Annotated in this window: 41 protein-coding genes, 1 tRNA gene and 1 pseudogene (1 of these 43 cut by a window edge); 9 read left to right on the top strand and 34 right to left on the bottom strand. The window is 74.3% G+C overall.

From position 1 onward, the window contains the following. A partial coding sequence (locus tag MNZ27_RS05780; protein ID WP_242393088.1) for an HNH endonuclease occupies nucleotides 1-1,028 on the top strand: 1,028 nt, incomplete at its 5' end. Nucleotides 1,029-1,292: 264 nt separating this feature from the next. Here MNZ27_RS05780 and MNZ27_RS05775 read toward each other — a convergent pair. The 13 genes from MNZ27_RS05775 to tilS all read right to left on the bottom strand — a co-directional run bounded on the left by MNZ27_RS05775 (nucleotide 1,293) and on the right by tilS (nucleotide 16,916). Continuing rightward, the gene (locus tag MNZ27_RS05775) at nucleotides 1,293-2,951 is read right to left on the bottom strand and encodes a mucoidy inhibitor MuiA family protein (protein WP_242393087.1); all 1,659 of its coding nucleotides are present in this window, start codon (nucleotides 2,949-2,951) and stop codon (nucleotides 1,293-1,295) included. 161 nt (nucleotides 2,952-3,112) lie between these two features. Next, nucleotides 3,113-3,646, bottom strand: a complete 534-nt coding sequence (locus MNZ27_RS05770) for a hypothetical protein (RefSeq protein WP_242393086.1) — start codon at nucleotides 3,644-3,646, stop codon at nucleotides 3,113-3,115. Nucleotides 3,647-4,242: 596 nt separating this feature from the next. Then, on the bottom strand, nucleotides 4,243-5,829 hold the full coding sequence (locus MNZ27_RS05765) for a WD40/YVTN/BNR-like repeat-containing protein (protein WP_242393085.1): 1,587 nt from the start codon (nucleotides 5,827-5,829) through the stop codon (nucleotides 4,243-4,245). 718 nt (nucleotides 5,830-6,547) lie between these two features. Next, nucleotides 6,548-7,036, bottom strand: coding sequence for a tRNA (adenosine(37)-N6)-threonylcarbamoyltransferase complex ATPase subunit type 1 TsaE (gene tsaE, locus MNZ27_RS05760; RefSeq protein ID WP_242393084.1), 489 nt, complete (start codon nucleotides 7,034-7,036; stop codon nucleotides 6,548-6,550). Next, entirely contained in the window at nucleotides 7,033-8,562 is a 1,530-nt protein-coding gene (locus tag MNZ27_RS05755) for an NAD(P)H-hydrate dehydratase (RefSeq protein ID WP_242393083.1), read from the bottom strand. The genes tsaE and MNZ27_RS05755 overlap by 4 nt, the downstream gene beginning before the upstream one ends. Next, nucleotides 8,559-8,945 (bottom strand): holo-ACP synthase, encoded by a 387-nt coding sequence (locus tag MNZ27_RS05750; protein WP_242393082.1) that lies wholly within the window; start codon nucleotides 8,943-8,945, stop codon nucleotides 8,559-8,561. The genes MNZ27_RS05755 and MNZ27_RS05750 overlap by 4 nt, the downstream gene beginning before the upstream one ends. 35 nt (nucleotides 8,946-8,980) lie before the next feature. After that, complete coding sequence (locus MNZ27_RS05745) at nucleotides 8,981-9,709, bottom strand: pyridoxine 5'-phosphate synthase (RefSeq protein WP_242393081.1); 729 nt, start codon at nucleotides 9,707-9,709, stop codon at nucleotides 8,981-8,983. A 73-nt stretch (nucleotides 9,710-9,782) separates the two neighbouring features. Then, nucleotides 9,783-11,288 (bottom strand): phosphoglucosamine mutase, encoded by a 1,506-nt coding sequence (gene glmM, locus MNZ27_RS05740; protein ID WP_277957621.1) that lies wholly within the window; start codon nucleotides 11,286-11,288, stop codon nucleotides 9,783-9,785. A 42-nt stretch (nucleotides 11,289-11,330) separates the two neighbouring features. Further along, a complete protein-coding gene (locus MNZ27_RS05735) occupies nucleotides 11,331-11,726 on the bottom strand; it encodes a YbbR-like domain-containing protein (protein WP_242393080.1) in 396 nt (131 codons plus the stop codon). Next, the gene (gene cdaA / locus MNZ27_RS05730) at nucleotides 11,713-12,597 is read right to left on the bottom strand and encodes a diadenylate cyclase CdaA (protein WP_242393079.1); all 885 of its coding nucleotides are present in this window, start codon (nucleotides 12,595-12,597) and stop codon (nucleotides 11,713-11,715) included. The genes MNZ27_RS05735 and cdaA overlap by 14 nt, the downstream gene beginning before the upstream one ends. Before the next feature lie 22 nt (nucleotides 12,598-12,619). Further along, on the bottom strand, nucleotides 12,620-13,459 hold the full coding sequence (gene folP / locus MNZ27_RS05725; RefSeq protein WP_242393078.1) for a dihydropteroate synthase: 840 nt from the start codon (nucleotides 13,457-13,459) through the stop codon (nucleotides 12,620-12,622). Between the two features lie 69 nt (nucleotides 13,460-13,528). After that, entirely contained in the window at nucleotides 13,529-15,433 is a 1,905-nt protein-coding gene (gene ftsH, locus MNZ27_RS05720; RefSeq protein WP_242393077.1) for an ATP-dependent zinc metalloprotease FtsH, read from the bottom strand. Nucleotides 15,434-15,611: 178 nt separating this feature from the next. Further along, nucleotides 15,612-16,916, bottom strand: coding sequence for a tRNA lysidine(34) synthetase TilS (tilS, locus tag MNZ27_RS05715; RefSeq protein WP_242393076.1), 1,305 nt, complete (start codon nucleotides 16,914-16,916; stop codon nucleotides 15,612-15,614). A 491-nt stretch (nucleotides 16,917-17,407) separates the two neighbouring features. Here tilS and MNZ27_RS05710 point away from each other — a divergent pair, with 491 nt between their 5' ends. The 4 genes from MNZ27_RS05710 to MNZ27_RS05695 all read left to right on the top strand — a co-directional run bounded on the left by MNZ27_RS05710 (nucleotide 17,408) and on the right by MNZ27_RS05695 (nucleotide 22,037). Then, nucleotides 17,408-17,623: a TIGR04563 family protein gene (locus MNZ27_RS05710; protein WP_242393075.1), complete on the top strand. Its 216-nt coding sequence runs from the start codon at nucleotides 17,408-17,410 to the stop codon at nucleotides 17,621-17,623. Nucleotides 17,624-17,768: 145 nt separating this feature from the next. Next, the gene (locus MNZ27_RS05705) at nucleotides 17,769-19,196 is read left to right on the top strand and encodes a hypothetical protein (protein ID WP_242393074.1); all 1,428 of its coding nucleotides are present in this window, start codon (nucleotides 17,769-17,771) and stop codon (nucleotides 19,194-19,196) included. Between the two features lie 371 nt (nucleotides 19,197-19,567). Continuing rightward, nucleotides 19,568-20,929 (top strand): ammonium transporter, encoded by a 1,362-nt coding sequence (locus tag MNZ27_RS05700; RefSeq protein WP_242393073.1) that lies wholly within the window; start codon nucleotides 19,568-19,570, stop codon nucleotides 20,927-20,929. A 313-nt stretch (nucleotides 20,930-21,242) separates the two neighbouring features. Continuing rightward, nucleotides 21,243-22,037 carry a hypothetical protein gene (locus MNZ27_RS05695; protein WP_242393072.1) on the top strand — a complete coding sequence of 265 codons (795 nt, stop codon included), beginning with the start codon at nucleotides 21,243-21,245 and terminating at the stop codon, nucleotides 22,035-22,037. 467 nt (nucleotides 22,038-22,504) lie between these two features. Here the strand turns inward: MNZ27_RS05695 and MNZ27_RS05690 are convergent, their stop codons facing one another. From MNZ27_RS05690 to MNZ27_RS05625, 14 genes and pseudogenes are all read right to left on the bottom strand, one after another. Beyond that, on the bottom strand, nucleotides 22,505-22,990 hold the full coding sequence (locus MNZ27_RS05690; protein ID WP_242393071.1) for a PilZ domain-containing protein: 486 nt from the start codon (nucleotides 22,988-22,990) through the stop codon (nucleotides 22,505-22,507). Nucleotides 22,991-22,997: 7 nt separating this feature from the next. Beyond that, nucleotides 22,998-23,270: an HU family DNA-binding protein gene (locus tag MNZ27_RS05685; protein WP_242393070.1), complete on the bottom strand. Its 273-nt coding sequence runs from the start codon at nucleotides 23,268-23,270 to the stop codon at nucleotides 22,998-23,000. Nucleotides 23,271-23,367: 97 nt separating this feature from the next. Next, a complete protein-coding gene (locus MNZ27_RS05680) occupies nucleotides 23,368-24,186 on the bottom strand; it encodes a BKACE family enzyme (protein ID WP_242393069.1) in 819 nt (272 codons plus the stop codon). Between the two features lie 80 nt (nucleotides 24,187-24,266). Continuing rightward, nucleotides 24,267-24,656: pseudogene (gene kal / locus MNZ27_RS05675) on the bottom strand (3-aminobutyryl-CoA ammonia lyase); the annotation flags it as partial. Next, nucleotides 24,656-25,420 carry a lysine 5,6-aminomutase subunit beta gene (gene kamE / locus MNZ27_RS05670; protein WP_242393068.1) on the bottom strand — a complete coding sequence of 255 codons (765 nt, stop codon included), beginning with the start codon at nucleotides 25,418-25,420 and terminating at the stop codon, nucleotides 24,656-24,658. The gene kamE and the pseudogene kal, both read right to left, overlap by 1 nt. 2 nt (nucleotides 25,421-25,422) lie before the next feature. After that, a complete protein-coding gene (locus tag MNZ27_RS05665; RefSeq protein ID WP_242393067.1) occupies nucleotides 25,423-25,953 on the bottom strand; it encodes a hypothetical protein in 531 nt (176 codons plus the stop codon). Continuing rightward, the gene (kamD, locus tag MNZ27_RS05660; RefSeq protein ID WP_242393066.1) at nucleotides 25,950-27,521 is read right to left on the bottom strand and encodes a lysine 5,6-aminomutase subunit alpha; all 1,572 of its coding nucleotides are present in this window, start codon (nucleotides 27,519-27,521) and stop codon (nucleotides 25,950-25,952) included. The genes MNZ27_RS05665 and kamD overlap by 4 nt, the downstream gene beginning before the upstream one ends. 54 nt (nucleotides 27,522-27,575) lie before the next feature. Then, nucleotides 27,576-28,934: a MiaB/RimO family radical SAM methylthiotransferase gene (locus MNZ27_RS05655; protein WP_242393065.1), complete on the bottom strand. Its 1,359-nt coding sequence runs from the start codon at nucleotides 28,932-28,934 to the stop codon at nucleotides 27,576-27,578. Then, a complete protein-coding gene (gene mnmA / locus MNZ27_RS05650) occupies nucleotides 28,915-29,967 on the bottom strand; it encodes a tRNA 2-thiouridine(34) synthase MnmA (protein WP_242393064.1) in 1,053 nt (350 codons plus the stop codon). Before mnmA ends, MNZ27_RS05655 begins: the two co-directional genes overlap by 20 nt. Nucleotides 29,968-30,005: 38 nt before the next feature. Next, a complete protein-coding gene (locus tag MNZ27_RS05645) occupies nucleotides 30,006-31,262 on the bottom strand; it encodes an ATP-binding response regulator (RefSeq protein WP_242393063.1) in 1,257 nt (418 codons plus the stop codon). Between the two features lie 20 nt (nucleotides 31,263-31,282). Beyond that, on the bottom strand, nucleotides 31,283-32,593 hold the full coding sequence (locus MNZ27_RS05640; RefSeq protein ID WP_242393062.1) for a CCA tRNA nucleotidyltransferase: 1,311 nt from the start codon (nucleotides 32,591-32,593) through the stop codon (nucleotides 31,283-31,285). A gap of 212 nt (nucleotides 32,594-32,805) precedes the next feature. Next, the gene (locus MNZ27_RS05635; protein ID WP_242393061.1) at nucleotides 32,806-33,108 is read right to left on the bottom strand and encodes a hypothetical protein; all 303 of its coding nucleotides are present in this window, start codon (nucleotides 33,106-33,108) and stop codon (nucleotides 32,806-32,808) included. 34 nt (nucleotides 33,109-33,142) lie between these two features. Further along, a tRNA-Arg gene (locus MNZ27_RS05630) sits at nucleotides 33,143-33,216 on the bottom strand. A gap of 348 nt (nucleotides 33,217-33,564) precedes the next feature. Next, nucleotides 33,565-34,464: a transposase gene (locus MNZ27_RS05625; RefSeq protein ID WP_242393060.1), complete on the bottom strand. Its 900-nt coding sequence runs from the start codon at nucleotides 34,462-34,464 to the stop codon at nucleotides 33,565-33,567. Here MNZ27_RS05625 and MNZ27_RS05620 point away from each other — a divergent pair. Then, nucleotides 34,463-34,933 carry a hypothetical protein gene (locus MNZ27_RS05620; protein WP_242393059.1) on the top strand — a complete coding sequence of 157 codons (471 nt, stop codon included), beginning with the start codon at nucleotides 34,463-34,465 and terminating at the stop codon, nucleotides 34,931-34,933. The genes MNZ27_RS05625 and MNZ27_RS05620 overlap by 2 nt on opposite strands. 87 nt (nucleotides 34,934-35,020) lie before the next feature. Here MNZ27_RS05620 and MNZ27_RS05615 read toward each other — a convergent pair whose 3' ends face one another. Next, nucleotides 35,021-35,380 (bottom strand): VOC family protein, encoded by a 360-nt coding sequence (locus MNZ27_RS05615; RefSeq protein WP_242393058.1) that lies wholly within the window; start codon nucleotides 35,378-35,380, stop codon nucleotides 35,021-35,023. A gap of 258 nt (nucleotides 35,381-35,638) precedes the next feature. Here MNZ27_RS05615 and MNZ27_RS05610 point away from each other — a divergent pair, with 258 nt between their 5' ends. Together MNZ27_RS05610 and MNZ27_RS05605 are read left to right on the top strand one after the other, a co-directional pair. Then, nucleotides 35,639-37,435 (top strand): tannase/feruloyl esterase family alpha/beta hydrolase, encoded by a 1,797-nt coding sequence (locus MNZ27_RS05610; protein WP_242393057.1) that lies wholly within the window; start codon nucleotides 35,639-35,641, stop codon nucleotides 37,433-37,435. Nucleotides 37,436-37,787: 352 nt separating this feature from the next. Further along, entirely contained in the window at nucleotides 37,788-38,504 is a 717-nt protein-coding gene (locus tag MNZ27_RS05605) for an alanyl-tRNA editing protein (protein ID WP_242393056.1), read from the top strand. Between the two features lie 90 nt (nucleotides 38,505-38,594). Here MNZ27_RS05605 and MNZ27_RS05600 read toward each other — a convergent pair whose 3' ends face one another. Further along, entirely contained in the window at nucleotides 38,595-41,327 is a 2,733-nt protein-coding gene (locus MNZ27_RS05600) for an ATP-binding protein (RefSeq protein WP_242393055.1), read from the bottom strand. A gap of 163 nt (nucleotides 41,328-41,490) precedes the next feature. Continuing rightward, nucleotides 41,491-42,828, bottom strand: a complete 1,338-nt coding sequence (locus MNZ27_RS05595; RefSeq protein WP_242393054.1) for a sensor histidine kinase — start codon at nucleotides 42,826-42,828, stop codon at nucleotides 41,491-41,493. A gap of 192 nt (nucleotides 42,829-43,020) precedes the next feature. Here MNZ27_RS05595 and MNZ27_RS05590 point away from each other — a divergent pair, with 192 nt between their 5' ends. Further along, a complete protein-coding gene (locus MNZ27_RS05590) occupies nucleotides 43,021-44,907 on the top strand; it encodes a chloride channel protein (protein ID WP_242393053.1) in 1,887 nt (628 codons plus the stop codon). 12 nt (nucleotides 44,908-44,919) lie between these two features. Here MNZ27_RS05590 and MNZ27_RS05585 read toward each other — a convergent pair whose 3' ends face one another. From MNZ27_RS05585 to pgl, 4 genes are all read right to left on the bottom strand, one after another. Next, nucleotides 44,920-46,710 (bottom strand): glycoside hydrolase family 15 protein, encoded by a 1,791-nt coding sequence (locus MNZ27_RS05585; RefSeq protein ID WP_242393052.1) that lies wholly within the window; start codon nucleotides 46,708-46,710, stop codon nucleotides 44,920-44,922. 233 nt (nucleotides 46,711-46,943) lie between these two features. After that, nucleotides 46,944-47,288, bottom strand: coding sequence for a helix-turn-helix transcriptional regulator (locus MNZ27_RS05580; RefSeq protein ID WP_242393051.1), 345 nt, complete (start codon nucleotides 47,286-47,288; stop codon nucleotides 46,944-46,946). 248 nt (nucleotides 47,289-47,536) lie between these two features. Beyond that, nucleotides 47,537-48,835, bottom strand: coding sequence for a cation:proton antiporter (locus tag MNZ27_RS05575; protein WP_242393050.1), 1,299 nt, complete (start codon nucleotides 48,833-48,835; stop codon nucleotides 47,537-47,539). Nucleotides 48,836-48,916: 81 nt separating this feature from the next. Further along, nucleotides 48,917-49,335: the 3' portion of a 6-phosphogluconolactonase gene (gene pgl, locus MNZ27_RS05570; protein WP_242393049.1), read on the bottom strand. The gene runs 310 nt beyond the window's last position; 419 of the gene's 729 nt are visible here — the last part of the coding sequence; the start codon falls outside the window, past its right edge; it ends in the stop codon at nucleotides 48,917-48,919.

Below are 49,335 nucleotides of genomic sequence, written 5' to 3'. Positions count from 1 at the left end.
ACGCGAACCTCTTCTCCTTCCTCCACCGGGACCTCGGCCTCTCGAAGGGCGCCGCGTTCTACCGGAAGACCGCCGCCGAGCTCGTGCAGCGCTGCCCGGAGGTGATCGAGCCGCTCAGGGACGGCCGGCTCTGCTTCACCAGCGTGGTCGAGCTCGCGAAGGTGCTCACCCCGGAGAACCGCGACGAGGTGCTCCCCCGGTTCTTCCACCGCTCAAAGCGCGAGGCGCGGGAGGTCGTGGCGGAGCTCAAGCCGGTCGAGGCACCGCCGCGCCGCGAGGTCGTCACGGCGGTGCGCAGCCCGGCTTCTTCCGCAGCGGCGGCCGTGATGGAGCTTCCGGTCGCGGCGACCGACGCGACCGTGCCGGCGCAGCCACCTGAATCCGCCGCGCCATGCGGTTGGCCAGCAGAACACCTCGATGCCAACTCTCCGCGCCCTGCGGCGCACGCCCCATCTTCCCGCGAGGCCCGTGGCGAATCGGTCGAGCCGCTCAGCGCCGACCTCCGGCGGCTTCACTTCAACGTCTCGCGCCGATTCCTCGAGAAACTCGAGGCGGCGCGGGATGCGCTCTCGCATTCGCATCCCGGCGCCGGCAGCGAGGAGATCCTGGAGGCCGGTCTCGATCTCCTTCTCGCCCGGCACGCGAAGCGGAAGGGGCTCGTGCAGAAGCCGCTCGCGGAGCGCCGACCCGCGAAGCCGGATCGCATACCTGCCGAGGTGAAGCGCGCCGTCTGGATCCGCGACGGCGGCCGCTGCCAATACCCCCTCGAGTCCGGCGGCATCTGCGGCTCGACCTACCAGCTCGAGTTCGATCACCGCAAGGCCAAGGCCCGCGGCGGCCGGCCGACGAAGAAGAACATTCGCCTCCTCTGCCGGGCTCACAACCAGCGCGCCGCTCGGGAGGTCTTCGGGAACGCCTTGATGGACCGCTATACGCGCCGGTCGAACCGCGAGCTCTTCGACTCCGCACCTGTTGCGCGAACGGGAACGCAGCCGCCGTGCGCAGCGAAGAAGAAGCGCTCGGGGTGAGCGGATGGCCCGGCTCTCGGGCGACGGTGATGGGGAACGACGCGCGACTGTCATAGCCGCTCCACTTTGCGGCATCCCGCGACGACCGCTCGACCGGTGCCGTGGCGAGCGCCTCATCATGCCGTTGCAGCACGGGCTTCTTCGGGGCCGATCTCGTCACTCCGGTTCCCGTCTGCGGACGGCGCCCCGGCCTCCACCTCCTTCCGGAGCCAGCCCACGCTTGCCGTGCAGGCGCGCTCGCTTCCGCGGCCTCCCAGCCCGGAGTCACTCGAGCCCGCTCACCGGGTACCCGCGCGGCGTCCTCACCTCGTAGCGCAGCTCGATCGCGCGCTCCTCGCGCGGCGCGAGGGTGAGCTCGTGGATCCGCACGCCGGGCCGGTCCGGGTCCTCGCGCGTCGGGGCGGTGGTGCCGTCCAGGACGTTCACCTGGATCTTCTCCTCGCGGCTCACCGGCACGAGGTCGAGCAGCTTCACGGCGACCGGCGCCGCGTACCGGCTCCGGAGCTTCACGCGCACGCGGTACCGGATCACGTCGTCCTTCGTGAGGAGCCCGGCGGTCTCGTGCTTGCGCTCGAGGACCCGGCGCTCGACCTCGACCCGCGGGTCCTGGCCGAACGCGAGCTCGAGCTCGCCGCCCGGCGGCGTGGCCGGCAGCGCGGCGCGGCCGACGAAGTCGTCGCCGACGTACACGCCCACCTCGCCCGGCAGGAGCGGGAACCCCGTCTCGTTCACCGCCTTCGCGGTGAGGAACGCGGCCGCCTCCATGCGCGGCGCCGCCGTCCGCACCAGGGTCGCCTGGAGCGGGAAGCGGGCCAGCGACACCTTCCGCGCCTGGCCGGCCCCGTCCACCGTCTCGCGGCGCGGCGCGGTGAAGGTCGCGGCGAGCAGCCCCTCCTGCACCTCGGCCTCGGGCTCCTCGAGCGGCTGCGCCGCGGGAGCGGGGGCCTCCTCGAGCGCGGCCGGCGCCTCCGCCTTCGCCCGCGCCGGCGCCCCCGCCGCGCGCCGCGACATCATCGGGGCCGCGCTCGCCGGCGGCCGCGGCTCGAGGCGCGTCAGGTAGACCGGCTCGAGCCGCGGGACGTACAGCCCGCCCGCGGGCCGGGCCGTGGACACCGCGAGGCGCACGTCGCTCCACTCCTCGCCGGACGCCTGCCACACCGCGCCGAGCAGGGAGAGCGCAACCGTGGAGGACTCCGGGGTGAGGCGCGCGTCCCAGACCGGCCGCCACCCCGCCGACGAGACGGCGTACGACACGACCAGCTCGACCGCGCCGGCCCGCTCCGCCTCCACCTCGACCGTGACCGCCTTCGTGGTGACGGCGCGCTTCGCCTGCACCTTGTCCAGCCCCGCCCGGGCCTGCGTCACCTTCCGGGCGAGCTCGCGCCGCCCGCGCTCGGCCGCGCGCTGCTCCCCGGCGGCGCGGGTCAGCTCAGCGTCCACGAACGACACGAGGTCCGCCCACTCCTTCGTCGAGACGCCGCGGACCGCCAGGTTCTTGGCGCGCTCCTCGGAGTAGCTCGACCGGAGCGACTCCACGAACCGGGCGCGCGCCTTCGCGGCCGCGATCCGGTCCTCGAGGGCCCGGTCCTCGTCGGCGAGCCGCTCGAGCTGCTCCTCGGCGGCCCGCGCGTCCGCCGCGACGGCGCCCTCCCCCGTGACGCGCTCGACCGTCACCCCGAAGAGCCGGGCCCGCGCGGTGCCCTCCCCGCGGACCCGGATCGAGTCGTCCTCGAGCCCATCCGGCAGCCCCTGCAGCACCACGCGCGCCGGCCCCGCCGGCAGCTCCACGCGGGCGATCCGCTCCACGCGCGCGCCCGAGCGGTAGACGGTCACCGCGTCCACGCGGGACGGCGGCTTCACGACGGCAGGTGACGCGACGGCGAGGACGGGGACGAGCGCGGCGAGCGCGATGAGGTGGCGCATTCGGGAGATCTCCTTGCGGGAGGAGAACGCCCGACCGGCGGAAAGGATCTACCGCACCACCGTAGCGCCCGACTCCTCTTCCCCCGGAGCTGGCTCGTCGTCGCCGTGTCGCGCTTCCGGCTCAGGTCTGGCCGGGCGCCGCGAGGGTTCGAGGCCTATCCTCACGGCACGCACTGTCCGTCGCGGCAGACTCGCCCGGGAGCACAGTAGGCGCCGTTGGGAAAGAAGTCTCCGACCACGCAGATCGCGCCGGTCGAGCAGGACATACGGCTCTGGTACTGGCAGGGCGCGCCGGTCATGCAGATCTCGCCCTCGACGCACCGGACGCAGATGCCCGCCGTGCACACCTGGTCCGTCCCGCACACGACGCCATCGGGTTGGTTCGTCCCGCTGTCCACGCACGTGATGCCATCGTCCGCGAGCGTGCCCTGATGGCACGAGCTCGCCGGCGTGCAGGGCGATCCCGGAAGGGCGATCGCGCACGCGCCCGAGACACAGACGCGGCCCGTCTCGCACGCGGTCCCGTCGGCGACGGGAGCGTCGGCCGTGCCGCACGGACCGGATGGAGCGGCCGGAGCAACCGGATCGGCCCCGCCCGAGCAGCCCGCCAGCAGCGCGGCGCAGGCCCACGCCGCCGCCAGTGTCTTCGCGGCCGTCCGCTCGCCGCCGTTCACCAACTCCACCACGCGCGCCATGTCGCCTCCTCGAAGCCGCCCCTGCGGCATCGTACCGGCGGGCGAACCTGTCGGGGACGCGACGCATTGACGCGCCGGAGGTGGTGGGCGGCGGTGAGCGCGTGACCAATGGTACGGGCCATCACGGGCAGGCTTTGCGCCCGCGCACCTACCGCGACCGCGTTCGACGAGTAAGAGCTATTCGCGAGAACATCCAGTTCGAGGAGATCGTCCGAGCGCTCGGGCTGACGAAGGGGCGCATCTCGCAGTTCCACAAGCAGCCGGTGATGCGCCTGCGCGACCTCGGTGGGCACACCGAGCGAGCAGCGCAGGCGTTTCGAAGCTCCGTTCGCCCTGAGCGTAGGCGCGCGTTGCGCGCCGGAGTCGAAGGGCGAGCAGCGCAGGGAGGAGTCTGCCCCGCGCAGGCAGGCAGCGTGCGCCGCAGCAGTTCGAGGCGAGTGGGTGTCGCCATGAGACGGCACCGGGACGACGGGGGCGGGCCCGTCGCCCCGGGCGCGAGCGCTACCGCGCCACACCGAGGATGGTGCCGCCCTTCCCCACCGCGACGACGTGACGCGCCGCCGTTCCGGTGCAGCACGGCCCGACCGTAGACTGGCCTACTGCCACCGCAGGATCGTGCCTCCCGCGCCCAGCGCCCGCACGTCGCTCGGCCCGCTCCCCCAAACGGCGAAGAGATCATGCGACGTGCCGCTCGCCGTCAGCGACCAGAGCGTGCCATTCCAGTGCAGGATCGTGCCGGACTGTCCCACGACCCAGACGTCGCTGGGCCCGCTCCCCCACACGCCTCGCAGCATGAACGTCGTCGTGTTGCTGGACACGCTCGACCAGGCGCTGCCGTTCCAGTGCCGCACGATGCTCCCGTCGCCCACCGCCCAGACGTCGCTCGGCCCGGTCCCCCACACGCCGTAGAACGTGTTCGAGTAGGTGCTCGAGGTGGAGGTGGACCACGCCTTCCCGTCCCAATGCAGGATCGTGAGGAGGTCACCCGCCGCCCAGACGTCGCTCGGGCCGCTGCCCCACACCGCGCGGAGCGTGGTCGAGACGCCGCTCGTCACGAGCGTCCAGCCGCTGCCGTCCCAGTGCAGGATTCTCCCGCCTTCGCCCACGGCCCAGATGTCGTTCGTGCCGCTCCCCCAGACCGCCAGCAGGTTCGTCGAGATGCCGCTCGTAGACGGCGACCAGGTCGTTCCATCCCAGTGCACGATGGTCCCCATCGTACCGACGGCCCATGCGTCGCTCGGCCCGGCGCACCAGACACCGCTGAGCCCGTTGGTCACGCTGCTCGATCGCGCGGACCAGGCGCTCCCGTTCCAGTGCATGAACGTGCCGCTCTCGCCGACCGCCCAGACGTCGCTGGAAGACGTGCCCCAGGCGCTCGCGAGCGCATGCGTCGTGCCCCTCGAGGCGCGGGTCCAGGAGGTGCCATCCCAGCGGACGATGGTGCCGTCGGCGCCCACTGCCCAGACGTCGTTCACGGCGGTGCCGAACACGGCGGAGAGGTCGCTCGCCGTGCCGCTCGCCACCGACGTCCACGCCGTGCCGTCCCAGTGTTCGATGCGGCCGCCATCTCCGACCGCCCACACGTCATCCGGTCCGCTTCCCCAGACGCCGTTCAGCGAGACGTTCGAGGTCGCGACGAGGCTCCACGACGTCCCGTCGTAGCGCACGATGTCGCTCCCCACCGCCCAGACGTCGTTCGCGCTGCGGCCCCAGAGACCGTAGAGATAGTTCGGCGTGCCGCTGCTCACGGAGACGAGGGTTCCACCGCTGAGGTGCAACAGCCCGCCGCCCGACCCGAGGAACCAGGCGTCTCCGGACCCGCTCGTCCAAACCCCGATGAACATCGTCGAGGACGCGGCCGTGATGGCCGTGGACCAGGCGGTCCCGTTCCAGTGGAGGACCTTGTTCGCCCCGACCGCCCACACGTCGGCCGGGCCGCTGCCTGCCACGTGGGTGAAGTCGTACGTCGCCCCCGTGGACGAGGCCGACCACGCGCTCCCGTTCCAGTGAAGCAGGGTTCCCCCGCTCCCGACGGCCCAGACATCGCTCGCCCCGCTGCCCCAGACGCCCTTCAGATCGCGCGTCGTGCCGCTCGGGACGAGCGACCAGGCCGTGCCGTTCCAGTGCACGATCGCGCCGTGATCGCCGACGGCCCACAGATCGCTCGCGCTGCTCCCCCACACGTCCGCGAGCGCGTTCCCCTGGGGCTGCGGGCTCTCCCAACGCCAGCCCCCCGTGCCGCTGCCGCCTCCTCCGCCGTCCGTCGAGCCACCACCTCCGCCCGCGCAGGCTGAGAGAGCCAGCAAACCGATCCAAGCCGCGAGCACGATGCGCGTAGGGAGTGCGTGCACGAAGATCACCTCAGGTGGCGCCGGAAGGACGACGGAGCATGGAGCATTTCTCAATCCGTCAAACAGGAGACCATACACCAGCGTAGTTACGGTCGGTGTATTTTCCTCATGGTCACCGCTGCGCCGGAGTGAGCCCTCTGGACGCGCTAAGCTGAATGCGTGCTGCGCGCGATCGTGACGAGTTCATTCGCTCTGACCGGCCGTGGCACGGCTCTCACCCTCGAGATCCTGAAAGGATCCGTGAGGACCGGAGAAGCCGTGCGTCTTGCGATGGGGGATCGGTCCGTTGAAGTGACGGTCCGTTCCGTCGAGCTCATCGACCATGACGTCGGCCGGCCCCGATACCGTTCCGAGACAGCGATCGTAATCGAGGGACTGGCGCCGTCCGAGGTACCACCCGGCACACCGGTCTCCTCCTGGCCGACATGATCCCTGGCTGTTCGTGTTCGCCGCCGACCTGCTCAGGCTGACGGCTCGGGTCTCGGCGAGCGCGGTAGATCCGATCCGGGATCAGGTCACGGCCATGATCCGGCGGTCCGATCGGGCGTCGTCACCGGATTCCAGAGAGCGCCCGCGCCAGCGCGGCGTGCCGGTCGCCGACGCCCTCGATCTCGACGCGACGGACCGACGGCCGCTCGGGATCGTGCGCGAGCCGGATGGTGAGCCGCTCCGCGGGGAGCGCTCCGGGGATCCGGTCCGCCCACTCGACGAGGAGCGCGCCCTCGCCGCCGACGAGGTCGCCGAAGCCGGTGCCGTACAGCTCGTCCTCGTCGGCGATCCGGTAGAGGTCTGCGTGGTGCACCGGGATCCGGCCGCGGTAGGTCGCGACGATCGCGAAGGACGGGCTGGAGACCTCGGAGGGCGGGACCTCCGCCCCGTCGCACGTGCCGCGCACGAGCTGGGTCTTGCCCGCGCCGAGGTCTCCCTCGAGCGCGACGACGTCGCCGGGCTGGAGCAGCCGGCCGAGGCGCGCGCCGAGCGCGCGGGTCGCGGACGCGGACCGCGTGGTCCGCTGGGCCACGAACCGGACCGGGGTCATCGGCCCCACTCCGCCCAGACCGCGCCGATCGCCTCGCCGAGGTCGCCGGCGACGAGCCCGCGCTGCCCGAGCCGCGTCGCGACGAGATCGCCGGCCCGGCCGTGCACCCACGCGCCGACGCGCCCGGCGGCCGGGGGCGGGAGCCCGCCGGCGAGGAGGGCCCCGACGAGCCCGGCGAGCACGTCGCCGGTGCCCCCGGTCGCGAGGCCGGCGTTGCCGGTCGGGATGATCGCCGGCGGCCCCTCCGGGTCCGCGACCACGGTCCGCGCGCCCTTCAGCACCACCGTGACGTTCCACTCCCGCGCCTTCGCCTGGGCGATCCCGAGGCGATCCGCCTGGACCGCGCCGATCGACGTGCCGCAGAGGCGCGCCATCTCCCCGGGGTGCGGCGTCACCACCACCGGCGCGCCCGGCTCGCCGGGCGACCGGCCCGCCTCCGCGAGCGCGTTCAGCGCGTCGGCGTCGAGCACCGCCGGGACCCGGGTCTGCCGGAGCAGCGCCACGAGCAGCTCGGCGGTCTCGGGGCCGCGCGGGATCCCGGGGCCGGCGACGAGGGCATCCGCCCCCTTCGCGGCGGCGAGGAGCGGGTCGAGGTCGGCCGCCGCGAGCGGCCCCGGACCGGCGAGGGCGAGGCTCATCGCCTCCGGCCGCCCCGCCAGCGCGAAGGGGAGCACCTCGCCGCGGGCGGCGAGCGTGACGAGGCCGGCGCCGCCGCGGAGCGCGCCGGTGAGCGCGAGGTGCGCCGCCCCGGTCTTGCCGGGCGAGCCGGCGAGGACGAGGACACGGCCGGCGTCGCCCTTGTGCGCGTCGGCGGCGCGCGGCGGCACGAGCAGCCGGGCCTCGGCCTCGGTGAGCACCTCGGCGCCGATCGGGACGCGCCGCGCGGCCTCGGCCGGGATGCCGATGTCCGCCACGGTGACGTCGCCCGCGAGCGAGGCCCCCGGCTCGAGCACCAGCCCGCGCTTCTGGAACGCGAAGGTGACGGTCCGGTCGGCCCGCACGCACGGCCCGAGCGGCCGGCCATTGTCGGCCGAGAGGCCGGAGGGGACGTCCACCGCCACGACGCGGGCGCCGGCCACCCGCGCGTCCTCGATGAGGGCGATCGCCTCGGCGAAGGCGCCCTCGGGCGCCCGGGAGAGGCCGGTGCCGAAGATCGCGTCCACCACCACGTCGCCCTCGCCGGCGTCGAGGGGCCCGGGACCGCCCTCGGCGACGGGCACCCCGGCGCGCTCCGCCTGCTCGCGCACGGCGCGCGCGTCCGGGGAGAGCCGGGCGGCGGGCGCGAGGGCGATCACGCGGACGTCGCGCCGCGCGGCGCGGAGCAGGCGGGCGGCCACGTAGCCGTCCCCGCCGTTGTTGCCGCCGCCCGCGACCACGACGACGCGCCCCCGCGGCCCGGCGAGGGCGGCGGCGGCCTCGGCCACGGCGCCGCCGGCCCGCTCCATGAGCACGAGCGACGGGATCCCGAGATCCGCGATCGCCGTTCGGTCGATCTCCCGCATCTCGGCGGAGCCCACCAGCCTCATGAAGTCCCCCCCTCCAGGATGACCGCGGCGACCGCGACGCCGGCGTCGTGCGTGATCGTGAGGTGCACCCGGGCCACGCCGCGCCGGGCGGCGACGGCGGCGGCCACGCCGGACAGATCGAGCCGCGGCGCGCCCTCCGCCCGGACGACCTCGAGGTCGGTCCAGCGGGTCCCCTCGGGCGCCCCGAGGGCCTTCACCGCGGCCTCCTTGGCGGCGAAGCGCGCCGCGTACCGCGCGGCGCGATCGTGGTGCGCGTCGCAGTACGCGCGCTCGGCGGGGGTGAACACGCGCGCGAGGAGGCGCTCCGCGCGCTCGGCGGGGCCGGCCAGGATCCGCGCGAACCGCGCGATCTCCGCCACGTCGAGGCCGAAGCCGAGGATCACCCGCCCTCCCCTCTCGCGCGCCGCCGCCGCGGCGCCTACGGCCGCGCCTCCCGGAGCAGCTCCCGCATCTCCCGGACCGCGCGCTCGAACCCGACCATCACCGCCCGGGCGACGATCGCGTGCCCGATGTTCAGCTCCTCGATCTCCGGGATCGCCGCGACCGGGACCACGTTCGCGTAGCTCAGGCCGTGGCCCGCGGCCACGGTCAGCCCGAGCTTCGCCGCCGCCTTGCAGGCGTCGATGAGCCGCGACAGCTCCTTGCGCCGGTCGCTCGCGAGCCGCGCGTCGCAGTACCGGCCGGTGTGCAGCTCCACCGTCTGCGCCTCGGCGCGGTGGGCCGCCTTCACCTGGTCGAGGTCGGGATCGATGAAGAGCGACACCTCGATGTCGGCGTCGCGGAGCGTCTTCACGACCTTGCGGACGTTCTCGCGCCCGCCGACCACGTCGAGCCCGCCCTCCGTCGTCAGCTCCTCGCGCCGCTCGGGCACGAGCGTGGCGACGTCCGGCTTCACCTCGTACGCGATCTTCACCATCTCCTGGGTGGCGGCCATCTCGAGGTTGAGCCGGGTCGCGACCGTCTTGCGCAGGACCTGGAGGTCCCGGTCCTGGATGTGACGGCGGTCCTCGCGGAGGTGGATCGTGATCTGGTCGGCGCCGCCCATCTCGGCGAGCACCGCGGCCGCGACGGGATCGGGGTACTGCGTGCGGCGGGACTGCCGGAGGGTGGCGACGTGATCGACGTTGACGCCGAGGCGTGCAGGCATGGCGCGAATGTAACCCGAAATGGCCGGGGGCGCGCGGCGGCGCGCGGACGAGCCGGGCGCCGCCGGGCGGCGGCTACCCGATCGCGCGCTTCAGCTCCTCGGCGATGCCGTCGGCGAGGGCGCGGCTGCGCTTCGCGTCGGGCCCCTCGACGAGGACGCGGACCTTGTTCTCGGTGCCGGAGAAGCGCACGAGGACGCGCCCCTCCGGGCCGAGCGCCCGCTCCGCGTCGGCGATCGCGCTCTCGACGGCGGGGAGCTCCGCGAGCGGCCGCTTCTCCCGGACCTCGACGTTCACCAGCGTCTGCGGGACCGGGACGAAGCAGCGGGCGAGCGCCGAGAGCGGCTGGCCCTCGCGCTGCATCACCGCGAGCACCTTGAGCGCCGCCGCCACGCCGTCGCCGGTGGTCACGTGGTCGAGGAAGATCAGGTGGCCGGACTGCTCGCCGCCGAAGTTGTAGCCGCTCCGGCGCATCTCCTCGACGACGTACCGGTCGCCGACCGCGGTCCGGACCACCTTCCCGCCCACCTCGGCGAGCGACCGCTCGAGGCCGAGGTTGGACATGACGGTCGCGACCACGGTCCGCTTCGCGAGGGCCCGCTGGCGGATGAGGTCGCGCCCGACGAGCGCCATGATCGCGTCGCCGTCCACGATCCGGCCGGTCTCGTCGGCGAGGATCACCCGGTCGGCGTCGCCGTCGAGGGCGAGCCCGAGGTTCGCGCCGTGGCGCTGGATCGCCTTCGCCATCGCCTCGGGGTGGACCGCGCCGCACCGGTCGTTGATGTTCGTCCCGTCCGGCTTGACGTTCAGCGCGATGACCTTCGCGCCGAGCTCCTCGAGGACGGCGGGCGCGGTGTGGTACGCCGCGCCGTGGGCGCAGTCCACCACCACCGTGAGCCCGTCGAGGGTGAGGTCCTTCGGGAAGATGGACTTGAGGAACTGCGCGTACCGCCCGATGGCGTCGTCGATCCGCTTCGCCTTCCCGATGCGGGTGGCGGTGGGCCGGAGGGCGCGGAAGTCCTCGTCGCCGCCGTCGTCCTCCGGCCCGTCGAGGAGGAGCCGCTCGATCCGGAGCTCCATCTCGTCGGGCAGCTTGAACCCGTCGCGCGAGAAGAACTTGATGCCGTTGTCCTGGTACGGGTTGTGGCTCGCGCTGATCACCACGCCCGCGTCGGCGCGCATGGATTGGGTGATGAAGGCGATGCCCGGCGTGGGGAGCGGCCCGCACAGCATCACGTCCACGCCCATCGAGCAGATCCCGGAGGCGATCGCCTGCTCGAGCATGTAGCCGGAGAGCCGGGTGTCCTTCCCGATGACGATCCGGTGGCGGTGCGAGCCGCTCCGCACGAGGTACGCGAGCGCCCGGCCGAGCTGGAGGGCCATCTCGGCGGTCATCGGGTGGACGTTCGCGACGCCGCGCACGCCGTCGGTGCCGAACAGGCGCCGGACCGCGGGGACGGCGGGTCCGACGGGCGGCCGGGCGGGCGCCGCCTTCACGCCGTTGCGCGCGCCGTTCGCCCGGGCGCGGGAGATGCCGTTGGTCTGCGTCCTCGCTCTGCCGTTCGTGTCACGCGTCGTCATCGTCCGACCTATCGTCCAAGCCCAGGGTGTGCGGGAAGCGGTTCAACGAAGCTCGCCCCGTCCGAGCTCGCCCTGCGCGGGGTGGAGGTCCTCGAGGCGGATGTCCTCGAGGCGAACGCCCCGCGGGAGCCGCCGCTCCAGCGTCTCCTCGGAGCGTACGTACCACGTGCGCAGCCCGGATGCCTCGCGCGTCAGGTCGAGACGGATGGGGCCGAGCGTCTCGGCGCTCACCCCGCGGAGCCGCGCCCACGGGCCGGAGAGGACCACCGTGACCGCCGCGGGGGGTGGCGTCGTGACGCCGCGCGCGCCGGCGGGCTGCGCCGCGACGACGGGGACGGTGTAGCTGGCCGTGACCCGTCGATCCCCGGAGACGATCAGGAACAGGCTCACCGCGATCACCCCGGCGAGGAGCCGGAGCGCGAGGTCAGTGCGCTGCACGTTGCTCCTCCCGCCCGGCGCCGGGCTTCACCGCCGGCCGGACGACGCCGACGCCGCTCGTGCCGCGCCCCGGCGGCACGAACAGCGCGTGCAGCAGCGTCCGGAGCGCCTGCTCGTCGAGCCCGCGGTGGAGCACGCCGTCGAGCGCGACGGAGATCTCGCCGCGCTCCTCCGAGACGACCACGACCGCGGCGTCCAGCTCCTCGGCGAGCCCGAGCGCCGCGCGGTGGCGCGTCCCGAGCTCCTGCGGGGCCGCGGCGACGGAGAGCGGCAGCAGGCACCCGGCGGCCGCGAGCCGCGCCTTCTGCACGACCGCCGCGCCGTCGTGGAGCGGGCTCGCGGGCTGGAAGATCGACACGAGCAGCTCGGGCGAGACCGCGGCGTCGAGCCGGAGCCCGGTGTCCACGACGTCCGACAGGTCGGCCGTGCGCTCCAGGACGACGAGCGCGCCGACGCGGTGCCGGGCGAGCCGGACGGCCGCCTTCACCACCGCGTCCACCGTCCCGCGCTGCGCCGCGCGCTCGTCCTGCTCGTCCCGCGCGAAGGCCGCGAGCAGGCGGGAGCCGCGCCCCAGCTCGGCGAGCGCGCGCCGGATGTCCGACTGGAAGAGGACGATCACGCCGAAGATGAACGAGTAGTTGAGGAAGTGCCCGAGCAGCCAGGAGAGCGTCTCGAGGTTGGCGGAGCGCGCGCCGACGTAGACGAGCCCCATGAGGGAGAGCCCGTACAGGATGGGCACCGCCCGCGTCCCGCGGATGAGCCGGAGGAAGCGGTACACGAGGAAGGCGACGACCCCCACGTCCAACAGGGCGAGCGCCGCGTCCGCCGCGGTGGCGTCGGGTCCGAGCAGGTAGACGAGGGCGCGGTGCAACGTGAGCTCTCCGGGGGCCAGTCTAGCGCGCCCGGCGTGCGGCCGCGTCCCTGATCGCCGCCGCGACGAGGGCGGCCTGACGGGCGGGGGCGACGTCGTGCACACGCACCCACTCCACCCCCGCGAGTACGCACGCCGTCACCGCCGCGAGGGTGCCCGGCACGCGGTCGTCCACCGACGCGCCGGTGAGCGCGCCGATGAACTTCTTCCGCGACGGCCCGACCAGCAGCGGGCGCCCCAGCGCGCGGAGCGCCGGGAGGCCGGCGAGGAGCGCGACGTCGTCCTCCGGCTGCTTGGCGAAGCCGATCCCGGGATCGAGGATCACGCGGTCCGGCGGGATCCCGGCGGCCTCCGCCCGCGCGAGGGCGTCCCGGAGCTCGCGGGCGACCTCCGCCACCACGTCGCCGTAGGCGGCCGGCGCCCCGGCCGCGCCCCGGGCGTGCTGCAGCACCAGGGGGACGCCCGCGCGCGCGATCACGCGCGCGAGCTCGGGATCGGCGAGGCACGAGACGTCGTTCACGACGTCGGCGCCCGCCTCGAGGGCGGCGCGGGCCACCTCGGGCTTGGTGGTGTCGATGGAGATGGGGACGCGGCAGCCGCGCGCGCGGACGCCGGCGATCACCGGGACCACCCGGGCGATCTCCTCCTCCGCCGTGACCGCCGCCGAGCCGGGCCGGGTGGACTCGCCGCCCACGTCCACGAGGTCGGCGCCCTCGTCCACCAGCCGGAGCGCGTGGGCGATCGCCGCCGCGGGCTCGAGGTAGCGGCCGCCGTCCGAGAAGGAGTCGGGGGTCGCGTTCACGATCCCCATGATGAACGGGCCAGGCCCGTCGAAGAGCCTGGCCCCGAGCTGCATGCGCATCGTCGTCGTCACCTCGAGGCGATCCCGGCGCCCGGAGCCCGGGCGCCGAGCGCCGCCCGTTCCGGGCCGCTACGCCTTGCCCGCGGCGGGGACACCCCCGACCGCGTCGAGGAGCCCGCCGCGCTTGCCCTTGTCGGCCGCAGCCGCCGCGATCGGCTTCGGGGGAGGCGGCCGGCTGATGGTGCCGCCGCTCATGAGGACGTCGATGTCCGCGGCGTCCAGCGTCTCGTACTCGATGAGCGCGTCGGCGACCCGGTCGAGGAGCTCGCGGTTCTCGAGGAGGACCTTCCTGGCCCGCTCGTACTGCTCGGTCACGATCCGCCGGACCTCCGCGTCGATGTCGCGCGCCGTCTGCTCGGAGTAGGTCTGCACCGACCCCATCTCCCGCCCGAGGAAGACCTCGCCCTCCTTCTTGCCGAACGCGAGGGGCCCCAGCTTATCGCTCATCCCCCACTCGCACACCATGCGGCGCGCGAGCTCGGTGGCGCGCTCGATGTCGTTCCCCGCGCCGGTGGTCTTCGAGCCGAAGACGATCTCCTCGGCGATGCGCCCGCCCATGAGGATCGCGACCTGGTTGAGGGCGAACTCCTGGTTGATGCTGAGGCGGTCCTCCTCCGGGAGCTGCTGGGTGAGGCCGAGCGCCCGGCCCCGCGGGATGATGGTCACCTTGTGGACGGGGTCCGTGCCCGGGAGGACCTTCGCGACGAGCGCGTGGCCGCCCTCGTGGACGGCGGTGTTCCGCTTCTCGCGCTCGGAGATGATCATCGAGCGCCGCTCGGTGCCCATGATCACCTTGTCCTTCGCGAACTCGAAGTCGTCGGTCGCAACCTTCTCCTGGTTGCGCCGGGCCGCGTAGAGGGCGGCCTCGTTCACGAGGTTCTCGAGGTCGGCGCCGGAGAAGCCCGGCGTGCCGCGGGCGATCTGCGTGAGATCGACCTGCGGATCGAGCGGCGTCTTCTTGGTGTGCACCTTGAGGATGCCGAGGCGGCCGTTCAGGTCGGGGCGCGGCACCACGATGCGCCGGTCGAAGCGGCCGGGGCGCAGCAGCGCCGGGTCGAGGACGTCGGGCCGGTTCGTGGCCGCGATGAGGATGACGCCCTCGTTCGACTCGAAGCCGTCCATCTCGACGAGGAGCTGGTTCAGCGTCTGCTCGCGCTCGTCGTGGCCGCCGCCGAGCCCCGCGCCGCGGTGGCGGCCCACCGCGTCGATCTCGTCGATGAAGATGATGCACGGGGCGTTCTTCTTGCCCTGCTCGAAGAGGTCGCGGACGCGGGACGCGCCGACGCCGACGAACATCTCCACGAAGTCGGAGCCCGAGATCGAGAAGAACGGCACGCCGGCCTCGCCGGCGACCGCGCGGGCGAGGAGCGTCTTGCCGGTGCCCGGGGGGCCCATGAGCAGCACGCCCTTGGGGATCCGGCCGCCGAGCCGGGTGAACTTCTTCGGGTCCTTCAGGAAGGAGATGATCTCCTCGAGCTCGTCCCGGGACTCGTCGATGCCGGCGACGTCCGCGAAGGTGATCTTGTTGTGGTGCTCGGTCATCAGCTTCGCGCGCGACTTCCCGAAGCTCATCGCCTTGCCGCCGCCCGACTGGAGCTGGCGCATGAAGAAGAAGATGAGGAGGAAGACGAACACGAGGGGCAGGTACTGGAGCAGCACCGTCACCCAGAGCGAGTTCTGCTCGGGCTTCTCGAACTGGACGTTCACGCCCTGCTGCAGGAGCTTGTCGGCGTTCGTGCCGGTGAGGTCCATCGGCCCGGTCACGCGGAACGTGCCGCCGTCGCGGAGCTTGCCGCTGTACTCCTGGTCCTTGATGTTGACGTTCACGACCTCGCCAGCGGTGACCTTCTTCTGGAAGAGGGTCCAGTCGAGGACCTTCTCGTCCCGCGCCTTCTGGTCGAAGAGCTTCCACAGCGCGATGAACATCACGATCAGGAAGACCCAGAGCAGGGCGGTCTTGTAGGACTGGCGCAAGGCTCGTTTTCCCCTTCGGTGGTGCGTCGATGGACCGAACCGGCGGCACGCGCGGAGTGTTCCGGCCCCCTCCGCCGGCCGGGCGAGCGACGCCCAGCCAAGTCAGCCCTTTATAACAGCACGCGCCCCCCGTTGCAGTACGAGGATCGCCGCGCCGGCTGGCTCCCCATCGGGCTCCCTACCGGGACGCTTCCAGCCGGACCACCAGCCCGGCGCCGGCAGGCCCGAGCCCGTCCGCGACCACCCCGAGGTCGGCGACGGCGGCGATCCGATCGCCGCGGGCGAGCAGCAGCAGCCCATCGCGCGCTTCCCGCGGCACCTTGCGATCGATCAGCCAGCCCTTGAGCTTCTTGGTCCCGGGCCCGCCCTCCGGGCGGAATCGGTCCCCGGGGCGCCGCGTCCGGAGCGCGAGCGGCCACCGGATGGCGTCGGGCCGCGCCGCGACGATCTCCACCGTGACGCCCCGTCCGGGCACCTCGTAGCGACCCGGACCGGCGACGTCGATCGGGGCGAACCCGGCGCGCCGCGCGGCGATCGGCCCGATCTCGAGCCGGCCGTAGCGGCATCGCGCCTCGAGCCCTCCACCCAGCGTCGCGCGCCCCGGACGCCCTCGCGACAGCAGGGCGAGCACGGCCTCGACGTGCTTGCCCTCGAGGCCGCGCCCTCCGCCGGCGTTGCGCCAGAGCCGACGCACGATCCGCCGCCGCACCGCGTCCGGCTCGGCGTCGAGGCGAGCGAGCTCCACCGCGACCGACGCGCCCACCTTCACCCTGGCGCGCGCGGAGAGGGCCTGCTCGTCGGCGCGCAGGAGATCGGCCGTTCGCGCCAGGGTCCGCTCGATCGCCGGCGCGAGCGCGCGGATCGCCGGCAGGAGCTCGTGGCGCACGCGGTTCCGGGCGAAGCGTGGCGACGCGTTCGTCGGATCCTCGCGCCAGGAGAGCCCCAGGTCCGCGAGGTACGCGAGCCCCTCGGCGCGGGAGCGATCGATGAGCGGGCGCACGATCGCCCCGCGCCGCGGCGGGATCCCGCCGAGCCCCCGGGCCCCCGCCCCGCGCAGGAGCCGGAGCAGCACCGTCTCGGCCTGATCGCCACGCGTGTGCCCCGTCGCGATCCGGGTGGCCCCGGTGCGCGCCGCGGCGGCCCTGAGGGCGGCGTACCTCGCCCGGCGCGCCTGGGCCTCGACGTTTCCGCGGCCCACCACCACGCGGACCGACTCGAACGCGACGCCGAAGCGCGCGCAGGTCGCCCTGGCCGCAGCCGCGTCCTCGTCGCCGCCCGCCCGGAGCCCGTGGTCCACGTGGAGGGCCGAGACGCTCCCCAGGTGGCCCGCGTCCCTCAGCGCGGCGAGGACCGCGACCAGCGCGGTCGAGTCCGGGCCGGCGGAGAGGGCCACCAGCACGCGATCCGACGGCGTGAGCAGCCTCCGGCGCTGGAGGGTCCCGAGGACCCGCTCTGCATAGGGATGGAGCCTCTTCTTGCGCATCGTACGAGCGTGAAATGACGCAGTTTCGTATACTACGCTCGCGTTCGGGGGATCGTGGGATCGGCCGGGGAATGGAAGCCCCGGGTCCCGGGTTCTGGATGGCGACGCGAGAGGGAGGCTCCAGCACGTCGGGCCCGCCCAGGTTGCAAGACGTTGCAAAACCCATGCAGGAATGAGATGTTGGGGCCGGACGTAGACTGCAGCGCGAGGTGAGACGATCTTTGCGGCGTTGGGCCTAGGGGTCCCCCCCTCCCCCTCTGGGCCCACGGAGAGCCGGCAGCGATGCCGGCTCTCCTCTTTTTTTCGCGCACAAGAGGGCGAAGCCCCGCAGGTCGTGCGCAGTCACGTCGATCGACCCGATCCTCCCGGAACAGTCCCCATTTCGTGCACGTTCAGTACGCGCCGTCGTTACCCTTCAAGGTCGATGATCCTTGACCCCCGGAAGCGGCCAGCGTACAAAATCTTCGATTGTCCCACAGCATGGAGCAGTGATGCCCGGCACCGACAAGCGTAAGCAGTCGCTCTATTTCCCCGAGGATATGCTGAACGAGATCCAGGCGGAGGCGAACCGGCAGGACCGGTCGCTCTCGTGGATCGTCCAGCAGGCCTGGCGCATCGCGCGCGGCGAGATCATGCGTTTCCCGTCCGTGAACGACGTGCTGTCCGGCGTCGCCCGCGAGGACGAGCGCGAAGAGAAGAACGGCTAGCACAGCACCGTCGCACATCCAGCGTTCACCGCGCCTGCGCCAGCTCTGCTGGTCCAGGCGCGTCGTTTTTTGACGCAGGGCTTCCCCCGGAAGTACCCTCCTCGGGTTGCGTGCGGTGGACCTCCCCCGCGCGCTCCCCCCTGCGATGCCCAAGCCCCCGCCCTCGCCCGACGAACTCCCGGAGCCGCTGGACCTTTCTCGGCAAGACGACGCCATCGACGACGACGGCTTCTACGAGCTCCCCCCCGAGCTCCAGGTCGCGCCGGAGCCTCGTCGCCGCGACGCCGCGAAGCCCGCCGCGAAGCGCCCCAGGAAGCCTGCGGCGAGATCCACCGCGCGGTCCGCGCGACCCGCCGACCCCGCACCGGAGCCGGAGCCGGAGCTCGAGGTGCTCGAGGTCGGCGAGCGCGAGCGTGCCGCCGTCCGGCCTTCCCGCTCGACCGCCCTCAAGGCGGGGGTCGCCGCGGTCGTGGTGCTCGCCCTCGGCGGATCGCTGCTCTGGTACCGCGCCGCACACCGCGAGCGCACCGTCCGCCAGGCGCTCGCCGAGGCCGAGGCGCTCATGCGGCTCGACACCGCCCCCGCGTACCGGGCGGCGGCGGACAAGCTCGAGATCCCCGCCCGGATGGACCCCGTTCTCGCCGGGAGCGCCCGGGCGTTCGCGCTCGCGATGCTCGCGTCCGATTATCGCGACGCCGCCGCCGGGGCCGCCGCCGACAAGCTCCTCGTCGCCTCGGAGCGCGCGGAGACCGTCCCGGACGCGGCGTACCTCGCCCGCGCCGCCCTCGCGCTCGGGCAGGGCGCGATGGGCGACGCGAGCACCGCCGCCAGCCACGCGGAGGGGCGGAACGTCTGGGCGGAGGCGCTGCAGGCGCGGATCTTCATGGCGGCCGACCGCCTCTCCGCCGCGGTCGAGCCCGCCGCTGCGGCGGCGGGTGACGCGCGGTTCGCCGCGGGGCTCGCCATCCAAGGCGACGTCGCCCGACGCGGCCAGAAGGATCCCGCCGCCGCGCGCGCCGCCTACACCGCCGCGCTCGCCGTCTCCGGTCCGCAGGGCGCGAGCCCGCGCGCGACGTTCGGGCTCGCGAAGCTCGCCCTGGCGGGGACGCTGCCGGCCGGGGAGGCGATCGCGCCGCTCGAGCGGCTCCTGCAGGACACGCGCGTCCCTGCGCCCGAGCGCGGGCGCGCCGCGCTCCACCTCGCCGCGCTCCGGCTCCGCGCCGGGGATGAGGGCGGCGCCCGGGCCGCGCTCGAGGCCGCGGCGCTCGATCCCGCCGCGCGCGCCTGGGCCGAGCGGATCGCCCGCCTCGAGGCGAGCCGCCGAGGCGTGTACCGCGCCGCGGTGAACGCGCCGGCGGCGCTCCAGAGCCGCAGCGACGACGACCCGCCGGAGCCCGAGCCGCTCCCTCCCCCTCTGCCGCCCGAGCCGACGCCGCAGCCCGCGCCGGTCCGGACGGTCCCGGCGAAGCCGGCCCACGCCGCGAAGGCGCCCGCTCGCGCGGCCGCCAAGAAGGGCGCGGTCGCGAAGAAGACCGGGGCGCGGACGACCCGGACCCGCTCGTCACATCGGTGATGGCGCGGCACGGCGGCCACGCGCCCGCCTGAAGGACGCCGACGGACGCTGACCAGGGCTCGAGGGCGAACCTCGCGGCGACGGGATGACCGTCGTTCCGCCGGGCCGATCGCCCTCGCGGCGCCCAGGCGCCCGCTCTGCTCCTCGCCCGGTTTCCGGGCTGCGCGCCGGAAAACGCGGCTCGCCCCGCCTCCCCCACCCGGGTTCGATGCCTGCACACGCAGCAGCGTACTGCTGCGTCGCCGGGCAGACGCCGGCGGCTCGTCCGGAACCGGACGTTGAAATTGCACGGGGACCGGGATTCCGCCTGCCCGGCACGCTCGCTGCACGGGAGCCCGGCACCGCAGCAACCCCGCCCTCCCGGAGGCCAAGTGAAGAAGCTCTCGTTCCTGCTGCTCGCCGCGGCGCCCGCCCTCGCGCACGCCAGCGAGAAGATCGACACGGGCGACACCGCGCTCCTCCTCGTGAGCGCCGGCCTCGTGATGCTGATGACGCCGGGGCTGGCGTTCTTCTACGGCGGCCTGGTCCGCTCGAAGAACGCGGTCCACACGATGAACCTGTCGATCGTCTGCATGGCGATCGTCGGGGTGCTCTGGGCGCTCGTCGGCTACAGCGTGGCGTTCTCGCCCGGCGCCGGCCCCCTCGACCGGGTGCTCGGCGGGCTCTCCTGGGCGGGCCTGGCCGGGGTGGGCGACGCGCCGGAGCCCTCGCTCGCCGCGACCGTCCCGCACTCGGCGTTCATGCTCTTCCAGGCGATGTTCGCGGTGATCACGCCCGCGCTCATCTCCGGCGCGGTCGTCGAGCGCATGCGGATGAAGGCCTACGTGCTCTTCGTCGCGCTGTGGAGCCTCGTCGTGTACGCGCCGGTCGCGCACTGGGTCTGGGCGCCCGGGGGGTGGCTGCGCAACCTCGGCGTCCTGGACTTCGCGGGCGGCACGGTGGTGCACGTCAACGCGGCGACCGCCGCCCTGGTCGCGGCGATCGTCCTCGGCCGGCGCCGCGGCCTCCGCACCCCGACCGTCCTCCCGCACAACGTCCCCTTCGCGATCCTCGGGATGGGGCTCCTCTGGTTCGGGTGGCTGGGCTTCAACGGCGGCAGCGCCCTCGGCGCGAACGCCCTCGCGAGCACCGCCTTCGTGAACACCTTCTTCGCGCCCGCGGCCGCGGCGGCGGCGTGGGGCCTCGCCGAGCTCGTCCTGCACGGGAAGATCTCCGGGGTCGGCCTCGCCTCCGGCGCCGTCGCGGGGATGGTCGCGATCACGCCGGCGGCCGGCTTCGTGAAGCCGTCCGCGAGCCTCGTCCTCGGCGGGGCGGCCGCCCTCGCCTCCTTCGCGGCCGTGCGGATCCGGCCCCGGCTCGGCCTGGACGACGCGCTCGACGTGTTCGCGGTCCACGGCGTCGCGGCGACGTTCGGCGCCCTCCTGACCGGGCTCCTCGCCTCGAAGGCGGTGAACCCGGCCGGCGCCGACGGGAGCCTGCTCCTCCTCGCGAAGCAGGCGCTCGGCCTCGCCGCCACGATGGCGTTCTCCGGCGTCCTCTCGTTCGGCCTGCTGAAGCTCGTCGGCGCCATCACGCCGCTCCGCGTGGACGAGCAGGACGAGTGGAGCGGGCTCGACCAGTCCGAGGCCGGCGAGCGCGCGTACATCACCGCGGACGAGTCCTCCTTCGGCGCGGCGCCGACGCCGGTCGAGTCGCTCGCCGCGGCGCCGCAGGCCAAGCACTCGCCCGCGTAGCGAACGTAGGCCGCGTCGAGGACGCACCGAGGCCCGCTCCGGCACACGCCGGGGCGGGCCTCGTCGTATCCGGGCCTCGTCGCGTCCGGGCCCGGTTGCACGCGCGGCGGTCAGGTCCTTGCCCGCGCGCGGCGCAGCCCAGGCGCGCGGCGAGGCCTCCGACGCTCGCAAACCCCCGTCCCGGGGGCGCGCAGGGCCGGAGAGCGGCGCGCCGGGGCAGCGGCACGGCCGCTGCACAGGGAGCGGGGGAACAGCGACGCACCCCGCAGCATTCCCGGATGCACCCGACCCGCTCACGAAGGAGCACTTCCAGATGAAGAAGGCACTCGAGGCGGCGCTCCTCGCCGCCCTGCTCACGACGGCGACCGCCGCGCACGCGACCCCGTCCACCACGTTCTGGACGCCCGAGACGACGTACACGCAGCCGTACCTGCTGCCGCACCTCACCTACGACACCTACGTCGCCGAGAAGGGGCTGCTGCAGAACACGTACGGCCTCACCATCGGCGTGCTGCCCTTCGAGAAGCTGCAGGGCGAGATCGGCGTGGACCTGTTCTACCCGACCCTCTCGCTCCGCTCGACGGACGTCCTCCAGGTGAACGGGAAGCTCACGCTCCCGGAGAACGCCTTCGGCGCCTGGCAGCCCGGCGTGTCCTTCGGCATCGCGAACGCCGGCTTCAAGAAGGACATCTCGGACTACGACCTGCTCCACCTCTCCGTGGGGAAGACCCTGCCGGTGATCGGGAGCGTGGCGGTCGGCGGCTACTACGGCGCGGGCAGCAAGGTGCTCTGGACCGGCAGCGACGGCAAGGTGAACCGCGCCGGCTTCATGGCGAGTTGGGTCAGCCCCGACGTCAAGATCGGCAAGCCCGGCCTCGACAAGATCGTCTTCCTGGCCGACGTCTCGACCGGGAAGAACTGGTTCGGCGCGGTGGGCGGCGGCATCGGCCTCTACTTCACGCCGAGCATCGACGTCCTCACCGGGCCGGTCTACCTGCTCGACCGGGATCTCTACAAGGCGAACCCGATGGCGAACACGAATCTCATGTGGTCGGTCCAGCTCGACGTGGACGTGGACTTCGCGACGCCGAAGACGAAGACGCCCTAGGAGCCTGTCGGAGCAACTGCACGACTCCCCGATCCGCTCGCCCTGAGCGTAGGGCCGCGCAGCGGCCCGACGTCGAAGGGCGAGCGGTACCGGCCCCGGGGGACCTGGCCGGGCCCCGCATGCTCTCGTGTCCCCCGTTCGCCCTGAGCGTAGCGCCGCGCCACGCCCCGAAGTCGAAGGGGGAGCGGTACCGGCCCCGGGGGACCTGGCCGGGCCCCGCATGCTCTCGTGTCCCCCGTTCGCCCCGAGCGTAGCGCCGCGCCACGCCCCGACGTCGAAGGGCGAGCGGTACCGGCCCCGGGGGACCTGGCCGGGCCCCGCATGCTCTCGTGTCCCCCGTTCGCCCTGAGCGTAGCGCCGCGCCACGGGCGCGGCGCGGAGTCGAAGGGCGCAGGGCGCGCGACGAAACAGGTTCCTGGCAGTCCCGCGCCGCGGGCCCCGCGCGGACGCGGGACCGCTCGCCGCGCTCAGCCGGCGAGCTGGCTCAGGACCGTGTCGAAGACGAACGTCTCGAGCCGATCCCGGTCCGCGTCCTCGAGCCCCTCGAACCGGAACGCGACGCGCACGTTGCCGGTGAGCGGCTTCACGTCGGTGACGCGGCAGCTCCCGGCGAGCGGCGCCGAGGCCGGGATCCGGAGGACGAACTTCACCTGGTCGTCGTGGGGCGGCGCCTTCGCGAGCAGGCAGGAGAAGCCGCCGGTGGACAGGTCGATCGTGATGGCGCGCGCGCTCGAGGTGATCAGGTCGAGATCGACCTGGAGCGCGCGGGCGACTCGGAGCGCCTGCCGCGGGAGCTCGCCCGGCTTGAGCGTGACCCGCTGCGCCGCGAGGAGGGCGCGGGCGAGCTCGTCGCGCCCGGCGCGGTAGATCGCCTCGTCGCGCGGCGAGAGCTGCCCGCGCCGGAAGCGCTCGTGCATCTGCCGGAAGGTCTCGAGCCACTCGGCCAGGCTCATGCGTCTCCTACAGCGCCTTCTTGAGCTCGGGCGCCGGCTTGAAGCCCACCGTCTTCGTGGGCGCGATCTGGATCTCGGCGCCGGTCCGGGGATCGCGCCCCACCCGCCCCGCCCGACGCTTCACGACGAAGGTGCCGAAGCCCGGCATCGAGAAGCGCTTGTCCTTGCGGATGCCCTTCGCGAGGTTCTCGAACACGGCGTCCACCACGAGCGCGAGCTGCCGCTTCGAGAGCGCGGAGTGCTCACGCTGGACCTTCTCGATCAGCTCGGCCTTGGTCATGGCTGCGGGTCCCCGAAGATGGGCGGGAACCTACTCGTCCCGCTCGGGGCCCGTCAAGCCGCGGGAAGCCGGGACAGGAGGCCGCGCTGCCTGCGGCTCAGGCGATCCCGAGGAGCCGCCGCGCGTCGTGCGGCCGCGCCGGCGCCCGCCCCGCGCGCAGGGCGAGCTCGACGGTGCGTGACACGAGCTCGTCCGAGCCGCGCGCCAGGACGCCCTTCGCCACGAACACGTTGTCCTCGAGCCCCACGCGCACGTGACCGCCGAGCCGGAGCGCGAGCTCCGCCATGGGGAGCTGGAAGCGGCCGACGCCCGCGACCGACCAGCGGGCGGGCTGCGGCAGCCCCTCCACGAGGAAGCGGAGGTTCCGCTCGGTCGCGGACATCCCGCCTGGCACGCCGAGCACGAGCTGCACGTGGTAGGGCGCGCCGAGGTGACCGCGCTCGAGGAGCCAGCGGAGCGTGTCGAGCATCCCGGCGTCGTACACCTCGCACTCCGGCACGAGCCGCCGCTCGCGGAGCCGCGCCGCCACGCGCACGATGTCGGGGCGGGTGTTCACGAACACGCCGTCGCCGAAGTTCATCGTGCCCAGGTTGAGCGTGCCCATCTCGGCGCCCGGGACGAGCGCCCCGAGCCGCTCGTCGAGCGACATGCCCAGCGCGCCGCCGGTGGAGCACTGGATCACCGCGTCGGACCCGGCGCCCCGGATCCGGTCGATGAGCTCGCGGAAGTGCGCCGCCTCCTGGGACGGCCGCCCGTCGGGCCACCGCGCGTGGAGGTGGACCACCGCCGCGCCGGCGCGCCAGGCGTCCACCGCCGCGCGCGCGATCTCCTCCGGCGTGTAGGGCACCGCCGGGTTCTGGGCGCGGGTGACCTCCGCGCCGACCACCGCCGCGGTGACGATCACCGGCTCGGCCATGCCACACCTCGGCGCCGCGCCGGCGGCTTCGGGCGCGGCGGCGCGCGCTTCGCGCCGCGGGGCCGGGGAGGCGCCGGGCGCCGCTGCTGCTCCCGCGGGACCACGCAGGTCCCGGTGGCGCGGCACACGACCACCGGCGTCGAGAGGACCTCGGCGGCCGAGCTGGAGAGATCGCGGCGGGAGGCGATGACCTTCCGCGCCTCGAACCGCATCGCGCGCGAGGTCGCCCCGACCCCGACGAGCTCCCCCTCCGCCTCGAGGAAGTCCCCCGCGTGCACCGGCGCGAGGAACTCGACCGCGTCGTACGCCCGGAAGAGCCCCTCGTCGCCGTCGTGACGCACGAGCAGCTCGGTCGCCAGATCGCCGAAGAGCGCCAGCAGCCGGGCGCCGTCCACGAGGTCGCCGCCGTAGTGCGCGTCAGCCTGCGACATCCGGAGGCGAAGCCTCGCGCGCAGCGGGAGCGGCGCCATCAGTGCAGCTCCTTCCCCATCCGCCGCAGCACCGCGCCCACGATGAACGTGGCGACCTCCGACGGGCGCGTCCCCGGCCCGAAGCCCGCGTCGTAGCCGAGCTCGAGCGCGAGCCGGTGGTCGATCCGGGGGCCGCCCAGGATCGCGGTGATCTCCTTCCGGATCCCGAGCCGCTCGAGCTCCTCGACGAGGCGCCGGGCGTTCTCCTTGTGCACGTCGCGCTGGGTCACGACTTGCGAGACCAGCACCGCGTCCGCTCGCCGCTCGGCGCAGAGCCGCGCGAGCGCGGCGTTCTCGACCTGCGCGCCGAGGTTCCGGGCGTCGAGGCAGGGATAGCGCTCGAGCCCGGGATCCCCCGCGAAGCCCTTCATGTTCATGATCGCGTCGATCCCGACCGCGTGCGCGTCCGATCCGGTGCACGCGCCGAGCACCACGATCCGGCGCCCCACCTCGCGGAGGGCGAGCGCGTTCAGCTCGTCGAAGCCCTTCCGGCGGACCGGGCGCTCCGCCACCTGCAACGCGCCGTAGTCCACCGCCGCGGAGGTGCGCCCGTAGACGACGAAGAACGTGTACCGGTCCGCCGCCGGCTCCATCGCCGCGATCTGGACCTGCTCCAGGCCCATCCGCCGCGCGACCTCGGCGGCGGCCGCGCGCGCGCGCTCGTCGGCGGGGACCGGCAGCACGAACGAGAGCTGCACGACGCCGTCGTCGCGCCGGTCTCCGTACGGCCGCACCACCTGCCCCGGCTCCCCCCCGACGGTCACGGCTACACCTGGCCTCCGATGCGCGCGCTCGACACGAGCGTGCGGTGCGCCTCGATCACCGGCGGCGGCGCCGGCGTCTGCGCGGTGAAGAACACCTGGTACTGCGTGCCGCCGTCGCAGGCCGCCCACGCCCAGACGTGCCAGCCGCCCGCGTCGCCCTCGAGCGTCTCGGCGCGGGCGCCCGCGAAGGTGGTGGCGTGGCGCCGGACCCGCTCGAGGTGGCTCGCCTTCCCGAGCACCTCCGCGCCGGCGGCGAGGCACGCCTTCTGGTCCGGGTACCGCGTCTCCGAGACGGAGACCTCGAGCCGCGCGTTCGACTCGGGCGACTCGAGCGTCACGTGGGTCCGCCGGCCGGTGGGCGCCCACCGCACCGGCGCCTCGAACCGGAGCTCGCCGATGGTGTAGACGAGCCAGCCGTCCCGGCCGGAGGGGCGCCCCTGCGGCGCCGGCTCGAACGCCTGCCGGAGGCCGGCGCAGCCGGAGAGCGCCACCGCGGCGGCCGCGGCGGCGAGGGTGAAGCGGGAGCGGGTCATCGGGTCTCCATGATCTCGAGCAGCGGGTTGAAGTAGGCGGGGCCGCGCGGGACGACGCCGGCGAGCCCCTTGCCGCCGTCCTCCGTCCGCGCGATGTCCGCGAAGCGCCCCTCGCCGATCGCCCTCATGAGCCCGTCGGCGGCGACCTCCTCGAGGAGCGCGAGGGCCTTCGCGAGCGTCTCGTTCGCGCGGCGCTCGACCAGCCCGCCGGGGCGGAGGGCGAGCTCGGCGCCCATCGACCGCCAGGCGCGGGCGACGTACGCGGAGGTCTTCAGGGCGACGTAGCGGTCCATCAGCAAGGGGTTGTGCATCGCCTCCGTCATCATGCCGAGGAGCTGGATGCCCTGCCCCGTCACGGCGGCGACCACGTCGGCCATGACGTCGTAGGCGTGGCTGAAGAAGATGTCGCCCTGCTTGTGCTTGGTGGGGGGCATGTACTTGATCGGCGCCCCGGGGAAGAGGGTGCGGACGAGGAGCGCCTGGGCGAGCTCGCGGGCGATGGTGTCCTCGCGCGCCGGGTCGATCTCGAAGGCGTGGCCGAGGCCGACGAGCCGGTCGGGGAGCCCGGCGCGGTGGGCGAAGCTCTCGTTCACGAACTGCGAGGCGATGACCGTGTGCGCCGCCTCGTCCGCGTCGGCGGTGGTGATGTAGTTGTCCTCACCGGTGTGGATGACGACGTCCGCGAGCGCGCAGACGCGGCGCGAGAAGTGCTGGTCGCACAGCGTCCGCCTCATGTTGATGTCGCGGAAGAGGATCCCGTACATCGCGTCGTTGAGGAGCATGTCGAGCCGCTCCCACGCCGCCGCGAACGCGATCTCCGGCATGCACAGGCCGGAGGAGTAGTTGGTGAGGTGGACGTAGCGCCGGAGCCGTCGCGACTCGTCGTCGAGGGCCTCCCGCATGATCCGGAAGTTCTCCTGGGTCGCGTAGGTGCCGCCGTAGCCCTCGGTCGTCGCCCCGTGGGGGACGTAGTCGAGGAGCGACTGCGCGGTGGACCGGATCACCGCGATCACGTCGGCGCCGGCCTGGGCGGCCGCCCGCGCCTGCTCGACGTCGTCGTGGATGTTCCCGGTGGCGACGATCACGTACCGCAGCGGCGACGCGCCCACCCCGAGCTCGTCGCGGAGCGCGTTGCGCCGCCTCACCCGGTCGAGCAGCGCGTCCACCCTCGCCCGCGCCTCGCGGCGGAGGTCCGCCCGCAGCTCCCGCTCCTCCGCCTCCGCGAGCGGCGCCGGGTGCGGCGGCAGCGCGGCGAGCCGCTCGACGACGGCCGCGGGCTCCGCGGGGCCGCCGCGCAGCACGTAGCCCCGCCAGTACGCCGCGCCGCGATCGAGCAGCCCCCGTGCCTGCAGGGCGTCCACGGCCCGGTTCACGAGCGGGACGCCCGACGCGTCCGCGTCGTCCATCCCGTAGAGGCGCAGGACGGTGCGCTCGATGGAGACCGTGGTGTGGCGCTGGACGAGCTCGAGGACCGGGGCGGTGACCGCGTCGGCGAGCGCCCTGCAACGCTCGACCCGGGACGGATCGAGGCGGAGGTCGGGGACGTGGCGCCCGTCGGGGAGCTGCATCGCGAGACATGGATTAGGCCGCCGGGCCCGGGAGGGCAAGGTTCCGGCGGGGCCCTACGGGGGGAGACGCGACGTGAACGTCCCCGCCCGGACGCCGAAGCACTCGGTCCGGTCGCTCGCCTCGACCCGGACCCGCGCCAGATCCCCGCGCCGCTCGCCTGACGCGGGCCACCGCACCGTGACGTACTGGCGGGAGGTGCCGCGGGCGAGGCCGCCCTCGACCCTCTCCACCATCACCTCGAGCTCGCGCCCCGCCTGCTGGGCGACGAAGGTGCGCCACTTCCGGTCCGAGAGCGCGAGCAGCTCGTGGGCCCGCACGCGCTGGACCGCGCGCGGGACCGCGGGCTTCAGGCCGGCGGCGGGGGTCCCGAGGCGCGGCGAGAACGGGAACACGTGCAGGTACGCGAGCGGGAGCGCCTCGAGGAGGGCGACCGTCTCGCGGTGATCCGCGTCGGTCTCGCCGGGGAACCCGACCATCACGTCCGTCCCCAGGCACACGCCCGGCACGAGCGTGGCGAGGTCGCGGACGGCCCGCTCGAACTGGTCGGGACGGTACGGGCGCCGCATCGCCTCGAGGAGCCGGGCCGAGCCGCTCTGGAGGGGCAGGTGGAAGTGCTCGCACAGCGCGCCGCCCGTGGCGGGCTCGAGGACGAGCTCCACCGGGAACTCGAGGGGCTCGATGGACGACAGGCGGAGCCGCTCGCAGAGGCCGCGCGCGACCGCCTCCCGGATCAGCTCCGCGAGGGAGCGGCGCGGCGCGAGATCGCGGCCGTACGCGCCGAGGTGCACGCCGGTGAGGACGACCTCGCGGTGCCGCGCGCCCAGGGCGGCGAGCCGGGCCAGCGCCTCGTCGAACGGCAGCGACCGCGACGCGCCGCGGGCCAGCGGGACGACGCAGTAGGCGCACCGCGCGTCGCAGCCGTCCTGGACCTTGAGGAACGGCCGCGTGTGCCGGGGCAGGACGAGGGGGGCCGGGCCCCACGCCGGCGCGTCCCACGCCGCCGCCGCCAGCGCCTCCTGGGCCGTGGCCCCGGTCTGGAGGCGGGCGAGCACGCCGGCGAGCGCGGCCTGGGAGCGGACGCCGACCACCGCCTCGACGCCCGGGAGCGAGGAAAGGGCCTCGGGGCAGGTCTCGGCGTAGCACCCGGTCGCGACGATGCGGGCGCCCGGGTGCTCCCGGGCGGCGCGCCGGATCGCCTGGCGCGCGGTGGAGTCGGCGTCGCTCGTGATGGTGCAGGTGTTGACGACCACGAAGTCGGCCGGCTCGCCGTCCCGCGCGACGACGAACCCCTCCGGGAGTCCGCCGGCGAGCGCGTCCAGGTCGGCGCGGTTCACCCGGCAGCCGAGGGCCACGAGCGCGACCCGGACCGCCGGGCGCGAGGCGCCCCCGCCGTCAGACGATCCGTCCGCCACCGAGCACCTCGTCCCCCGCGTAGAAGACCGCCGCCTGCCCCGGCGCGACGCCCCGGACCGGCCGCGCCAGCCGCACCGCCGCGATCGCCCCGGCGCCGGGTGCCACCGTCGCCGCCTCTCCCGCGTGCCGGTGCCGCACCCGCACCCGGGCCTCGATCGGCCCGGACGGCGGCGCGCCCGCCACCCAGGAGACCTCCCGGACCTCGAACGCGTCCCGCGACGCCTCGGCGGCCGTGCCCACCACCACCCGGGCCGCCTCCGGCTCGAGCCGCACGACGTAGCGCGGCTCCGGACCGGGCACCCCGAGCCCCCGCCGCTGCCCCACCGTGAACAGGTGGACGCCCGCGTGGCGACCGAGGACCCGGCCGTCGGTCGTGACGATCTCGCCGGGCCGCACCCGCGCCGGGGCGCGGAGCGCGACGAACGCCCCGGCGTCGCCCCCCTGCACGAAGCAGATCTCCTGCGAGTCGGGCTTCGCCGCGTTCGGCAGGCCGGCGCGCGCCGCGGTCGCGCGGACCGCCGGCTTCTCGAGGCCGCCCACCGGGAAGAGCACGTCGCGCAGCGCGTCCTGCCCCAGGCCGTAGAGGAAGTACGACTGGTCCTTGGCGGGATCGGCGGCGGTCCGGAGGACGAACCGGGGGCCGCGGGCCTCGACGCGCGCGTAGTGGCCGGTCGCGAGCTTCGCGCCGAGGGCGCGGGCGCGGGCGAGGAGCCAGTCGAACTTGACCTCGGTGTTGCAGGCGACGCACGGGTTGGGCGTGAGCCCGGACACGTAGTCGTCCACGAAGCGGTCCACCACCCGCTCCCGGAACCGCGCCTCGACGTTCGCGACGTAGAACGGGATCCCGAGCCGCCGGGCGGCGGCGCGCGCGTCGTCCACGTCCTCGGGGGCGCAGCAGGTCCGGCCGCGCGCCGGGTCGGAGTAGTCCCAGACGCGCATCGTCACGCCGACGACCTCGTGCCCCTCGGCGGCGAGGAGCGCGGCGGCGGTCGAGCTGTCCACCCCGCCCGACATGGCGACGAGCACCCGCATCGGCGTGGCGGCCGGTGTACCGCCTCCCGGGGGGCGGATCAACCGATGGACGCGGCCGGCGACGAGCCCGTCCCCGCCGCCGGGCGGTCGCTCGGCCGGACCGGGATCTCGAGGACGAACTTCGAGCCGCTGAAGACCCGCGCCGTGCTCGACGGCTGGCTCCGCGGCGGGCTCTCGACCCACACCCGGCCACCGTGCGCCTCGGCGATCCGCCGGGCCACCGGCAGCCCGAGGCCGCTCCCCGGCGGACGCGCGTCCTCCCGCCCGCGCGAGGCGGCGTGGAAGAGCGGCTCGAAGAGCAGCTCCGCGTCGCCCGGCCGGATCCCTGGCCCCTGGTCGTAGACCGCGAACCGCAGCTTCCCGGGCTCGCGGACGACCTCGACCAGCACCTCGCCCCCGTGCGGCGAGAACTTCACCGCGTTCGAGACGAGGTTCCAGAGCGCCTGCCGGAGCTTCCGCGCGTCGGCGACGATCGGCCCGCCACCGCCCGGCGCGACCGCGACGTGGAGCCGGGCGTCCTGGATCGCGCCGCGCAGCTCGGACACCACACCCTCCGCGAGCCGGTCCGGATCCACCTCGCCCTCGAGGATGAAGGCCTTCGCCGCCTCGAGGCTCGCGAAGTCCGAGAGGTTGTCCACGATGCGCGTGAGCCGCGCCACCGACTGGGCCATCGCGTCCACGATCCGGCGCTGCTGGGGCGTGAGCGTCCCGAGCTTGTCCGACTGGAGGATGCGCAGGTAGCCGGCGAGCGGCGTCAGGGGCGTCGAGAGCTGGTGCGAGAGGTTGCGGACGAACGCGCTCTTGAGCTGGTCGGTGCGGGCGAGCCGGGCGTCCGCGCGCTGCCGCGCCGTGAGCGCCGACTCGAGCCGCGCGGCGAGGCTCCCGGAGAGCGTCTTCAGCGTCCGGCGCTCGCCCTCCTCCGGCAGGCGCTCCCGCTTCCCGGCGAGGTAGTCGCGGACCTCCTCCGGGAGGTGGCCGTCGTCCAGCGCCCGGAGCACGAACCCGTCCGCGCCGGCCGCGAGCGCGACGTCGTGCTCCTCCGGCGAGTCGCCGATCGCCACGATCGGCACGCCCTCGAGCACCTGCTCCCGCCGGAGCCGGGCCGCGAGCTCGTACCCCTCGAGATCGGGCAGGTGCACGTCGGCGACGATCAGATCCGGGGGGGCCGTGAGCGCGCGATCGATCCCTTCGAGGCCGGTCGCGCTCGTGTCGACGGCGTACCCCGCCGACTCGAGCAGCACCCGGGCGCGGGCCCGGAGCGCCTCGTCCCCTTCGATGCACAGCACCCGCGCCACGGCATCGCCTCTCCCAGAGACTATAAGCGCGGCGCTCGCCCGGCCCACCACCGCCGGAGCTCCGCGGCGAGCGCGTCGGGGGTGTTCGCGGAGGGATCGGCGAGCACCCGATCGAGCAGGTGGCGGAGCGCCTCGCCGACGTGCGGACCGGGCGCGCCCCCGAGGAGCGCGACGACGGCCCGCCCGTCCAGGGCCAGATCCTGCGTGGAGAGCGGGGGAGCCGAGGCGAGCTCGGCCCGGATCGCCGCGTGCAACCCCCTCACGGCGTGGGCCGCGCGGGCGCGGCGGGGCTTCGGGAGGGCCCGCGCCTCCGCCGCGGCGAGCGCGAGCTGCACCTCGGCCCGCGGGGGGCCGACCCGCGAGAGCCAGCGCCGGACCTCCTCGGGCGCGGCCGGGAGGGCGCCGCGCCGGCCGTTCGCGAGGCAGGCGTGCTCGCGGAGGAGCATGGCCACCTCGTCCGCGAGGCGGCGCGGGTACCGGAGCTCCACCAGCACCACCTGCGCGGCGTCGGCCCCGAGCGGGTGGAGGAGCGCCGCGAAGCGGAGGGCGCTCTCCGGGGCGACGCGGCGGAGGATGGCGCGGGCGTGCCGGAGGGCGACGGGGGCCAGCGCGGCGACCGTCGGGAGCGTGACGGCGAGGAGGCCGGTGGAGCGCAGGAGGTCGACGCCGCGATCCGCGTGCGGCGACACGACGAGCTTCTCGAGCTCCACGGCGAGCCGCTCCACCGCGACCTTGCGGGCCACGTGGAGCGTCGCCGGGATCGCCGCGCGGGTGCGGGGATCGAGGTCGTAGCCGAGCTGCGCCGCGAAGCGGACGGCGCGCATCGGCCGGAGCCCGTCCTCGCCGAACCGCTCCTCCGGCACGCCGACGGCGCGCACGCGCCGCCGGCGGATGTCGGCGCGCCCGCCGAAGGGATCGCGGAAGTCGATCGCCAGCGGGTCGAACGCCATCGCGTTCATGGTGAAGTCCCGCCGCGCCAGATCGGCGTCGAGATCGGTGTGGAACGTCACCGACGCCGGGCGGCGGCCGTCGAGGTACGCGCCCTCGCCGCGGAAGGTGGTGACCTCGATCTTCTCGTCGCGGATCAGGACCGTCACCGTCCCGTGGGCGATGCCGGTGGGGATCACGCGCGGGAAGAGCGCGATGACCTGCTGCGGGGTCGCCGGCGTCGCGACGTCGAAGTCGGCGGCGTCGCGGCGGCGGTGGAGGAGCAGGTCCCGGACCGCGCCGCCGACGAGCCAGGAGCGGTGCCCCGCGGCGCCCAGCCGGCGGAGGACCTCGAGGATGGGCTCCGGGAACGCCGCCCGGGCGAGCGCGGCCGGCGCGGACATGGCCGGCTAGTGCCGCTCCGCAGAAGTGATGCGCCAGTTCACGACGATTCTGCTCCGCGGCACTTCGCGGGGAAGGCTCCAGGGCTTGCAGGAAGCGGCAAGACCTGGGCCCTCCCCGCGGGGCCCTACCGGGGGAGGCGGGGCGCCGCCTCCCCCGAACCCCCACCCGCGTGGCGCGCGCATCATCGGTACACCTTCTCTCACGCGCGCCACTAGTGCCTCACGTCCTCGCCGCCGGCGCGATCGAGCAGGCGGAAGTACAGGCGGATGAGCGCGACGCGGGCGTCGCGCGGGAGCGCCTCGACGGTGGCGCGCGCCGTCGCGAGCGGTTCGCGGCAGATGACGAGGAGCGCCTCGCCGACGAGATCCGCCTCGTCCGCCGTCACCGGCTCGTCCGGCGTCGCGAAGGCCGCGCGAATCTCCTCGAAGTCGAAGAGCAGGTGGTGGCCGCGCAGCCCCTCCTCGACCAGGACGGAGAGCCGGCCAGGGGCGATCGTCGAGAGCTTCTGGATCATCCTCTCCCCTGCCCCCGCGTGTGCAGTGACGAAGTGGCCCCGGCGGGACTCGAACCCACGGCCTACGGTTTAGGAAACCGCCGCTCTATCCACCTGAGCTACGGGGCCAGGCTGCTGCAGCCCTTCCCTACCACGAGGCGCGGCCCGTGTGGGAAGGCGCGTGCGCCGCCCCCGGTCAGGCGAGCGCCCGACCGAGAGTAATTCATGCGAGCGCCCGACCGAGAGTAATTCATGAAGCGGGCGAGTGACCGCGCAGCGCCAGGGCAGGATCGGGCAGCCTGATCGAGCGGTTGAGGCGAGAGTCCCCGACGCACGCCCGGGAAGCAGGTCCGGACGGTGACCACGAGACCGTAGAGGCTTTCTCGGCGTGCGTGGGCCGCTCCGATGGCATGCGCGCGCCCTCGGCGTCTCCTGGGAGCGCCGTTCCGGCCTGCTTCGCGTCGCGGTGCAATCCGGCTAGCCGCATGCCTCGCCGCACGTCGCGGCGTGCAGGACCCGCATCAACCAGGTACCCGGCGGGAAGAGGACGTCGCGGGCGCCGGCTCTCCAGGACTCGAGCGCCTCACGGTACGAGGCGCCGAACTCCTTCAACCGCTGCAGCGCCTCGATCCGCTTCCACCTGTTCCTGCACGCGACGCGGGGATCGAGGCCACGCCGCGGCTCCGTGGGCGCGGGGTGCGCACGAGGCTTCTGCGCGAGGACGCGGGCCACGCCGAGAAAGGACCGGCCTCCCTTTTCGAGCTCCGACGCGGCACGGTCCTCGGCGTCGCGCAGCGCCTTGCGAAGGCGCGCGGCGAAGGTGGCGTCCGACTCGAAGCCGGCAGGCCTGCAAAGCCGAAGGCTCGCCGAGGCCGGCATCCGGCCCATCTTGCGGAAGAACTCCGTCGGCCGCTCCGCGACGATGGCCTCTCCGCCGATCAGGCCCGGATCGGACCAGAGCCCCGGCCACTCCTTACCGCGCCGAACCAGTCCAGCGGCGACGGGATTGGCGAGGACGTAGACCATCTTCTCGATGACCGCGTCGTCCGTCTCGAGCTTCACCGCGCTGTAGCTGTCGCGCTCCCAGAAGCCGTCCCACCGGCCCAGGGAGCAGTTCGTCGCCCGGGCGACGAGGCCGTCGAGGTAGCGGTGGAACTCGGGGAGTCGGGCGTGCGGGTCCGTCACGACCAGGTGGAAGTGGTTCGAGAGCACGCAGTACGCGTGCACCTGGATCCCATACCGGTTCGCCGCGACCGCGAGGACGTACCGGAAGATCGCGTCCGTGGCCTTCGAGGGCCGGAGGAAGAAGCGGCGCTCCGAGCAGCGGCGCGTGACGAGATAGGTGCTGCCCTCGATGATCTGACGCGGTGCGGTCATGTCCGACGTGCAGGGCAACCGACGTGCCGGCGAGGAATCGCTGAAAATTCAGGCCTTCGCCACCAGGCCGCCGTCCGCGCCGCGGACGATCGGTCCGGGAAAACTTCTCTCGGTCGGGGATGGGCTGGGCTCTCGGTCGGGGATGGGGGGATGGGCGCCGCCGATCGTGGCGCCCCAGCGCACCGGGCCCGCGTCGGAGGCGGCGCTGTACGATGCCGCGCGGAGGGCCGAACAGATGGCGATCCGAGCTCAGAAGTCGCAGAAGCCTGAACGGATGGCGCAGGATCTGGCGGAGTTGGGGCGCACGCTTCAGGACGCGGGACGCTCGCTCGTGAAGCTGGCGACCAAGACCGTCAGCGCCGCGGCGGATGACGCGATCGGCACGGCGGACGACGCGCTCGCCGTGGCGCGTGGGAGGCTGAAGAAGATCCGCACCCAGATCCGCAGGGCCAGGCCGCGCACCGCGTAGACGCCCTTCGAGGGCCCGCCGCGAGTTCGATCGCGCCCGTCGGCAGGTCGTCCAGCGACCCGCAGGACGAGGTCGGCCCGTGCCGACCTACCTCGACTTCCACAGTCCCAGCGCGGCGCCGGTCGGATCCACGATCACGCTGAACCATCCGGCCCCGGGCACCTCCGTGACGTCCTTCACGACCGTCCCGCCGAGGACCCTCGCCTTCTCGGTCGCGGCGCGGATGTCGTCCACCAGCACGTACGCGAGCCATGACGAGGGCGCTCCCGGCACGGGCTGCTTCAAGAGCCCGCCGCCCGTGCCCTCGCCGACCTGGATCATGGTGTAGGTGGCGCCGGGCCCCATCGGGACCTCCTCCAGCTTCCAGTCGAACAGCTTTCCATAGAACGCCTTGGCCTTGGCGACGTCGGTCGTGTTCAGCTCGACATGCACGAATGGGTTCGCCATCGGGGTCTCCTTCCGAGTTGCGTCTCTCCGTAGCGGGAGAGTTGGGCCGCAACACGGTCGGTCGGGAGCCCCGCCCCGTGGAGTTCCGCCCCATGGAGTTCCGCCCCGGGAGCAACGCCCTCCGGGCGGCCCCCGAAACTTCTCTCGGTCGGGCGGAAGGGCGGAAGGAGGGGCTCGCTGCGAGCGCCGACGCGCGCGAGGCCCGGGGCTACGCTGACCGACGACCGGCCGAGGCATCGACGGCCAGGAGGACGGGCAATGAATGTCGCTCGCAAGCCGCACCCGGTCTCCAGCGGCGCGTGCTGGCTCTTGGCCGCCGTCTGCGCGCTCGCGACGCTCGTCGTCCCCGCGACGGGGTTGGCCGCCGCTACGCCCTGCACCGCGGAGGCGGCGCAGGCGGCGGCTCCGCCCGGGATGACGATCGGGCGGATCGACGACCTCAACCCCGCCCTGCCCGCCGTGCCGACCGGCGCGAGAGCGATCGACGCGACGGGGCGAACGCCCTCCTACTGCCTGGTGACCGGGTCCGTGGTCACCAACCCGAGCACGGGGAAGACCGCCAACTTCGGCGTGGCCCTGCCCCTCACCTGGAGCGGCCGCTTCCTGTTCACCGGCTGCGGCGGGCTGTGCGGCTCGGTGTTCCAGAGCCGGCCGGACGATCCGCGCGGCGGCGGCTTCCCCGCCGACGCCCTCGCGAAGGGCTACGCGATCGCGGCCACCGACGACGGCCACGCCAACCGCCCGGTGACTCATCCCTTCGACGCGAGCTGGGCGATCACCTCGCCCGGGGTGCCGAACACCGACGCGCGCATCGACTACTTCCACCGCGCGGTGCACACGGTGACCGAAGCCAGCAAGCTGCTCGTGCAGCGCTGGTACTCGGGCGAGATCGCGCATTCGTACTTCTTCGGGTGCTCGAACGGCGGCCGCGAGGGCATGGTCGAGGCGACGCGCTACCCGACCGACTTCGACGGCTACGTCGTCGGCGATCCGTTCTTCGACGTCCCCGGTCAGATCCTGGCCGGCGGCGCCGCGCTCCCCGTGCTGAAGGCCGGCGCCTTCATCCCGCCGGCGCTGCTGGCGCTCGTGAACGACACCGTCCGCGCGAGCTGCGACGCCCTCGACGGCGTGGAGGACGGCCTGATCCAGAACCCCGGCCGGTGCTCCTTCGAGCCGCGGTCGCTGATCTGCAAGGGAGGCCGCCCGGGCCGCTGCCTGACGCAGGGCCAGGTGGACACCCTCACCGCCTGGCTCTCCGCCAAGAAGGACGAGCAGGGACGCGTGGCGAGCTTCGGGTTCTCGGTGAGCGACCTCTACGACGCGAGCGCGCCGGGCGCCAACCTCTACGCGTGGGTGGAGGGCGCGGGCCCGCCGCGCAAGCGGGCGGCGCCGGAGCCCTGGGGGAGGTCGCTCGCCGCGCAGCCGCCGGCGTGGTCGTCGTACGATCAGGCCTTCAAGTACCTCGTCTACCTCGACCCGAGCTTCGACAACAATCGAGTCCCGGCGGTGGATCACCGCGGGATCGTGAGCGACGACACCCTGGGGCGGCTCGTCGCGCAGACGGACGAGGCGTCCGGTGACGACCCGCGGGCGCTCGCGCCCTTCCTCGCGTCGAAGCGCAAGCTGATCATGTACCACGGGTACAGCGACGGCTTCGTCAACCCCTTCCGGACGATCCGCTTCTACGAGGACTGGGCGAAGCTGGTCGGCGGTTACGACGCCCTGAAGCGGAGCGCACGGCTGTTCATGGTGCCGGGCATGTACCACTGCGACGGGGGCCCGGGCCCGAACACCTTCGACGCGCTCGGCGCGCTGGAGCGCTGGGTCGAGGATGGGGTCGCCCCCGAGGGGATCGTCGCGACGAAGTACGCGCAGGACGACCGCTCGAAGCGAGCGCTGCGCACGATGCCGCTCTGCAGCTTCCCGACGCAGGCCCGCCACCCGGGGCGGGGCGACGTGAACAGCGCCGAGGCCTGGTCTTGCGCGCCGAACCGGGATCTGTTGCTGGTGGGCCCGAACGGCGCCGCCGCCGGGCTGGACGCGCCGATGCACTGACCGGAAGCGCCGCGCACGCACGGGTGTGGAACGGCTGCGAGGCCGCTCCGTCGGCGTGCGCGAGCCCTCGACGCCGCGCCGGCCTCGTCCCCGGCTGCACTGTGCAGGTCGCATCTCACCAGTCCTGCATCTGTTCGCGGGGCGCCACCTTCGAACAGGATCGCCAACTGTCCTGGGGAACGCGGCGCACCTGGCGGCCCCACGACGAGGATCCGGATCCGACGCCACTCCTCCTCGTCGAACCACGAGACGCATCCAGGTGACCGGCGCTCCAGGCCGGAGAGGAAGGCGCGTGCTGGCTCCTACGACAAAGCTGTACCACCGCGACCCGTTTCTCAGCGAATGCGACGGCGTGATCATCGACGTCGACGAGCACTCCGGGATCGCTTGCGACCAGACGGTGGCGTTCCCGGAGGGCGGTGGGCAGGACGGAGATCGCGGCACGATCCTGGTGCAGGCCGAGTCCGGGATCACGCAGATCCCCTTCGCGGACACTCGGAAGGGACTCGGCCGCGTGGTGTTCCTGAAGGACTTCCCGAACGTCCAGGTGGACACGCCCGTGTACCACGTCGTTCCCAAGGAGCTGCTGGGAGGGCTCGCGCCCGGCATGCGGGTGCGCATGCAAATCGACGTCGAGCGGCGCGCGAGGCTCACCGTGAACCACTCCGCCCTGCACCTCGTGCTGATGGGCATCGAGCGCGTCCGGCCAGGCTTCTCCCGCAGCATCTGCGGGTGTCACATCTCGACGGACTCCGCGCGGCTCGATTTCGTGGCCGACCAGCGCTTCTCGGCGTCCGAGCTCGAGTCGATCGCCGCCTTCGTCACCGAGATCGTCGAACGCGACGCCCCGATAGACGTCTTCCCCCACCCGGACGAGCCGGAGGCCTGGTACTGGCGCTGCCAGGACGTGACGATCCCGTGCGGTGGCACCCACGCGCTCTCGACCGGGTGGATCGGTCCGATCCGGATCAAGCGAAAGAGCACCGGGCGGCACGTCGAGCGGATCTACGTCGAGACGACCCACCCGGCGCTTCCCCTGGAGCTGTATCACGGGGCGGCGGGCCGCTGACCGCGCCACCCGCTCGCCATCGAGCGTCACGAGGCCCTCCGCGGCCCCCGACACCTCTCGGTATCCGGCTCGCGAACGCCGCGAGCGCGATCACCCGCCCGCGCGCCCCCCCGCGACCGGCTCCGGCACGTCCGGCGATGGCGCAGGCGCAACCGCAGCCCCAGCCGTGGGCGTGAACGTCGGCGCTGGCGTCAGCGTCGGCGCGGGCGTGAGCGTCGGCGCGGGCGTGAGCGTCGGCGCGGGCATCAGCGTCGGCGCGGGCGTGAACGTCGGCGCGGGCGTGAGCGTCGGCGCGGCGAGCACCCGGCTCAGCGCCCCCCGGTCGATCGGCTTCTCGAGGCGCGCGTTCGGCACGCGGGCGAGGAACTCCTCGGCACGAGCGGTGAAGGCGCCGCCGGTCATGAAGACCATCCGCGCCGCGAGGGCGGCGTCGAGCGCCTCGACACGCGCGTGCAGGTCCATGCCGCTCGTGCCGGGCATCATCAGGTCGCAGAGGACGACGTCCCATCGCTCGCCGGCCTCTATCCGCGCGAGCGCCGGCGCGGCGTCCGTCACGACGTCCACCATGTACCCCTCGCCGATCATGCGAGCCACCGCCCGCGCCACGAGCGGATCGTCGTCGAGGACCAGCACGCGTCGGCGCGGCGACGCGGGGAGCTCCACCCGGCGCACCTCGACGCGCGGCGCGCGCCGTGCGCCGCCGTGCCCGGCGGCCGGCAGCAGCACGCGGAACACGCTCCCCCGGCCGACCTCCGTCTCGACCCCGATCTCGCCGCCGAGCGCCTCCACGATGCCGTGGCAGATCGCGAGCCCGAGCCCGGTCCCCTCCCCGACCGGCTTCGTCGTGAAGAACGGGTCGAAGATCCGCGGCAGCACGTCCGGGGAGATCCCCTGGCCGGAGTCGCCCACCGCGATCACGACGCGGCCGTCGTCGGCCACCGAGGTGGTCACCGTGATCTCCGCCTCGGACGCCCGCCCCTCCGGGATCGCGTGCGCCGCGTTGACGAGCAGGTTCAGCACGACCTGCGCGAGCCGCGACTCGCAGGCGCGAACCCGCGGGACGTCGCCGAGGCGGCGCACGACGCGGGCGCGGGCGGAGGTCACGTTGGCGATCATCTTGAGGCACCGCTCGACCAGCGGGTTCACCTCGAGATCCACCGTGCGCTCGCCGTCCGTGCGCGAGAACGTCTTCAGGTCGCTCACGATGTGGCGCACCCGGTCCGCGCCGTCGAGGGCCTCCGAGAGCGCCTCCTCCGCCTCCTGGAGCGGCGCGCAGCCGGGCCGCGCGGTCCACTCCGCCTCCGTCGCCCTGAGCTGCTCGAGCGCGTACCCCACGTTGCTCAGGACGTACGTGAGCGGGTTGTTCACCTCGTGCGCGACGCCGGCCGCGAGCGTGCCCACCGTCGCCATCCGCTCGGCGACCCGGACCCGCGCCTGCATCTCCCGGCGCTCCGTGACGTCTCGCGAGATCCCGATCGCGCCGGCGATCCGCCCGTCGGGGGTCCACAGCAGGTTGAGGTGTGCCTCGGCGTGGACGATCTTCCCGTCCTTGCGGATGAGCTCCTGCTCGATGAGCGCGCCCCTGAAGGGCTGAGCGAACGGCGGCGCCGCGCGCGCTTCGCGCGCCAGCCGGTCGATGGTGTCCCGGTACGCGGGCGTGAAGAGCGCCGCGGGCGGGAGGGCGATCGCCTCCGCGGCGGGGTAGCCGAGGAGCGGCTCCACCGCCGGGCTCATGTACGTGATCCGCACCTCGGCGTCGACGATCCAGATGAGATCGGTGGCGCTCTCGGAGACCAGCCGGAACTTCGTCTCCTCCTCCGTGAGCGCCTCGACGGCCACCTCGCGGCGGTGCCACGAGCGGTAGACGAAGCCGGCGCCGAGGGCGGTGAGGACGGCGAAGAGCACGGCGAACGCGACGGCGAGGATCGCCTCTCCTTGCCACTCGTCGAGGTAGCCGTCGAGGCCGACCCCGACCAGGACGTACAGCGGGTACCGGGAGACCTTGCGAAAGGTGAACGTGCGCTCGACGCCGTCCACGGCGACCCCGACGTACGTCCCGTGCGTGCGGCCCTCCGCGACGAGCGCGCGGAGCTCGGGCGAGACCGTGCGGTCTCCGACGGCGGGGCGAGCTCCGACGGCGGGGCGAACTCCGTCGGCCTCCTGGCGGACGAGGAGGGCGAGGCGGTCGTTCCGGAGAACGACGACCCCGCGGCGGCCGACGTCGAACGTCGAGAACGTGCGGGCGATCACCGCGAGCGGGATCGTCGCGCAGGCCGCCCCGGCGAACGAGCCGTCCGGGTGCCGGAGGCGGCGCGCGACGATGATCTCCTGGACCCCGCTCACGCGCCCCACCACGGGGTCGGAGATCACCAGGCCCGCGCCGCGGGCGTCCCGCAGCCGGATGAAGTACGAGCGGTCGCCGACGTACACCCGCTTCCCCGGCGCGATGCCGTCGCCGTGCTCGATGTAGCCGTCGGCGCCCACCGCCCGGAGGGCGTCGATCTCGGGCAGCCGGCGCCGCTGGCTCGCGATGAACTCGTCGAACCGCGGGCCGTCCAGACGACCGGCGGCCGCGGCGCGCTCGTGCTCGTCCACCACCGTGAGCAGGCCGAGGTCGACCTTGTCCAGCATGCCCTCGAGGTACTGCTCGAGGGCGGCGCTGAGGCTCTGCGTGGTGACGACGGCGCGCTCGCGGTAGTGCGACCAGCTCCGGCTCAGCGCCACCCCCGCCATCGTGAAGGCGAGGAGATCGAGCGCGAGCACGCCCGCGACGAGCGCTCGTCGGACCGCCGTCCCCGACCACGTCGGAACCGAAGCCCTCACCCCCCGTTCACCTCCCGTCGCGATCTCGTGCGGGATCGCGCGCCCGCGAGCAGCGTACCGCAAATTCCGGATGCGAGCACCGGCCGCGCGACGGGCGCACCTCCACCTTCATCGTCACCGCCTCGACGGATCCACACTCACGGTCGGCACCCCGCCGCCGCGATCAAGGGACCGGCAGGAGCACCACGAACGTCGTCCCGTGGCCGGGCGAGCTCGCGACGCGGACCTCGCCGCCATGCGCATCCACCAGGCGTCGCACCGTGGCGAGGCCGATCCCGAACCCGCCGGGCGCGCGGGTCGCGCGATAGAACGGCTCGAACACGTGCGCGAGCGCCTCGGGCGAGATGCCGGGACCGCGGTCGCGCACCTCGAGGCGCACCGAGGCGTCCTCCCGCCGCGCCTCGACCTCCACCTCCGGCGCCCCGATCCCCGCGCCGTGCTTGAGCGCGTTCTCGACGAGGTTCCCGGCGATGGCGCGGAGCGCCCCCCGGCTGGCGGCGACGGCCAGCCCCGGCTCGGCGGTGATCCGCAGCGAGCCGCCCGCCGCCCGGGCGCCGGGCTCGAGCTCCTCGCGCAGGTCCTCGAGCACCGTCTCCAGCGACGCCGACGCGCCCTCCTCCGGGGCCGCCCCCGCGCGCGAGAACTCGAGGAGATCGTCGATGAGCTCCTGCAGCCGCTCGACGCTGCGGCGTCCCTTGTCGCAGGCCGGCTGGGCCTCCGGCGCGATCCGCCCGATGCTCGCGAAGGCGAGGAGCACCGTCTGGAGCGGCGTCCGGAGGTCGTGGGCGACCCGCGAGGCGAACGCCTCGAGCTCGTTCGCCCGCTCCTCGACGGTGACGGCCCATCGCTGGAGCGCGACGTGGGCGATCACGAACATCCCGAGGGCGGCGCCGATCCCGAGCACCGCGAGCAGCGCGGCGCCGAGCGTGAACTTCCGGAGCGCGGTCCCGATCTGCGCCGCCGCGCGGGTCGCCTGGCGCGCCTTGATGTCCTCGAGCCGCTCGATCGCCCGGTCCGCCTCCTCGGCCTCGATGAGGAAGGACACGATCGCGTCGTCCTCCTGCGGCGAGCGGCGCAGCTGCTCGAGCGCGCCCTCCGCCGCGCGGATCACCACCGGGAGGCGCTCGTCCGCGATGGCCGCCCAGAGCGAGGCCTCCGGCTGCCCGGCCAGCAGCGGATCGATCTCGCCCCGGAGCTCCCGGATCGAGCCGAGCGCCCACGACACCCGGCTCCCGGCCGCGGCGGTGCGCTGCGACTGCCAGGCGGTGCGGGCGTGCGCGATCGCGATCGAGGCGCGCATCTCGGAGAGCCGACCGCGCATCGCCGCCAGGAGCTCCACCGACCGGGCCTGGTTGCCGGAGAGGTTCTGGGCGCGCCGCACCTCGGGGAGGAGCGACAGCGCCAGGATGACGTTCACCGCGCCGAGCGCGGCGGCGACCGCCGCGAAGGCGAGGCCCATCCAGAGCCGCAGCGACCGCTGGCTCGGTGCACGCGCCACCATCCCCCCGATCTCCGCGCCGGAGTGTACGCGCCGGAGCGTCGACGCGGGCGCACCGGACGGGAACCCCCCGGCCATGCTCGCGCGCGAGGGCTGCGCCGCCGCGCACGGCGCCGCCCGGCCGCCCGCCATCCCGCTCGCGCGAGCGCGCCGGCGCGGACTCCTCGCCCTTTACACCGCGGGCCCGGCCGGTGCATGGATTGCGCGGTGAACAACCTGCCGCTCCCGCCCACGCGGGCCCTGCGCGCGCTCAACCCCTTCGCGGGCGACGCGCCGGTGGATCTCAGGATCGTCGGGCGCACCCTGCTCCAGGCCACCCTGGTCGGGCTCATCGCGGGCCTCCTCGGGGCCGCCTTCTTCTCGGGCCTCGAGGTGGCGCAGCACCTCCTGCTCGAGCGGCTCGCGGGCTTCGGGGTGCTCCGCGCGCAGGGCGAGGCGGTGATCCGCGGGGAGGCGCCCGCCGCGCTGCGCCCGTGGCTGCTCGCGCTCCTCCCAGCGCTCGGCGGGCTCGCGAGCGGCGTCCTGACCACCTGGCTCGCGCCGGAGGCGAGCGGCGGCGGCGGCGACGCCGCCGTCGAGGCGTACCACCACGGCGGGCTGGTGCGGGCCCGCGTGGTGCCGGTGAAGGGGCTCGCGGCGATCCTCGCGCTCTCCACCGGAGGCTCGGGCGGGCGCGAGGGGCCGACGATGCAGATCGGCGCCGGCATCGGCGCCGCCGTGGCCCGGCTTCTGCCGGCGAGCCGGGCCGAGCGCCGCATCATGCTCGTCGCCGGGATCGCCGCCGGGATCGCGGCGGTGTTCCGCACCCCGCTCGGCGCGGCGCTCCTCGCGACGGAGATGCTCTACCGCGACGACTTCGAGGCCGAGGCGCTGATCCCCTCGATCTTCGCCAGCGTGGTCGCCTACTCCGTGGTCATCACGCTCTTCGGCGAGACCACCGTCTTCGGCGGGGTCCCGCGGTTCCCCTTTCGCCCCGCCCAGCTGCCGCTGTACGCGCTGCTCGCCCTCGCCATCGCCCTCGCGGGCGCAGCCTTCGTCCGCCTGCTCCGTGGGGTCCAGCGGGTGGCGCGGCGGCTCCCGGTCCCGGTCTGGGCGCGCCCCGCGCTGGGCGGGCTCTCGATGGGCCTCCTCGGCACCGCGCTCCTCCTCTGGATGCGGGCGCGCCACGGGACGGACGCCGCGGGCTTCGGCGTGTTCGGCGGCGGCTACGGTGTGCTGCAGACCGCGATGAGCGGCGCCACCTGGCTCGCCCCCGGCTGGACCGCGGTGGGCGTCCTCGTCCTCGTGGCCGCCGCGAAGGCGGTCGCCTCGGCGCTCACCATCGGCTCCGGCGCCGCCGCGGGCGACTTCGCCCCGTCGCTCGTGATCGGCGGGCTCCTCGGGGCCGCCTTCGGCCACGCCGCGCGCGCGGCGCTCGGGGATCCAGGCATCGATCCCGCCGCCTTCGCCCTGGTCGGCATGGGGACGTTCTACGGCGGCCTCGCCCACGCGCCGCTCTCCGCGCTCGTGCTGGTGGCGGAGCTGGCCGGGAGCTACGACCTGCTCGTGCCGATGATGCTCGCCATCGGCATCGCCTACGTCGGCCTCCGCCGGACGACCCTCTACCCCGCCCAGCCGCCCGTCCGGTCGGCCTCGCCGGCGCACCGCGAGGCGGCGGACGGGGAGCTCCTCGGGGCGCTCGCCGCCCGCGGCGTGCCGGAGCTGCTCGTCCCGCCCGAGCTCGCGCCGGTGGACGAGCGCGCGCCCCTCTCGAGCGTCGCCCTGGCGGCGCGATCGGCGGTCCGGCAGCGCGTGGTGGTGGTGCGGGGCGCGGCTGGGTGGCGCGGCCTGCTCGAGCTCTCCGCGGTGGCGGAGGTGCCCCCCGCCGACCGCGGGTGGCTCCGGGCCCGCGACGCCGCCGTGCCCTTCGTCGCGGTGGACGCGGAGGCGAGCTGGGCCGACGTGGCGGCCGCCCTCGAGGCGCGCGGCGTCTCGCAGATCCCGGTGACGCGCGAAGGCGCGGTGATCGGCTGGATCGGCGATCTCGAGCTCCGGCACGCCCTCGTCGAGTCGGCGCGCCCGGTCGAGAGCCCGCGGAGCTGACCCGCCCGTGCGTCAACGGCCGCGCCGGCGATCGGCCGGCCCCTCCGGCCCGCCGAGGTTCCGCGCGCTGTTCGCGAGGGCGACGTGCGAGAACGCCTGGGGGAAGTTCCCGACCAGCCGCCCGCGGGCGACGTCGTACTCCTCCGAGAGCAGGCCCACGTCGTTCCGGAGCGCGAGCAGCCGCTCGAAGAGCGCCTGCGCCTCCGCGCGGCGACCGGCGAGGACGAGCGCGTCCACGAGCCAGAACGAGCACGGCAGGAACACGCCCTCTCCCTTCGGCAGCCCGTCCACCTCGCCGTCGTTGCGGTACCGCCGGACGAGGCCGCCCTCCTCGAGCTCGCGCCTCACCGCGTCGATGGTGCCGAGCACGCGCGGGTCCGTGGCCGGCAGGAACCCGACGAGCGGGATCCGGAGCAGGCTCGCGTCCAGCGCGTCGCTCCCGTACGACTGCACGAACGCGTTCCGCTCGGGATCGAACGCGCGCGCGCAGACCTCCGCGTGGATCTCGTCGCGCAGCCTGCGCCAGCGCTCGACGGGCCCGTGCGTGCCGAGCCGCTCCACGGTCCGCACCGCCCGGTCGAACGCCGCCCAGGCCATGACCTTCGAGTGCGTGAACGGGCGCCGGCCGCCGCGGACCTCCCAGATCCCCTCGTCCGGGTCCCGCCACGCGCCCTCCAGGTGATCGAGGAGCGTGCGCTGGAGATCCCAGGCCTGCGGGTCCTCGGGGAGCCCCGCCGCGCGCGCCTGGTGCAGGCAGTCGGTCAGCTCCCCGATGACGTCGAGCTGGAACTGGGTGGAGGCGCCGTTCCCCATCCGGACCGGCCTCGAGCCCTCGTACCCCGGGAGCCACGGCAGCTCCTGCTCCAGGAGCCGCCGCTCCCCGGCGGGGCCGTACAGCACCTGGAGCTCCGCCGGATCCCCCGCGGTGGCCCGCAGCAGCCAGTCGCGCCACGCCGCCGCCTCCTCGGTGTAGCCCGCGTCGATCAGCGCGAGCAGCGTGAAGGTCGCGTCCCGGACCCAGCAGTAGCGGTAGTCCCAGTTCCGCACCCCGCCGAGCCGCTCCGGCAGCGAGGTCGTCGGCGCCGCGACGATCCCGCCGCTCGGCGCGAACGTGAGGGCCTTCAGCACCAGGAGCGACGACATCCTCGCCTCCTGCCAGGGCCCCTTGGCCCGGCAGCGGTCGCCCCAAGCCCGCCAGTACCGCTCGGTCCCCGCGATCTCCGCCGCCACGTCCTCGTGCGGCGGGGCCGGATCGAAGGACCGGTGCCAGGCCAGGCGGAACGAGGCCGAGCGCCCCTCGTCCAGCTCCAGCTCCGCCCGGACGCGGTCCCGCTCGATCCGGAGCGGGACGTCCGTCCAGAGCCGCAGCGCGTCCGGCCCGGCGACGAGCGAGGCCCCGCCGTGCCGCTGCCGGACCCACGGCGCGCCCGACCCGTACCCGAACCGCGGCGCGAGCTCCATCCGGACCGCCACGCGGCCGCGCACGGCGGTCACGACGCGGACGAGGTCCGGGTCTTGCCGCCGCGGCGGCATGCAGTCGGTCACCCGGAGCACACCGCCCGGCACCTGGTGCTCGGTGTCCAGCACGAGCGTCCGGGGGCGGTAGGCGCGGACGGTCAGGCTCGGCCGCTCCGCCGGCGCGAGCAGCCACCGCCCGTGGCGCGGCGTCCCGAGCAGCGCCGCGAAGCACGCGTCGGAGTCGAAGCGGGGCAGGCACAGCCAGTCGATCGACCCGTCGCGGCCGACCAGGGCCGCGGTGTGGGTGTCGCCGAGCATCGCGTAGTCTTCGAGGGGCAGCGCCATGCCGTCGTCTCACGCGGGGCACGACCCTACGGCGCTCCCCGGCCCGGCCATCCGGCGACCGCTCGATCCGCGGATCGCCCGATCGCAGTCAGGCCGCGAGCGGCGCCCGTCGCGAGCTCGCGCCTCCGCGGCGCCTCGCGGCCGATCGCGGTCGGCCGCGCACATCGCTCGCGTGCGAGGGTCGCCCGGCTGCGCGACCCTGCACGGAACGTGTCGGTGGAGAGGGGGGTCGACTAGCGCGCCACGGCGCTGATCGGCGTCGTCGCCTCGGCTGACGGCGGCGGAGCAGCGACCGGCGGCCGCACCTCGAGCTTCTCGCCGCTCGCGAGCATCTTGAGCGACATCCCGAGGAGCTGGGAGATCAGCTCGCCGGAGCCCGGCACGTCCAGCTTCCGATAGATCCGCTTCCGGCGCGCCCGGATGGTCTCGGGGGAGACGTTGGCCGCAGCGGCGGAGTCCTTGCAGGCGAAGCCCTGCGCGAGCCGGAGGACCTCGGCACGCTCGGCGGGCGTCAGGTTGGTGCCCTCCATGAACTTTGCCGCGAAGGGGGCGAGGATCTCGATCTCGATATGGGGCATGGCGCTGCGTTTCCTTTCTCTTTTCGAGCGGCTTGGCGGTCCGCGAGAGCGGCCCTGCTCTGCCGGCCGTCCACCGTCCGACCCACGTTAGGCACGTCCCGTCCGTGCGCTACCCCCTGGCAGCCATTCGTTGTGGCCATTCGGGGCCTCCCCAACGAGGCAGGTTGCGCAGCGAGGATCGCCGGGTTCGACGGCGCGCGCCCGAGTGGCGCGACCTCACGAGCAGCGCGTCGCGACGAGCCTCGGCGTCACCGCGCGAGCCGTCCGAGGCTCCACCGGAGCGCCGGAGGCGTGACGACCGTCGTGAGGATCACGACGATGACGATCGCCGAGTACGCGTCGGCCCCGAGGACCGGCTGCCCCCCGAGGTGAAGCGAGAGCCCCACGTTCGCGAAGATCAGGCCGACCTCGCCCCGCGGGATCATCCCGATCCCGACGGCGATCCGGTCGACGCCGCGCCCGAGCACGCCGAGCGCGCACGCCTGCTTGCCGACGATCGCCGCGGCCGTGAGCGCCGCGGCGAGCCCGAGCGCGCGCACGTCCCCGAACGCGCGCAGGTCGGTCCGCATCCCCATCACCACGAAGAACACGGGCACGAGGAACCCCGCGATGGGCTGGATCAGCTCCTCGAGGCCGTGCTCGCCCCGGCTCACGAAGTCGCGGTAGTGCAGCTCCTCGAGGACGAGCCCGGCGGCGAAGGCGCCCACGATGGGCGCCAGGCCGATGGCGCCCGAGAGCCAGCTCAGCGCGAAGCAGGAGGCGAGGCCGAGCGCCAGGAGCACGCCGCGGGTGTGGAGGCGCGAGGCGAGGTGGAAGAGGCGCGGAGAGAACCTCACGCCCAGGACCAGCGCGCCGACGAGGAACGCCCCCGCCTTCGCGACGATCGCCGCGATCGCCCCGGCGGACATCGCCCGCCCGGCGTCCGCCGCCGCGACGGCGCCGCTCACCACGGCGAGGACGACGAGCCCGAGCACGTCGTCGATGACGGCGGCGCCGAGGATGACGCGCGCCTCGGCCGACCGCGAGCGGCCGAGGTCCTGGAGCACGCGCGCGGTGATCCCGACGCTGGTCGCGGAGAGCGTCGCGCCGAGGAACGCGTGCACGTACGGGCTCGCCTCGGGCAAGAGCAGCGCCCCGACGCCCCACCCCAGGAGGAACGGCACCGCCACGCCGATGACCGCCACGAGCAGCGAGGAGAGCCCGACCCGCAACATCTCGGCCACCGTGGACTCGAGCCCCACCTCGAAGAGCAGGACGATCACGCCGAGGCTGGCGAGGACGTCCACCGCGGGGTCGGCGGGGATCGCCGCGACCGCCCGGAACCCGAGGAGGTCCAGGTTGCCGAGCACCACCCCCGCGAGCAGCTCGCCGAGGACCGCCGGCTGCCCCGCGCGGCTCGCGACCTCGCCGCCGAGCTTCGCCGCCACGAGGATGACCGCCAGCTCGAGCGCGACCGTCCCGATGGGGTCGACGTGAACGCCCCCCTCCGCGGCGAGGGTGGGGGCGGCGAGCAGGACTCCGGCGGCGAGGGCGAGGAGGCGTCGCATCGGGGCGCGATATTACGGGCTACGGCCGGCGGTGGGTGGACTACCCGCCGCGGAGCTCCGGCGAGCCCGTCGAGAGGCGCTTCAGCGGATGCCCGCGGCGGCGCGATCCGCGAGCACGAGCCGGACACCGGCCCGGACCCGCGCCGCGGGGACGGGCTCCGCCGGATCTGGCGCGAGCAACGCGCGCAGCGGGGCGGCCTTGGCCGCGCCCGCCACGAGGAAGAGGACGGCGCGCGCGGCGTCGAGGACGGGGAAGGTGACCGTGATCCGGTGCGCGCCCAGCCGCGGCACGAACGGCGCCGCCACCCAGCGCACCCGCTCCTCGAGGGCGGGGCTGCCGGGGAACAGCGACGCGGTGTGGCCGTCCGTCCCGAGGCCGAGGAGGACGAGGTCGAGCACCGGCGGCCCCGCGCCGCCCGCGAGGTGGCTCCGGAGCTCCGCCTCGTACCGGTCCGCGGCCTCTCCGGCGGGGCGCTCGCCCTCGATCCGGTGCACCGAGG

Source organism: Anaeromyxobacter oryzisoli (assembly GCF_022690765.1).
Lineage (GTDB): Bacteria > Myxococcota > Myxococcia > Myxococcales > Anaeromyxobacteraceae > Anaeromyxobacter > Anaeromyxobacter oryzisoli.
The sequence above is the reverse complement of the archived record's forward strand: the minus strand, read 5'-3'. Positions and strand labels throughout refer to the sequence as shown.

Bases quoted from the DNA above. Each gene is read 5' to 3' on its own strand.
- MNZ27_RS05775 (WP_242393087.1), bottom strand. From the start codon at position 2,951: ATGCGCCACCTCATCGCGCTCGCCGCGCTCGTCCCCGTCCTCGCCGTC.
- MNZ27_RS05770 (WP_242393086.1), bottom strand. From the start codon at position 3,646: ATGGCGCGCGTGGTGGAGTTGGTGAACGGCGGCGAGCGGACGGCCGCG.
- tsaE (WP_242393084.1), bottom strand. From the start codon at position 7,036: ATGACCCCGGTCCGGTTCGTGGCCCAGCGGACCACGCGGTCCGCGTCC.
- MNZ27_RS05755 (WP_242393083.1), bottom strand. From the start codon at position 8,562: ATGAGGCTGGTGGGCTCCGCCGAGATGCGGGAGATCGACCGAACGGCG.
- MNZ27_RS05745 (WP_242393081.1), bottom strand. From the start codon at position 9,709: ATGCCTGCACGCCTCGGCGTCAACGTCGATCACGTCGCCACCCTCCGG.
- glmM (WP_277957621.1), bottom strand. From the start codon at position 11,288: ATGACGACGCGTGACACGAACGGCAGAGCGAGGACGCAGACCAACGGC.
- folP (WP_242393078.1), bottom strand. From the start codon at position 13,459: ATGCGCATGCAGCTCGGGGCCAGGCTCTTCGACGGGCCTGGCCCGTTC.
- tilS (WP_242393076.1), bottom strand. From the start codon at position 16,916: ATGCGCAAGAAGAGGCTCCATCCCTATGCAGAGCGGGTCCTCGGGACC.
- MNZ27_RS05710 (WP_242393075.1), top strand. From the start codon at position 17,408: ATGCCCGGCACCGACAAGCGTAAGCAGTCGCTCTATTTCCCCGAGGAT.
- MNZ27_RS05705 (WP_242393074.1), top strand. From the start codon at position 17,769: ATGCCCAAGCCCCCGCCCTCGCCCGACGAACTCCCGGAGCCGCTGGAC.
- MNZ27_RS05695 (WP_242393072.1), top strand. From the start codon at position 21,243: ATGAAGAAGGCACTCGAGGCGGCGCTCCTCGCCGCCCTGCTCACGACG.
- MNZ27_RS05690 (WP_242393071.1), bottom strand. From the start codon at position 22,990: ATGAGCCTGGCCGAGTGGCTCGAGACCTTCCGGCAGATGCACGAGCGC.
- MNZ27_RS05685 (WP_242393070.1), bottom strand. From the start codon at position 23,270: ATGACCAAGGCCGAGCTGATCGAGAAGGTCCAGCGTGAGCACTCCGCG.
- MNZ27_RS05680 (WP_242393069.1), bottom strand. From the start codon at position 24,186: ATGGCCGAGCCGGTGATCGTCACCGCGGCGGTGGTCGGCGCGGAGGTC.
- MNZ27_RS05665 (WP_242393067.1), bottom strand. From the start codon at position 25,953: ATGACCCGCTCCCGCTTCACCCTCGCCGCCGCGGCCGCCGCGGTGGCG.
- kamD (WP_242393066.1), bottom strand. From the start codon at position 27,521: ATGCAGCTCCCCGACGGGCGCCACGTCCCCGACCTCCGCCTCGATCCG.
- mnmA (WP_242393064.1), bottom strand. From the start codon at position 29,967: ATGCGGGTGCTCGTCGCCATGTCGGGCGGGGTGGACAGCTCGACCGCC.
- MNZ27_RS05640 (WP_242393062.1), bottom strand. From the start codon at position 32,593: ATGTCCGCGCCGGCCGCGCTCGCCCGGGCGGCGTTCCCGGAGCCCATC.
- MNZ27_RS05635 (WP_242393061.1), bottom strand. From the start codon at position 33,108: ATGATCCAGAAGCTCTCGACGATCGCCCCTGGCCGGCTCTCCGTCCTG.
- MNZ27_RS05620 (WP_242393059.1), top strand. From the start codon at position 34,463: ATGTCCGACGTGCAGGGCAACCGACGTGCCGGCGAGGAATCGCTGAAA.
- MNZ27_RS05625 (WP_242393060.1), bottom strand. From the start codon at position 34,464: ATGACCGCACCGCGTCAGATCATCGAGGGCAGCACCTATCTCGTCACG.
- MNZ27_RS05615 (WP_242393058.1), bottom strand. From the start codon at position 35,380: ATGGCGAACCCATTCGTGCATGTCGAGCTGAACACGACCGACGTCGCC.
- MNZ27_RS05610 (WP_242393057.1), top strand. From the start codon at position 35,639: ATGAATGTCGCTCGCAAGCCGCACCCGGTCTCCAGCGGCGCGTGCTGG.
- MNZ27_RS05595 (WP_242393054.1), bottom strand. From the start codon at position 42,828: ATGGTGGCGCGTGCACCGAGCCAGCGGTCGCTGCGGCTCTGGATGGGC.
- MNZ27_RS05590 (WP_242393053.1), top strand. From the start codon at position 43,021: ATGGATTGCGCGGTGAACAACCTGCCGCTCCCGCCCACGCGGGCCCTG.
- MNZ27_RS05585 (WP_242393052.1), bottom strand. From the start codon at position 46,710: ATGGCGCTGCCCCTCGAAGACTACGCGATGCTCGGCGACACCCACACC.
- MNZ27_RS05580 (WP_242393051.1), bottom strand. From the start codon at position 47,288: ATGCCCCATATCGAGATCGAGATCCTCGCCCCCTTCGCGGCAAAGTTC.
- MNZ27_RS05575 (WP_242393050.1), bottom strand. From the start codon at position 48,835: ATGCGACGCCTCCTCGCCCTCGCCGCCGGAGTCCTGCTCGCCGCCCCC.